This is a genomic window from Rhodococcus sp. PSi06 (assembly GCF_054960675.1).
Map to the genome: position 1 here is coordinate 56,803 of NZ_JBHNYO010000021.1, position 46,226 is coordinate 103,028.

At 63.8% G+C, this 46,226-nt stretch carries 43 protein-coding genes and 1 pseudogene (1 of these 44 running past the window's edge); 22 read left to right on the top strand and 22 right to left on the bottom strand.

Annotated elements, in window-relative coordinates; all coding sequences use genetic code 11:
* The 4 genes in view from ACFI9K_RS23215 to ACFI9K_RS23230 are tightly spaced (at most 59 nt apart) and all read left to right on the top strand, a layout consistent with a single transcriptional unit that may run on beyond the window.
* Positions 1-297, top strand: the 3' portion of a protein-coding gene (locus tag ACFI9K_RS23215) for a hypothetical protein (RefSeq protein ID WP_462665693.1). It extends 207 nt beyond the left edge of the window; only the last 297 of its 504 coding nucleotides appear in the window; its start codon lies off the left edge, out of view; it ends in the stop codon at positions 295-297.
* Between the two features lie 17 nt (positions 298-314).
* On the top strand, positions 315-1,094 hold the full coding sequence (locus ACFI9K_RS23220; RefSeq protein ID WP_462665694.1) for a hypothetical protein: 780 nt from the start codon (positions 315-317) through the stop codon (positions 1,092-1,094).
* Positions 1,095-1,153: 59 nt separating this feature from the next.
* Entirely contained in the window at positions 1,154-2,365 is a 1,212-nt protein-coding gene (locus ACFI9K_RS23225) for a Fic family protein (RefSeq protein WP_462665695.1), read from the top strand.
* Complete coding sequence (locus ACFI9K_RS23230; RefSeq protein WP_462665696.1) at positions 2,362-2,529, top strand: DNA-binding response regulator; 168 nt, start codon at positions 2,362-2,364, stop codon at positions 2,527-2,529. The genes ACFI9K_RS23225 and ACFI9K_RS23230 overlap by 4 nt, the downstream gene beginning before the upstream one ends.
* A gap of 4 nt (positions 2,530-2,533) precedes the next feature.
* On the opposite strand, the gene ACFI9K_RS23235 is transcribed toward ACFI9K_RS23230, so the two are convergent.
* Positions 2,534-3,187 carry a DedA family protein gene (locus ACFI9K_RS23235; RefSeq protein WP_462665697.1) on the bottom strand — a complete coding sequence of 218 codons (654 nt, stop codon included), beginning with the start codon at positions 3,185-3,187 and terminating at the stop codon, positions 2,534-2,536.
* An 87-nt stretch (positions 3,188-3,274) separates the two neighbouring features.
* Between ACFI9K_RS23235 and ACFI9K_RS23240 the strand changes: the two genes are divergently transcribed.
* Entirely contained in the window at positions 3,275-4,318 is a 1,044-nt protein-coding gene (locus ACFI9K_RS23240) for an SMP-30/gluconolactonase/LRE family protein (protein WP_462665698.1), read from the top strand.
* A 79-nt stretch (positions 4,319-4,397) separates the two neighbouring features.
* Positions 4,398-4,955: a hypothetical protein gene (locus ACFI9K_RS23245; protein WP_462665699.1), complete on the top strand. Its 558-nt coding sequence runs from the start codon at positions 4,398-4,400 to the stop codon at positions 4,953-4,955.
* A gap of 86 nt (positions 4,956-5,041) precedes the next feature.
* On the opposite strand, the gene ACFI9K_RS23250 is transcribed toward ACFI9K_RS23245, so the two are convergent.
* Positions 5,042-5,527, bottom strand: coding sequence for an SRPBCC family protein (locus tag ACFI9K_RS23250; protein ID WP_462665700.1), 486 nt, complete (start codon positions 5,525-5,527; stop codon positions 5,042-5,044).
* 4 nt (positions 5,528-5,531) lie between these two features.
* Positions 5,532-5,873: an ArsR/SmtB family transcription factor gene (locus ACFI9K_RS23255; protein WP_462665701.1), complete on the bottom strand. Its 342-nt coding sequence runs from the start codon at positions 5,871-5,873 to the stop codon at positions 5,532-5,534.
* A 111-nt stretch (positions 5,874-5,984) separates the two neighbouring features.
* Between ACFI9K_RS23255 and ACFI9K_RS23260 the strand changes: the two genes are divergently transcribed.
* From ACFI9K_RS23260 to ACFI9K_RS23270, 3 genes are all read left to right on the top strand, one after another.
* Positions 5,985-6,674: a DUF998 domain-containing protein gene (locus ACFI9K_RS23260; RefSeq protein ID WP_462665702.1), complete on the top strand. Its 690-nt coding sequence runs from the start codon at positions 5,985-5,987 to the stop codon at positions 6,672-6,674.
* 64 nt (positions 6,675-6,738) lie between these two features.
* The gene (locus ACFI9K_RS23265; protein WP_462665703.1) at positions 6,739-7,311 is read left to right on the top strand and encodes a DUF3558 domain-containing protein; all 573 of its coding nucleotides are present in this window, start codon (positions 6,739-6,741) and stop codon (positions 7,309-7,311) included.
* Positions 7,312-7,324: 13 nt separating this feature from the next.
* On the top strand, positions 7,325-7,720 hold the full coding sequence (locus tag ACFI9K_RS23270) for a hypothetical protein (RefSeq protein WP_462665704.1): 396 nt from the start codon (positions 7,325-7,327) through the stop codon (positions 7,718-7,720).
* A gap of 60 nt (positions 7,721-7,780) precedes the next feature.
* Here ACFI9K_RS23270 and ACFI9K_RS23275 read toward each other — a convergent pair whose 3' ends face one another.
* Positions 7,781-9,154: a dicarboxylate/amino acid:cation symporter gene (locus ACFI9K_RS23275; RefSeq protein ID WP_462665705.1), complete on the bottom strand. Its 1,374-nt coding sequence runs from the start codon at positions 9,152-9,154 to the stop codon at positions 7,781-7,783.
* Positions 9,155-9,469: 315 nt separating this feature from the next.
* On the opposite strand from ACFI9K_RS23275, the gene ACFI9K_RS23280 reads away from it, so the two are divergent.
* Positions 9,470-10,147, top strand: coding sequence for a SanA/YdcF family protein (locus tag ACFI9K_RS23280; RefSeq protein ID WP_462665706.1), 678 nt, complete (start codon positions 9,470-9,472; stop codon positions 10,145-10,147).
* A gap of 115 nt (positions 10,148-10,262) precedes the next feature.
* Positions 10,263-11,858: an ABC-F family ATP-binding cassette domain-containing protein gene (locus tag ACFI9K_RS23285; RefSeq protein ID WP_462665707.1), complete on the top strand. Its 1,596-nt coding sequence runs from the start codon at positions 10,263-10,265 to the stop codon at positions 11,856-11,858.
* 9 nt (positions 11,859-11,867) lie between these two features.
* Here ACFI9K_RS23285 and ACFI9K_RS23290 read toward each other — a convergent pair whose 3' ends face one another.
* The 8 genes from ACFI9K_RS23290 to ACFI9K_RS23325 all read right to left on the bottom strand — a co-directional run bounded on the left by ACFI9K_RS23290 (position 11,868) and on the right by ACFI9K_RS23325 (position 21,951).
* Positions 11,868-13,484 (bottom strand): AMP-binding protein, encoded by a 1,617-nt coding sequence (locus tag ACFI9K_RS23290; protein ID WP_462665708.1) that lies wholly within the window; start codon positions 13,482-13,484, stop codon positions 11,868-11,870.
* A 20-nt stretch (positions 13,485-13,504) separates the two neighbouring features.
* Positions 13,505-14,806, bottom strand: a complete 1,302-nt coding sequence (locus ACFI9K_RS23295; RefSeq protein WP_462665709.1) for a DUF2786 domain-containing protein — start codon at positions 14,804-14,806, stop codon at positions 13,505-13,507.
* Between the two features lie 90 nt (positions 14,807-14,896).
* A complete protein-coding gene (locus ACFI9K_RS23300) occupies positions 14,897-15,706 on the bottom strand; it encodes a serine hydrolase (RefSeq protein ID WP_462665710.1) in 810 nt (269 codons plus the stop codon).
* A 185-nt stretch (positions 15,707-15,891) separates the two neighbouring features.
* Positions 15,892-17,490 carry an FAD-dependent oxidoreductase gene (locus tag ACFI9K_RS23305; RefSeq protein ID WP_462665711.1) on the bottom strand — a complete coding sequence of 533 codons (1,599 nt, stop codon included), beginning with the start codon at positions 17,488-17,490 and terminating at the stop codon, positions 15,892-15,894.
* 61 nt (positions 17,491-17,551) lie between these two features.
* Positions 17,552-18,571, bottom strand: a complete 1,020-nt coding sequence (locus ACFI9K_RS23310; protein ID WP_462665712.1) for an AurF N-oxygenase family protein — start codon at positions 18,569-18,571, stop codon at positions 17,552-17,554.
* A 92-nt stretch (positions 18,572-18,663) separates the two neighbouring features.
* Positions 18,664-19,968, bottom strand: coding sequence for a T3SS (YopN, CesT) and YbjN peptide-binding chaperone 1 (locus ACFI9K_RS23315; RefSeq protein WP_462665713.1), 1,305 nt, complete (start codon positions 19,966-19,968; stop codon positions 18,664-18,666).
* Positions 19,969-20,059: 91 nt separating this feature from the next.
* Positions 20,060-21,229 carry a hypothetical protein gene (locus ACFI9K_RS23320; RefSeq protein WP_462665714.1) on the bottom strand — a complete coding sequence of 390 codons (1,170 nt, stop codon included), beginning with the start codon at positions 21,227-21,229 and terminating at the stop codon, positions 20,060-20,062.
* A gap of 47 nt (positions 21,230-21,276) precedes the next feature.
* Positions 21,277-21,951, bottom strand: a complete 675-nt coding sequence (locus ACFI9K_RS23325) for an NUDIX hydrolase (RefSeq protein WP_462665715.1) — start codon at positions 21,949-21,951, stop codon at positions 21,277-21,279.
* A gap of 62 nt (positions 21,952-22,013) precedes the next feature.
* On the opposite strand from ACFI9K_RS23325, the gene ACFI9K_RS23330 reads away from it, so the two are divergent.
* Both ACFI9K_RS23330 and ACFI9K_RS23335 read left to right on the top strand, forming a co-directional pair.
* On the top strand, positions 22,014-22,940 hold the full coding sequence (locus ACFI9K_RS23330) for an ADP-ribosylglycohydrolase family protein (RefSeq protein ID WP_462665716.1): 927 nt from the start codon (positions 22,014-22,016) through the stop codon (positions 22,938-22,940).
* Positions 22,937-23,446, top strand: coding sequence for an O-acetyl-ADP-ribose deacetylase (locus tag ACFI9K_RS23335; protein WP_462665717.1), 510 nt, complete (start codon positions 22,937-22,939; stop codon positions 23,444-23,446). Before ACFI9K_RS23330 ends, ACFI9K_RS23335 begins: the two co-directional genes overlap by 4 nt.
* Before the next feature lie 9 nt (positions 23,447-23,455).
* On the opposite strand, the gene ACFI9K_RS23340 is transcribed toward ACFI9K_RS23335, so the two are convergent.
* Positions 23,456-23,806, bottom strand: a complete 351-nt coding sequence (locus ACFI9K_RS23340) for a VOC family protein (RefSeq protein WP_462665718.1) — start codon at positions 23,804-23,806, stop codon at positions 23,456-23,458.
* 152 nt (positions 23,807-23,958) lie between these two features.
* Here ACFI9K_RS23340 and recC point away from each other — a divergent pair, with 152 nt between their 5' ends.
* From recC to recD, 3 genes are read left to right on the top strand one after another with little or no spacing between them, the layout of a single operon-like run.
* Entirely contained in the window at positions 23,959-27,240 is a 3,282-nt protein-coding gene (gene recC, locus ACFI9K_RS23345; RefSeq protein ID WP_462665719.1) for an exodeoxyribonuclease V subunit gamma, read from the top strand.
* Positions 27,237-30,572 carry a UvrD-helicase domain-containing protein gene (locus ACFI9K_RS23350; protein ID WP_462665720.1) on the top strand — a complete coding sequence of 1,112 codons (3,336 nt, stop codon included), beginning with the start codon at positions 27,237-27,239 and terminating at the stop codon, positions 30,570-30,572. Before recC ends, ACFI9K_RS23350 begins: the two co-directional genes overlap by 4 nt.
* On the top strand, positions 30,569-32,431 hold the full coding sequence (gene recD, locus ACFI9K_RS23355; protein WP_462665721.1) for an exodeoxyribonuclease V subunit alpha: 1,863 nt from the start codon (positions 30,569-30,571) through the stop codon (positions 32,429-32,431). The genes ACFI9K_RS23350 and recD overlap by 4 nt, the downstream gene beginning before the upstream one ends.
* A gap of 6 nt (positions 32,432-32,437) precedes the next feature.
* Here recD and ACFI9K_RS23360 read toward each other — a convergent pair whose 3' ends face one another.
* From ACFI9K_RS23360 to ACFI9K_RS23375, 4 genes are all read right to left on the bottom strand, one after another.
* Positions 32,438-33,247: a TY-Chap domain-containing protein gene (locus ACFI9K_RS23360; RefSeq protein WP_462665722.1), complete on the bottom strand. Its 810-nt coding sequence runs from the start codon at positions 33,245-33,247 to the stop codon at positions 32,438-32,440.
* 79 nt (positions 33,248-33,326) lie between these two features.
* Positions 33,327-34,532 carry a sulfite reductase subunit alpha gene (locus tag ACFI9K_RS23365; RefSeq protein ID WP_462665723.1) on the bottom strand — a complete coding sequence of 402 codons (1,206 nt, stop codon included), beginning with the start codon at positions 34,530-34,532 and terminating at the stop codon, positions 33,327-33,329.
* A gap of 37 nt (positions 34,533-34,569) precedes the next feature.
* Complete coding sequence (locus tag ACFI9K_RS23370) at positions 34,570-36,030, bottom strand: DUF2079 domain-containing protein (RefSeq protein WP_462665724.1); 1,461 nt, start codon at positions 36,028-36,030, stop codon at positions 34,570-34,572.
* A gap of 50 nt (positions 36,031-36,080) precedes the next feature.
* Complete coding sequence (locus ACFI9K_RS23375) at positions 36,081-37,061, bottom strand: GTP pyrophosphokinase (protein ID WP_462665725.1); 981 nt, start codon at positions 37,059-37,061, stop codon at positions 36,081-36,083.
* 91 nt (positions 37,062-37,152) lie between these two features.
* Between ACFI9K_RS23375 and ACFI9K_RS23380 the strand changes: the two genes are divergently transcribed.
* On the top strand, positions 37,153-38,127 hold the full coding sequence (locus ACFI9K_RS23380) for a sigma-70 family RNA polymerase sigma factor (RefSeq protein ID WP_462665726.1): 975 nt from the start codon (positions 37,153-37,155) through the stop codon (positions 38,125-38,127).
* A gap of 26 nt (positions 38,128-38,153) precedes the next feature.
* On the opposite strand, the gene ACFI9K_RS23385 is transcribed toward ACFI9K_RS23380, so the two are convergent.
* Together ACFI9K_RS23385 and ACFI9K_RS23390 are read right to left on the bottom strand one after the other, a co-directional pair.
* On the bottom strand, positions 38,154-38,561 hold the full coding sequence (locus ACFI9K_RS23385; protein WP_462665727.1) for a VOC family protein: 408 nt from the start codon (positions 38,559-38,561) through the stop codon (positions 38,154-38,156).
* 175 nt (positions 38,562-38,736) lie between these two features.
* A complete protein-coding gene (locus ACFI9K_RS23390) occupies positions 38,737-39,006 on the bottom strand; it encodes a hypothetical protein (protein WP_462665728.1) in 270 nt (89 codons plus the stop codon).
* A gap of 217 nt (positions 39,007-39,223) precedes the next feature.
* On the opposite strand from ACFI9K_RS23390, the gene ACFI9K_RS23395 reads away from it, so the two are divergent.
* Complete coding sequence (locus ACFI9K_RS23395) at positions 39,224-40,459, top strand: NAD(P)/FAD-dependent oxidoreductase (RefSeq protein WP_462665729.1); 1,236 nt, start codon at positions 39,224-39,226, stop codon at positions 40,457-40,459.
* Between the two features lie 61 nt (positions 40,460-40,520).
* Positions 40,521-41,630 carry a hypothetical protein gene (locus ACFI9K_RS23400; protein ID WP_462665730.1) on the top strand — a complete coding sequence of 370 codons (1,110 nt, stop codon included), beginning with the start codon at positions 40,521-40,523 and terminating at the stop codon, positions 41,628-41,630.
* A 31-nt stretch (positions 41,631-41,661) separates the two neighbouring features.
* Here ACFI9K_RS23400 and ACFI9K_RS23405 read toward each other — a convergent pair whose 3' ends face one another.
* Positions 41,662-42,945: a type III PLP-dependent enzyme domain-containing protein gene (locus ACFI9K_RS23405; RefSeq protein ID WP_462665731.1), complete on the bottom strand. Its 1,284-nt coding sequence runs from the start codon at positions 42,943-42,945 to the stop codon at positions 41,662-41,664.
* Between ACFI9K_RS23405 and ACFI9K_RS23410 the strand changes: the two genes are divergently transcribed.
* Entirely contained in the window at positions 42,889-43,899 is a 1,011-nt protein-coding gene (locus ACFI9K_RS23410) for an alpha/beta hydrolase (protein WP_462665732.1), read from the top strand. The two genes, ACFI9K_RS23405 and ACFI9K_RS23410, sit on opposite strands and share 57 nt — an antisense overlap.
* A gap of 16 nt (positions 43,900-43,915) precedes the next feature.
* Here ACFI9K_RS23410 and ACFI9K_RS23415 read toward each other — a convergent pair whose 3' ends face one another.
* Positions 43,916-44,491, bottom strand: a complete 576-nt coding sequence (locus ACFI9K_RS23415) for a GNAT family N-acetyltransferase (RefSeq protein ID WP_462665733.1) — start codon at positions 44,489-44,491, stop codon at positions 43,916-43,918.
* A 105-nt stretch (positions 44,492-44,596) separates the two neighbouring features.
* Here ACFI9K_RS23415 and ACFI9K_RS23420 point away from each other — a divergent pair, with 105 nt between their 5' ends.
* On the top strand, positions 44,597-44,935 hold the full coding sequence (locus ACFI9K_RS23420; RefSeq protein WP_462665734.1) for a hypothetical protein: 339 nt from the start codon (positions 44,597-44,599) through the stop codon (positions 44,933-44,935).
* Here ACFI9K_RS23420 and ACFI9K_RS23425 read toward each other — a convergent pair.
* Positions 44,915-45,246, bottom strand: a pseudogene (locus ACFI9K_RS23425) (solute carrier family 23 protein); the annotation flags it as partial. The gene ACFI9K_RS23420 and the pseudogene ACFI9K_RS23425 sit on opposite strands and share 21 nt — an antisense overlap.
* Positions 45,247-45,375: 129 nt before the next feature.
* Here ACFI9K_RS23425 and ACFI9K_RS23430 point away from each other — a divergent pair.
* Positions 45,376-45,777, top strand: coding sequence for a RidA family protein (locus ACFI9K_RS23430; protein WP_462665735.1), 402 nt, complete (start codon positions 45,376-45,378; stop codon positions 45,775-45,777).
* Positions 45,778-46,226: the final 449 nt, after the last annotated feature.

Consider the following 46,226-nt stretch of genomic DNA (forward strand, 5'->3'; position numbering starts at 1 on the left):
TGGCTCCCTAAAGTTCCGGCCCAGTTGGTCAACCTGCCGAGCCGCCGGATGCATGACTACTGGACTTCCGCCGAGAACAGGCCCGAACTGAATCGCAAGATGGCCGAAGACCTCCAGTGGATCGGTGCGGCAACAGCACTGCTGCTCGCATGGATTGTCGGGGTGTCCGGCACTGCGGCCGGTGATTCGGTCAGCGTCTGGGTTCTCGTCGTACCGACCACGCTCTACCTGCTGATCGTGTTGGGCTACGTCGTGTTCATGATCAAAGGCGGTCGCTACCGTATTCCGAAGGACTGACTGCATGGGGAGTGGACATGGGATGGAATCCGTTCGACCGTCGGTCGAAAGATCAGCGCGCGATCGACGACGCGGTGGTCGGACTCGGCAAGCCGGCGTGGCGCGGGGCGCACGGACACTTCGTCCGAGAGGCACTGACTTCATGGCGTCTGGCCGCTACATCCACTCTGCATGACCCCCCGACTGCAACCAGGCTCGACCGAGTGCGCAAGGTCGTGGATCGGGAGCCGGCGAGTCGAGGACAGGCCGACATCGCAGAGCTCGAGAGCCTCCGTAAGACGGTCACCGGCAGTGTCGTCTACGCCGTCGCTGCACTGGCCACTGCCATCGAAGGTCTGGCGGCATGGACGGCGGATGACGTAGCGCATCGGATAGTGCGCATCGACCTGTCCGCTGAAGTGGCCTCGGTCGCGCGTAGTGCAGGGCTGCTCCAAGCTGCCTTCGATCGTCTCGGCGGCCCACCGTCGGGTCATCTCGCCAAAGATGCCGAGGTGCAAGCAATGTACGCCCGGCGCACCGAAGCGCTCGCCGATCGTCAGCGCACCCTGATACTGCGACTGGCTGCATTGCGTTCGTATCTGGACGGACTGATGGATATCGAGAAGGAACTCGAGAAAATGCGGTGGATCGAGCATCACGGGTCTCCGGACTTCGCCGAACTCGAGGAGCGCGAAAGCGATGAGCTGGCGTCGTTGAATCTCAGCGCGGCGCGAGATCTGTTCGACGAGGCGACTGATCGGATCGGAGTGCACTTGCGCGAGGCGGCCGAAAAGCTCGGTAACTCCGGAAAACCCTGACGTAGGTATCAGCTGGCCATACCAAACCCTAGAACAGTAAAGTTTGGTACGGTTCGTTGATGGCGGACGATCAGGACGCGGGCCGATGGCCTGCGGTCGAATTCGAGCGTCGACCATGGCAGGTGTCCGATACCTACACCTCGCGCGCCCAGCGTCGGCTGCATCAGGGTGACTATCGCGCGTGCGTGCCGGCGCGTATCGCCGACGCGAATGTCACGTTGCCCGCGCAGCTGCTTGCGGAATCGGAGGATGCTCTCCGTGAAATCGTCCGCTTCGACCAGTACGCCTCGGTGCAACTCGGTCCATCGGTCGAGCTTGCACCGATGAGTTCGATTCTGCTGCGAACGGAAAGCTCAGCGTCCTCGCAGATCGAGAATCTGACCGTGGGAGCCAGGGCGCTCGCACTCGCCGAATTGGGTTCGCCCACAACACGGAATGCATCGATCGTGTCGGGAAACGTCCGCGCGATGGAAGCTGCTCTCGAGGTGGGTACGTCCATCGACGCATCGAGTGTTCTGGCCATGCACCATGCGCTGATGGAGCCGAGTGGCGACCCTCAGCCCGGCCGATGGCGCACACAACAGGTGTGGATCGGCGGATCGGACATCGGCCCGCACCGCGCGGCATTCGTACCGCCGCATCACGATCGGTTGCCGGACGCGCTGAACGATCTCTTCGAGTTCGCGGCTCGCTCGGACCTCCCCGTCATCCCTCACGTAGCAGTCACACACGCGCAATTCGAGACGCTCCACCCGTTCACGGACGGAAACGGTCGCACTGGCCGCGCGATCATCCACGGAATGCTCCGGAGGGCCGACGTGACCGAGCGAGTGACGGTTCCGCTGTCGGCTGGATTGCTGACCGATACCGCGAGCTATTTCGAGAGCCTCGACGCCTATCGGAGGGGAGATGTGGAGGCAATCGTTCGTAGTCTCACCGCGGCGACCTTTCATGCCGTCACCGGTGGGCGACGGTTGGTCGACGACCTCGCCGCCGCTCGGGCCGAATACATCGAACGCATCGTGGCTCGCAGCGACTCGGTCGTCTGGAAGCTCGTCGACGCGCTGGTGGCGCAGCCGGTTGTCGACAATGCCTTCGTGCGAAACACATTCGAAGTCAGCGAGATCGCGGCTCAGCGAGCGATCGACAAGCTGTCCGAGGCCGACATACTCCACCAGACATCGAAGGGGAGACGAAACAGGGTGTGGCAGGCGGATGAGGTTCTCGCTGCGCTGGACCGCTTTGCCGACGGAATCCGGCGGGTCCGATGACACGTACTCGCTCGATGCTCAGTGCGGGCCGAGTCAGTAGAGGAAACCTCCACCTGACCCGCCTTCGAGCAAAACATTCCGCGGTCGGGCGCAGCGTGCCCACCAAAGCGACGTTGCTCGCGAGGGCTCTGCAGGACGATTTGATCGACGTCGATGAATTGTGAGGGTCTACTGCACCTCGGCGCGCCTGGATTTCATCTTCTTGACGACGAACCAGGCGATCAGGGCCACCACGATACCGATGACGACGTACTGGAATACCGAGGCGTAGCTCTCGACGTAGTGCCAATTCTCACCGAGGAAGTAGCCGGCGAGGACGAAGATCGAGTTCCAGATCAGGCTGCCCAGCGTGGTGTACAAGATGAACTGGAGGACCGGCATTCGCGAAACGCCCGCCGGAATCGAGATGCCCGAGCGGACCACCGGGATCATGCGGCCGAAGAACACCGCCGAGCGCCCGTGCCGGGTGAACCAGTCCTCGGCCTTGGTCAGGTCCTCGGTTCCGACGAACGGCATCTTCCCGACGATGGCGTACATCCGGTCACGACCGAGCTTGATGCCGAGCCAGTAGAGAACCAGAGCGCCGACCACCGATCCGGCCGTCGTCCAGAACAACGCGCCGAAGAGAGTCATGCCGCCCTGCGAGGCGGTGAAGCCGGCCAAAGGCAGGATGATCTCGCTGGGGAGCGGCGGGAAGAAGTTCTCCGCAGCCACGGCGATACCCGCTCCCGGACCGCCGATCGCCTCCATCAAACCCACAGCCCACCCCGCGATTCCGCCGAGTTCGGTGCTGGTTGCGGCAAGGGTGGAGAGCTCACTCATGACTACGACTGTACGAAATGTCCCGGCGGGAAATCTGCTCACCAGCAGTAATGCCAGGAAATTGAGACATATGGAACACTTGCGAGGGTGAAACGAGCCCTCCAGGTACTGCCCGTCGTTGCCGCCGCCACATTGCTGATGGGTGCCTGCGGGTCATCCGATCCGGAGCCGGCCCCCGCTGCATCCACAGCCGCGGAGTCGTCCGCGCCGGCATCGTCGGCACCGACCTCGTCCGCCTCATCGAACGCCAACGCCTACAACCTGCCGGGCACCGGAGTGTTTCCCGAGGGCATCACCGCCGCCGACGACACGTTCTACGTCACCTCCACATCCGACGGGTCCGTGTTCCGCGGAACCGTCGGATCTCGCGATGTGTCGGTATTCCTCCCCGGCGGCGCGGACGGACGCAGCGGTGCAGCTGGGATCGCAGTGACCGACGATGACGACGATCAGAGCGACGCAAATCGCTACCTGGTGATCGCGGGCGGCGCCTCCGGCAAGGTGTGGGTGTACAACGCCAACTCCGGTGAGCTCGCTGCCACCTTCACCAACGGTCTCGGGGCCGATGCGACATTCCTCAACGACGTTGCCGTCGCGGACAATGGAGACGCGTTCGTCACCGACTCTCGGACCCCGATCATGTACCGCATCCCGGCGGCGCAGCTCGCAGGCGGAGGTCGAGACCTCCCGCTGGAGTCCTTCGCGGACTTCGAGGGCACACCGTTCGTGTACGGCGATGGCTTCAACGCCAACGGCATCGTCGAGAACGACGACGAAACCGCGTTGATCGTCGTTCAGTCGAGCACCGGGAATCTCTACCGGGTGGACAAGACCTCCAAGGAGGTCACACAGGTCGATCTCGGTGGAGCGACCCTCGTCAACGGCGACGGCATGGAAAGGGACAACGACCTTCTCTACGTCGTCCGAAATCGTGACGGTGTCATTGCGAAGGTGGATCTCGACGACGCCGGACGGACCGGTACCGTCACTGGCGAGATCACCGATGCATCATTTGCCTACCCCACAACCGTTGCAGCAGTGGATGATCGGTTGTTCGTGGTGAACAGTCAGTTCGACAAGCGTGGGGGAGAACCCGTCGAGCCGTTCACCGTGAGCTCAGTTCCGGAGTAGAGCGGCTTCGCCGCACAGACCTCCGACATCGGTCGTGGATTCGTCTGTACGGGCGGTGGAACTGTGCGACGGTGGCCCTATGAAACCCGGCGCACGCATGGCACCCGAAAAGATCGGCTCGATCATCGGAGCCGTTTTCGGACTGGTCTTCGTCTTCGTGAATTCGGATACGTTTCCCACGCCACTGACAGTGGGGTTGCGCGTCGTCGCAGTGGTGGCGTTGGTTGCTGTGCTGCTCGCAGTGTGGCGAGTGCCGCCGGCCCCCGCCCCGGAGAGCGGTAGCCGCGGCGGCTTCGGCCGCGGGTACTGGGTTGTGGTCGCAATCGAGGTGGTGGCAATCTTCGGCGGTCTCGCGATCATCAACGGTCCGCTCGGCGCACCGCAGGCAGCGGTCGCGTGGATTTCGACGGTGGTCGGAGTGCACTTCGTCGCGCTCGCTCTGGTGTGGAAGCTACGTTTCTTCACCGGCCTCGGCGTGGCGTTGACCGCGCTCGGCGTACTTGCCCTGATCCTCGCCGCTGTGGGTGCCGCCGATAGCTCGATCGACGCGATCGGGGCAATCCTGCCTGGCTTCCTGTTGCTCGGCTTCGGCCTGTGGGGGAGTAGCCGAGCGCTGATCGGCGGCACCCACCGGTAGTGGATCGAACCTAGCTACTCGAGATGAGCGGCTTCGCCGCTATGCGCGAAAATTTTTAGCAGGGACCGAAGTTCCGCGCGCCACGATCAGTCGGCGATGATCGCGTCGATCTGGCCCAGTGCCAAGGCCATGCCCTCGTCCATGCCCATCTCGACGAGTTGTTCGAGTTGCTCGAGTGTGTCGAATCGCGACCTGATGGTCATACGCGTTCTACCGCCGACATCGTCGAGAGTGGCGGTGGCGTGAGTGACCGGCAACGTCGACGACGGATTACCCGCGTCATCGGCGAACCCGTCGTCGAACGAGAGTGTCGTCGGCGCGGAGATATCGGTGAAAAGCCACCAGCCGGCAGCCTTTTCGCCATCGGGGCCGGACATGTAGTACGACGCCTTGCCGCCGGGCACGAAGTCGTGGGACACGAATGTTGCGGGCCACGTGGGCGGTCCCCACCAGCGTTCGAGTTGTCGCGGGTCCGACCAGATCTGCCAGACCCGTTCGACCTTCGCGTCGAACTCGGCGACCACGGTCATGGTCAGGTTGACTGCATCCTTGTGTGAGCTGATGAACGGCATGGTGCTATCCCTTCTTGTCTTCGTCGAGAATGTCGTCGATCCGGTCTACGCGGTGTCGCCAGATCTCCTCGTAGGTATCGAGCAATGCACGTGCTTTGGCGATGGTGTCCAAGCGAACCCGCACAATCTGCTCCCTGCCGCGTTTGTGCTTCTCGACTACGTCAGCGCGTTCGAGAACTGCGACGTGTTTTTGTACGGCGGCAAAACTCATGGCGTAGTGAGATGCCAGCGCTGACACCGACTGTTCGACAACAGTGACCTTCGCGATGATGTCGCGGCGCGTGGTGTCTGCGAACGCCTGGAAGAGGCGATCGATCTCGTCGTCACCCAGCTGATCTACAACCATGTTGTTGTACGTTATTCGTGGCTTGCTGTCAGGTCAAGGGGGTGCGCCGACGTCGTCAGGCACCATGGAGTGCGGACGGCAAAGGGCGTCGTGACAGAGGGTGGAGGGAACGTGCAGATTCGACCGGCGAGGATCGGGGCTCTGCTGATCGTGTTGGGTGCGTTGGTGGTGCTGGCTCTCGATCTCCACACCGCATGGCAGACGCCGTCGCACCTACGTCGCACGATCAGCGAATACGGACTCGGCGCGCAGCAGTGGGTGTTTTCGATCGGGGTCGTTTTGCTTGCCCTCGGCTCGGCACTCACCCTGGCTGCCGCGTTACGCCACCGGCTCACGCGGCCCACATCAGCCGCGGCGATCTGCTTGACGCTGTGGACAGTAGGCCTCGTTGCCGTTGTCGCTGTGCCGAAGCAAGATTGGTCGAACAACGCCTCACTGAGCCTCGGCGGTTCGATCCACCGACTCGGTGCCGCAGTGGCGTTCGTCAGCATCCCGGTCGCAGTCTTCGCGTTCTCGCGGCCCTGGATTCGCGACGGCCTGTGGGCAGCTCGCGCGCGAATCACTCTGGGCCTGAGCATGTTGTCGGTCGTGACGTTGTTGCCCATCGTGTACGCACTCGCGGTCGGCGCCACCGGCTCACGTCCCTGGTATCGGGTGGTCACCCTCGGATACGTGGAACGAGTGCTCGTCGTGGCGGAAGTGATCGCGTTGATCTCCCTGGCCCTGTGGGTGTGGGCGGCCGAACGTAGGAGTGTTGCTTCTGTCGAGTCGGAAGAGATCAGGGCCTCGCAGCCCGTGTAGGGAACCGATCCTGCTCGTGTTGCGTCCAACCATCGAGTGACGTCGGTGGCGAGAGGTTGAATGCATGTGGGTGGTGGGTGGGCGTCGACTGGCGGCGGTCTGTGCTGCGGGGGTGTTGCTGACGGGCTGCGCTGCCTCGACGCAGGGGAGTCCAGTCGCGAGTGGGGACACCTCGACGGAACAGACCAGTGCGGCGTCGGTACCCGGGGAACCGTTCGATCCATGCACGATCCCAAAATCTGCAGTGACAGCAACCGGGCTGGACGTAAGTACTGAGCGGCCGGACTTTGCGGGACTCACGACGTACCCCGGTTGGAAGAATTGTGCGTGGGATGGGCCGACAGAAGCGCCGTGGTATTTCTTCATTATCCAGTCTTCGACCAACTCGCTCGACCAATTTCTGCGCAGCCCGCAGAATGAAAAGCAGGTTCCAGTCCAGATTGGCCCTCGCACAGCAGTTCAGTTCAACTTCTCCGAGAACGGCGAACCGCCAGAGGGATGCAATATCGCGCTCGAGGCGAGCGGCAACCTCCTGATTCTCGTCCTCCATAAAATCGGCTCGAGAGACTTGTTGGGCGACCCCTGCGCCGAAGTCAATAAGCATGCCGAGGACCTTCAGTCCTACCTGCCGAAATGAAAGGCACGCCCCGGTGACCGACAGGACTCTTGGTCTGGCCGACAACCTTGCCCATTGGCGATCATTGCGCGATCAGGCAAATGCCTGCGAACTTCACGTCGAGGCTGATGTTGCAGCGGGCTGCGACAGGGCATGTTCTGACTACCTCGAAAAGCTGGACAAGATGTTCGAGATGACTGTCGGGCTGTCGTCGCCTGAATCGTTCGGCGACTTGCCGTCAGCCCAGATGCTCGGTGCCAAGTTCCATCGTCTTGCAGTCGGCGACGAAGGCTCCGCTCGCTATGCGATCAAGCAGCAGATCGAGATCATCAAGACCATGCGCGAGTTTTTTCAATACTATTTCGCCAGTGTCGAGGCCGCAGACACCGATACCGCGGCATCGGTCGACGCGCTGTCACCGCCCCGATAGACGAACGATCCCGACGACCGAATTGCTCGGTCGTCGGGATCGTTCGTTCGAAACTTGCTCCTAGCGAGCGAGTTCCACTTCGGCTTCCTCGTCCACGAAGGGGTCTCCGTTTCGCGGAGCGTTGTAGCGCTCGAGGTCGAGGATTCCCTCGCGCTTGGCGACGATGGTGGGTATCAGCGCCTGGCCGGTGACATTGACCGCGGTACGGCCCATGTCGACGATCGGCTCCACCGCGAGCAGCAGACCGACACCCGCCAAAGGCAACCCCAGTGTCGACAGCGTGAGGGTGAGCATCACCGTCGCACCTGTTGTTCCCGCCGTTGCGGCAGAACCGATCACAGACACCACGATGATCAGCAAGTAGTCGGTGATGCTCAGATCGATGCCGTAGAACTGAGCCACGAAGAGAGCTGCGATCGCGGGATAGATCGCCGCGCAACCATCCATTTTCGTCGTCGCGCCGAGCGGCACCGCGAACGATGCGTACTCACGCGGCACTCCGAGGTTGCGTTCGGTGACGCGCTCGGTCAGCGGCAAGGTGCCGATCGACGAGCGCGAGACGAAGCCGAGCTGCGTCGCCGGCCAGACACCCGAATAGAAGTTCCGCACCGAGAGGCCATGAGCGCGAACGATCAACGGGTACACGACGAAGAACACCACAGCGAGGCCGATGTAGATCGACACGGTGAACACGCCCAGCGAACCGATTGCGTCCCAACCGTAGGTCGCCACCGCGTTGCCGATGAGAGCCGCGGTACCGATCGGGGCCAAGCGGATGATCCACCACAGCACCTTCTGGACAATGGCCAGCAGCGAGGCGTTGAAGACGAGGAACGGCTCGGCCTTCTTGCCGACCTTGAGCGCGGCGATACCGATAGCGGCCGCGATCACCAGCAGCTGAAGGATGTTGAAGCTCAACGACGTAGTTGCGGTGCCGCTGTCGGCCACCGTGGTCTTCGCACCGAGCGCGAAGAAATTGTTCGGCACCAGTCCGGTGAGGAACGACCACCACGATCCGACGCTGGACGGGTCTTTCGCCGAGTCCATTCCAGCACTGGTGCGGGACCCGGGTTGCGCGACCAGTCCGATCACGATGCCGATGATGACCGCGATGAACGCCGTGATCGCGAACCACCACAGCGTCTGAATGGCGAGGCGAGCGGCATTGGCCACTTCACGGAGATTGGCGATGGAGCTGACGATTGCGGTGAAGACCAGTGGTATGACCGCGACGGTGAGCAGCTTGACGTAGCTGGAACCGATGGTCGACAGAGTGCCGACCAACCAGTTCTCGTTGCCGTCGGCAGCATCGGGCATCGACCGGGCGATCAGCCCGAAAACGACACCGAGAATGAGGCCGGCAACGATCTGTGGGCCGAACGCGGTTGCCCAGGTAGGGACACGGCGCGTACGGGTAGCGCTGGGCGCAGACATGGTTATGCCTTTCGAAAACGAAGAAGTGCTGTGAGGGGTGTGCGACAGATGCTCGTCGGGGCGAGTTGCCCGACGGAGAGGTTGCGGTCTAGAGAACCGTCAACAGGTAGCGCTGGCTTGCAGACGCAAGTCGACATAGCGTCGAGAGGTCAGCAGCGGATTCACTGGTAAGACGGTACTCCGCTGCTCGATCGCGCAGCTGAGCAGGGCGGCTCTGAGGGTTCACTGTGGAATCGATGTGGGTGCGCCGCGGTATCGACAGTGCGCCGTTTTCTTCGGTTACGTTGAGTTCTCCGCCGTCGACGAAACGAGATCATGAGTACGAAAGCAAGGCCCCGAGGACTGGTTCGGCGACTCCTGCAAGCGGTGTCTGCCCTCGTTGCAGCGCTGGTGGCGATCGTTCTGGCGTCGGCCGGTTGGGTTGCTTATGCGACGGCGGGGAAGGTCTACGACGTCGACGATGCGCCCGATGCACCGGTAGCGATCGTTCTCGGCGCGCAGGTGCGCGACGGTAAGCCGATGCGGTTTCTCGCCGGACGTCTCGACGCGGCGATCGCGTTGATGGCCGCGGGAAAAATCAAAGCGATCCTGGTCTCGGGCGACGCAGACGGCAACTCTGGCAACGAAATTCAGGCCATGACCGAATACCTCATCGAGCATGGCATCGACCCCGACGTGATCATCGGCGATGATCACGGCATCGACACCTACGACACGTGCGCGAGGGCGAAGGAAACGTTCGGAGTCGAACGGGGCCTCATCATCAGTCAACCCCTCCACGTCTCGCGCGCAGTGGCGCTGTGCGAGGACATGGATTTGGACATCGACGGTGTCACGGCCGAGTGCGTCGACTGCAACACGCTCGCAGTTGTTCGCAACTACGCGCGAGAGTTGTTGGCGCGTCCCAAGGCGGTGCTGGATCTGTGGTCGGGACGCGATCCCGTTGTGGTGTCCCCGCCTGTCGATTCGCTCGCGACCATCACCGGCAAGTGAATGTTCCGAGCGTGCGATCAGAACGCTCGACGTGAAAGGCGCAGGGCGAAGCGCGGCTAGAGTGAGCGAGCCCGGTTCGACGACTCAGCGGACCCGTGTTTTCAGGAGTGAACGCTTGAGCTGGATTCGCTTGAACGACGTTGCCAAGGGATACGACCAGAAGGTGATGTTGCGCGAGGTGTTCTTCCGCCTCGCCGACGGCGATCGCATCGGGCTGATCGGTCGCAACGGAACGGGCAAGACCACCCTGCTACAGCTACTTCTCGGCCGCGAGACACCCGATTCCGGAACCGTCGACGTCACCGAGGGTGCGCGAATCGGGTACTTCTCGCAGTTCTCCGAACTCGACGGAGATCGGAGCATCCAAACAGAGCTCGAATCGCTGTTCGGTGCCGTCCATGCAATCGAGACCGAATTGGCCGAGGTCGAGGCTGCACTCGGCGGCGATCTCGACGAAAAGCAGATGTACAAGCTCGTCGACCGCCAAGCCGAACTGCTCGACGCAATGGAGAACAGTGGCGGTTGGACCTACCACCAGCAGATCGACACGGTGTTGTCGATGCTCGGATTCAACGCCGAACGACGTGAGCTTCCCGTCGATCGACTTTCCGGTGGTTGGCGCAACCGCGCGGCTCTGGCCAAGATTCTCATCGAGGCACCGGACGTTCTGCTCCTGGACGAGCCGACCAACTTCCTCGACGTCGCCGGAATCGCCTGGCTCGAACGGTGGCTGCGCGATTTCCGCGGTGCGCTTCTCGTCGTCTCGCACGATCGCGCATTCCTCGAGCAGGTCGTCACCAGCATCGTCGAGATCGAGAACCACCACCTGCAGACGTACGACGGCAGCTACTCGGAATACGTTCAGCAGAAGCAGTTTCGACTCAAGAACCTCGAACGCGAGTTCAGCAACGAACAGCAGTTGCTGGCCTACGAGCAAGAAGCGATCAGTGATCGCAAAGAAGCTGTGAAGAACCCCAGCGGGGTGCTCAAGCGTCGGCTGGCGAATATCAAGAAGAGCAAGAGCCCCCGGCCGGTCGACACTGTGGTCACCGCTATCTACGGCGGACTACACGTCCACGACAACCTCGCGGAGATCAATGGGATCTCGAAAAGCTATGGTGATCAACGACTTTTCGAGGACATCTCCTTCACCGTGCACCGTGGTGATCGGATCGCGATCACCGGGCCGAACGGTTGTGGCAAAACCACACTCGTCGACATCCTCGTCGGTGCCGAACAACCGGACAGCGGCAAGATCAAATGGAAAACCAAGGCCCCGTCGTTCATCTACTACAACCAGGTGCTTGCTGACCTCGACCTCGATGACACCGTCTCGCACTCGGTCAACGCGATGCCGGGCAGCCTCGCACTGACGGCGACCAAGAAAGAAGTGCACCGCTTCCTGACGTTGCTGCAGTTCTCCGAGCTCGACCTCAAGACCAAGATCGGCGTCCTGTCCGGTGGACAGAAGGCTCGCGTGGCGTTGGCTCAGTGCCTGCTGTTCGGAGCCGGAGTAATAGTGCTCGATGAGCCCACCAACCACCTCGACCTGCAGAGCACTCAGGTTCTCGAACGTGCCGTGACGGCGTTTCCCGGCGCGGTGATTCTGGTGAGCCACGACAGGTTCTTCGTCGAAAAAGTCGCGTTCAGGCAGCTGTCGTTCGACGGCAAGGGCGGAGTCACCGAAATCGCCGGTGTGCAGATGGCGTGACCCGCTGGGCTACCCGTTGATCTTGGACGCGGATGTGCCCCACTCGGCGTCGCGCAACTCCTTTTTTCTGATCTTGCCGGTCGATGTCTTCGGCAGCTCGACGATGAATTCGACTGCGCGCGGGGCCTTGTACGACGCGATGGCCGATTTGACGTGCGCTACGAGCTCGGCCTCCGAGGCGTCCGCACCAGGTGCCAGCACCACGAAGGCCTTCGGCCGTTCACCCCATTTGTCGTCCGGCACCCCGATGACAGCCACATCGGCGACGGCGGGATGGCTCGCAAGTGCCTGTTCCACTTCGATCGTCGAGATGTTCTCGCCGCCGGAGATGACGACGTCCTTGGCGCGATCGAGTAGTTGGACGTACCCGTCGGGATGCATCACGCCGAGGTCTCCGGAGTGGAACCAGCCGCCCGCGAAAGCCTTTGTCGTGCCAGCAGTGTCGTTGTAGTACCCCTTCATGACATTGTTGCCGCGCATGACGATCTCGCCCATTTCGGTACCGTCGGGTTGCACGTCGATCAACACCCCACCGGGACCGGGCTCGTCGCGAACCACGCGCAGACGATCGGCTGTGAGCATGCCGACTCCCTGTCGAGCCAAGCGCCGAGCTTGTTCGTCAGCGTCCAGTTCGAGCCATTCCTGCTTCGGCTCGCACACCGAGTACGGACCGTATGTCTCGGTGAGGCCGTAGACGTGTACAAGAGTGGCCCCCAACGCGCGAATCTTGCCGATGATCGTCGGACTCGGAGGAGCTCCCGCTGTGACGATGGTCAGCGGTCGATCCAGCGCATGCGCCTCGGCAGCAGTCGCGAGAGTGGTCAACACGGTGGGCGCACCGGCAAGATGATCGACGCCGTTGTCGATGGCCGCCCAGATGGCGTCACCGCGCACTCCGCGAAGGCATACGTGCGTGCCCGACGCGGCCGTGACCGCCCACGTGGTGCACCATCCGTTGCAGTGGAACATCGGCAGAGTCCACAGATAACGGGTGTCGACTCCGAATCCTTGATGGTGCAGTTCTCCCAGAGAATTGAGGTAAGCACCGCGGTGGGTGTACATCACGCCCTTGGGCCGACCGGTGGTGCCCGAGGTGTAGTTGATCGTGATGGTCGACGTCTCGTCGTCGACCTCCCACTCCATCGGTTCGTCGGTACCCCGTTCGAGGAATGCGTCGTATCGCGTGGTGTGCGGTAGCTTGCCGTACGTGCCGTCCACCGAGGGGGTCTCGACGATTTCGGTGACCGAATCTGCGATGGGATCTGTTCCGAGCCCGGCCAGCAGCGCCGAATCACCCACCAACAGAACCGAACCGGAGTGATCGCAGATGTAGCGAACCTCATCCGGTGAGAGCCTGGTGTTGATCGCGACCAGCACGGCACCGGCCAGTGGCACCGCGTAGTGCGCGAACAGCAGCTCCGCCGAGTTGGACGCGATGTATGCCACCCGATCTCCGTGACCGACCCCCGACGCGCGCAGTGCATGCGCGAGTCGGGTGACGGAAGCGGCGAACTGCTCGTAGGTGAAGGTGCGCGGACCATCCTCCACCGCGATCTTGTGGGGATGTACCTCCGCTGCGCGTTCGAGGAAGCGAAGTGGCGTCAGCGGGGTATCCAGACCGGTCATGTCAGCCAATCTAGCGCGCACTACGAGGCCAGATCGGATTTGTCGATACGTTCGCGCCCACCGGTCAGGTCGGCACGCTCGGCGGCGGCACGGCCCGCAATCCACCCCTGAGCATTGTTGCTGCCGAACGTGACGGTCTTCGTCGATGGGTACCGGGCAGCGTACACACGATCCACGGCATCGGATCGCTTCGCCAAGATCGGCACCAGCCCCGATCCGTGGTGTTGCGTTGCCGCCGCGGTAGCGCGCTTGCGCGCGTCCTGCAATCGTTCGCCGATTCGATGGGCGTAGGCGATCAGGAATGCGTGGCGGAAGCTGCGTGTCCGCGAGGTCGACGAATCGCCGACTTCGTCCAGGGCGCGTGCCGATTGAACGAGCAGTGAGGTGTACAGAAGCTCGCACAGATCGAGATCGACGGGAAGACCGATCACCGTGGCCAGTAAGTACTTCTTCTTCCACACGGTTCTGGCACCGTTGGCCGTGCATACGCTGTGCAGCAGAAGCAGTTTGGATTTGGAGTACGGATTGCCGACCATGATGCGACGACTGCGGACATCGTCGATCACGCTGCATGGGTTCCCCGCGTCGAGAAGCGCGCTGTCGATCGCATAGCGCGTCATCAGGTCCTGAGCTTTGGCCGACAATGCCTCGGCCTCAGCGGGAAATTGTGTCGACTCGGCCTTGGCCAGTAACCCTCGTATTCTGCCGAGCATCTTGGAATCCGCCGGCTGCCGCGGGGCCGCAGACGTTGTGCGTGATGTCCAGCGAGTTGGAGGGGGCAGCAACGTCTCGATGGGCAACAGCCATGTTGCGCAACCGAGTACGAGAAGGAGGGTGTACCAGGATTGCGTCGATGAGCGCCGGTTGTGCGAACGCCACCGACGAAGACGATCGGCCGTTGTGCCGCCTGCGCTGTTGGCTTCCAGCTCGGACAATTGGTCCCGCCAGGAATCCGGCGCAAGATTGTCTGCGGAGCTGCGAGCTGCGTGGGAGCCGATAGCCTCGATCATGACCACCGCACCGTCTCCTCCGGCGCTCTGACGCGTGACGTGCACCAGTTCGGCAGGTTGCCAACCGTTTTCGAAGACCGTATCGAGAGCATCGTCGAGTATTCTCGCCGCGCGATCGTGCACCGAATGCTCTCGTCCGGTGCTCTCCGCAGCGGACAGGCGTTCCGCGATCAGTCGGGTCATGTCCTTCGCCGACGACCCCGATTGGGCGAAACCGATTCCGCTGTCCAGTAATTCGTTCGGATCAGCACCATCCCGCACAGTGGTTGCGCGCGAATACTTGAAAATGCTGTCCAGATCGATACGACTCATCGTCGTCCCCTCCACGTCCCCCGGTGTGGTCCCCGAACTTTTCGGTGAATCGCAGAGTAGGGGAGGGGTCCGACAAACTATTCGAACATGTCAGCGAGGAGCGAACATGCGCAGCAGTTCTTCGACCGACGGCAGGCCGGGAATGACGGGGAGGTTCGGAACGGTAGCGGCCGCAGGCGGTGCAGTCAGCTCGACGCCGCCGAGCGCTGCCAGTACGTCGTCGGTCTGCGAGCGACGCGGGCCGTACGTATTCGACGCCACGACGAACTCGTCACCGATCGATGCGGACGCAACCACGCTCGAGCCGTCGTCGGCCCATCCCCACTTGCTACCGGTCACGCCGGGCAGCTGCTGGGTGCCCCAATCCTGGACGGTTCCATCCGCGGCGACCGGAGCAGCAGAATTCATCCAGGCCAAGATCGGGCTGGCCGGGTCGGTTCGCTTCTTCGCTGCCAGGAATCGCACGGTGTCCGCTGTGCTGGTGTACGAGCTGCCCCAGAAACCGCCCCTCGAGGTGGAGGTGAGTCCGAACTCCGCAGCCGTTGCATCGATGGCCTCGGGGTACTTGTTGTCGAGTACGGAAGCGGCGCTGTCGTCGCTGACCTGGACCATGCGGGCGGCCAGATCCCGATCACGTGGGGAGCCGTCGCCGCGTCGTACGACGTAGTCGGCCATGTACAGCTTGACCGTCGACAAACCCGGGCGGGCCGAGTTGTCCTCTGGACTGCCGACGTACGTCCCGGTGGGTACATGTTCGTACGAGATCGCAGTTCGGGACGGCACATCGGCGAGGTCGCCGGGAGTCGGGAGAGCCTGTGCAGGTGCGGCGCAGATCAAGGCCACCGCAATGCCGACAATTGGGACAGCGGCTCTGGCGATCGTGGGTCGTAGGCCCGGCATCTCGGTCTCCTCGAGGTGTAGGCCCGCCGTTGTCGGGTGGCCGATGCAAGAAAGTTACCCAGATGGTAGACGGTTCAACCTCGCATCGCTTCACTCAACCCCGAGGCCTTCGTCACCTGGATCAATGTGGCTTTGTTGCAGTCGGAGTGACTGGCGGGCGCATTGATCCCCAAGGGGGTGGGCAGTCAGGACCGGCGCAGCGTCGACAGCATCTCTTTCGAGCGTCGCAGCGGACCCCGACTCGACTCGGCCGGCCAGGTGCTGGGCAACTCGATCGGATCCGTCAAGCGACCGGCATTGAAGTCGTCCACCAGATGTCCGACGGTTTCCTGGGCGCAGGATTTGTTGGTGCCGATGAAACCCGACGGACCGCGCTTGATCCACCCGGTGACGTAGCTGCCGACCGACGTCTGCCCACCGGATTCTTGCAACACACGACCGCCGGTGTTGGGGATGATGCCCGCGCGGTCATCGAAGGGAACCCCGGGAAGCGCGACTCCGCGGTAGCCGATGGACGTCAGGACGAGCCCGGCCTCGACAGTGTCCACTTCGCCGGTCGGGATGCTGCGCACGACGTCGTCGCTGTCGGCGGTCAGGCCCATCCGCTCGAACTCGACGCCGGTCACTCGATCGGTGCCCAGGATGCGGGTGGGGGAGAGCAGATATCGCAGTGTGATGCGCTTACGGCCGTCGCCGTGCTCGGGAGATTCGTCGACGTGGCGGAGCAGTTGGAGCTTCTGCGCCACGGCATGAGGGAGGCCATCGGACGCGGCGAGGCGGACCGTCACCGGGTCGAGCGCGAGTTCACTGCGGTCGATGGCCAGATCGATATCGGGAACGGTGAGCAATCCGGCGAACTCGGGAACGGTGAAAGCAGACTGGGCGACGCCTCGGCGGCCGACGACGACGACCTCACGAATAGAACTGTGGCGCAGGGCTTCCAGGGCGTGGGGCGCAATCTCGGTCTGGGCGAGCGTGTCCGGATCCATGGTCAGAATGCGGGCAACGTCCAGCGCCACGTTGCCGTTGCCGATGATGACGGCGCGCTCGTGCGAGAGATCGAACGTGCGGTGTGCGTGATCGGGGTGGCCGTTGTACCAGGCGACGAAGTCGGTGGCCGAACTGCGGCCCGGCAATTGGGCGCCGGGAATGCCGAGTTCGCGGTCCGACGATGCACCGACCGCGTAGATCACGGCGTGGTGGGTGTCCATCAACTCATCGTGGGTGATGTCCTTACCAACCTCGACGCCGAGGTGGTAGGTGAAGCCCGCTTGCGCAGAAATGGTCTCGAACAGGCGCGATACCTGACGCGTCTTCTGGTGGTCGGGCGCGACGCCCAGGCGAGCGAGTCCGTGTGGCTGCGGGAGTCTGTCGTAGACATCGACTTTCACACCCGGCTGCGTGAGCAGCTCGTCTGCCGCGTACATCGCTGACGGTCCGGATCCGACGATCGCGACTCGAAGGGGTCGACGATCACGCGAGACCGAGGCAGCCGGCGTGACCGGTGCCAGGATCGGCCGAGGCGGTCGCTCCTGCTTGTAGAAGTCCGCATTGATCGTCAGGAACGGCAGTTGCGCCTCGGTCAATTTTGCTTGCGGCACAATGGCGTCGACCGGGCAGGCCGAGACGCACGCACCGCAGTCGACACACGATTGCGGGTCGATGTGCAGCATCTCCGCCGTCAGGAAGTCGGGCTCGTCGGGGGTGGGATGAATGCAGTTGACCGGACATGCGTAGACGCACGACGCGTCGCTGCAACATGATTGGGTGACGACATGGGGCATGAGGGGTTCCTGACGGCGGGCGCTGCTGTACGGATAACTGGCGCGTGGGGTGTCGAGAGGGCTATGCGGCGAACTGGCTCGAGCTGCGGTCGGGCTCACTACGGAACCGTGAGGCCTTGCCGTCGATTCCGCACAACTTCCACATGAGGCGAGCGGCGCGATTCATCATGCCGGTGTCGGTGGCCAGCATGCGGACATCGCCGAAGTAGTCCTGCAGCGCGTGCTGCGATTCCGGGGTTCCCCAGAACAGGTCCTTCTTCACCTGCTTCGGGATGTCGAACTTGGTCCAGAACTTCTTCGGCGGAATGACGATGACATCGCACAGGATGCGCATCGTGATCGGGAAGGCCAGTGAAAGCAAGAATCGTCCGGCTGTGGACATCTTGGGGACTCGACGACGCAGCAGCTGGTGCGCGAACGAGATGTGTCGAGCTTCCTCGGCAACGTGGATGGCCATGACGCTCTGCATGATCGGGTGGATGTCGTCACCGGATCGCAGTACCGACTTCTGAATGTGGTCGATCGGCTCCTCACCCGCCAGGACTCCGACGAAGAACAATTCGGGAAGCAGGGTGGCGAACAACGGGATGAACGGCGACAGCATCTTCATCGGCCGACTCATGCCGGGGGCGTCCGAACCGACGCGGTTGACCATCTCCTGGAACATCAGGGTGTGGTTGCACTCTTCGATCGATTCGTGAGTGCAGTAGCGGGCCTCGGCGGAGCCGTTGGGCAGCGAGAAGACGTATTGCATCATGCCGCGGATCAGGATGTTCTCGAATTGCAGACCGACTTTCGCGACGTTGGCCTGACGCCACATGCCGATTTCGATTTGCCTGTCGAGCGGCAATGCGCGGTACCAGTCGTGGCCGCCGATCGGATCGGTCTTGGCGGGCAACACCCAGCGGGGATCGTTCGCAGGGACCGCGAACTTCTCGGACTCCCAGTCGATGTCCACATAGGGGTCGAAGTGCTTGTGCACCGAACCCTCGGACAGCAACGTCAGCGTCTCGACATACTTCTGCTCGTCCGCAGAGTCGGTGTCGACCGAAACGGACGTGGTACCTGTCGTCAGTGTCATGGCTTCTCCAAACGAAGTGCGAACATGGAGTTAATGTAACCCGGGTTAACACAAAAGGGAAGCGTGTCGAGAAGACTCTGCTCAGGGGTTGTCTACTGGTCGTCGGAACGCTCGTCGGAGATCTCGGCCACTTCGTCGGTCTCGAACAGTTGCAGCTGAATCGCCGAAGGGTCGACCACCGGCGCGACCTGCTCCGGAGTGCTGCGCAGCACCTCGCGAAGGGCAGTCACGGCGCGGCCCCAGTTGGCTGCTTCCCGATCTGCCTCGTCGACGTCGCAGTGCTCGTCACCCAGATCCGCGGCTACCGCCATCGCACGCCATGACGCCTCCTGCTCGGCGCTGATCCGCAGGTACGACACCGCAACATCGCGATCGGTCGAGCAACATTCGAGAACTGCACGCAGGTCGAGAGGTTGCTCCTCGGTCTCGGCGAGCACATCGACCAGATCGAGCAGACCGTCGGGGAAATCGTCCGGCTCCACCGGGGGCGGCGTCGGCTCGCCGAGCGCGCCTCCGAAATCCTCGGCGAACTTGTCGTCGACCTGCTCCCATACATGGCTGAGCATGCGCACAGCCCACAGCAGGTGATCGGCGACGAAGGGCGATCCGCTCACTCTGACCTGAGCGACGATGCAGTCCTGCACCAGGTGCAGCATCACATCCGGCAGTTGCAAATTGAGGTCGACCAACAGTTCCGCGGCGCGGGTGCGGCCCGATACGGCGTGGACGAGCGTCGAATTGATCTCGACCACTGGTTCGGTGGGTTTGACCGATACGTACGCGGTGCCGCGCAAGAACCGCAACGGAATGTCGCCGTCGGGGTCATGATCCGGCGGGAAGCCGAACCACGGCTCGAGAGCTCGGTCGACGAGCTGCTGTAGATGCTCCTTGCCCTTGGGTTGCACGCACAGCGGAAGGACGGTCGTATCCGGCTGGGAGCTCGCCGGGTCGAAGCTGGGCACGTCGTACCGCCCGGTCGCGCGGGAGCTCAGGAACGACGGATGCGGCAGACTCCAGATGTCACGGAAAACCGCGACGGTCTTCTTCGCCAGATCATCGGACCACGATCGATTGCGATCCACATGCGGGGCCGTCGGCTCGGAATCGAAGGACGTGCGAAAACCCAATGCACTCAACGCTTCTCGCTGCTCACCGGCGATGGCCCGGCTACTGTGCAGGTGCTCGTTCGTCGGAATCTCGCAGCGCACCCGATCGAGATCCCAGGCATAGAACTGCACACAGGCCGCGGTGTCGGGAATGCCGTCGGTGGTGTCGTATCGCGACTCGATCACCAGCGCGTCGCCGTCGCGCATGGCGCTGACGTACTCGCCGAGCGTGCGCTGGAACTGCATCCAGGCGGCATCGACGTCGAAGTCGAACTCGAGTGAATCGCTCATGTCGGCTCCTTACCCAGTCCGCGCTGACGTAACGCGGCCTCGATCACGCTAGCGGCGACCACCGACACGATCTCGAAGGTCGCGAGGGCCCTCACGACGACGCCGGATCCTCGGCCGATCGCGCCAGAGGGTCATCGAGAGAATCGTCGTCGATCGCACCGAATGGCTGCGCCTCGGCAACACCGTCCAACACCGCCGGTCGCAGAGCGTGCGGAACGGCCAACACTTCCTCGATCCTGACGAGGATGCCCTGTTCGATCAACGACCGAACGCGATGATCGATCAGTTGGGCCGTGCGCAGATCCTCGCCTTCCAGATCGGCGTAGTCCTCGCCCTCGTTGTTGACGGGTAGCTCGTCGGTCATGGCGGCGAGCAACGTCTGCACCGCAAAGGTGTTGGCCAGTGACCGCGACACGTCAGGGTCGTCGGCGTCTCCGGACAGCTGCACCCGCACATGCTCGGCAACCAGCTCGTGCACGGTCTCCGCGCCGCGACCGGCCAAGGAATGCGCATTGGCGCCCGGCCTCGCGGTGTCACCGTCGAGCCGAATCAACTCGGTCGCGATGGCCGTCGACCAATAATCGACCGCGGCGACGCCCGCGCCCACTTCGGTGGGATCGACAGGTGTGGAACCGGCTGCACGCTGCAGATCGGCATCGTCCGACACTGCCAACCCGTCGGAAACCCGAGCGACTATGTCGTCCAGTGCCGGCAACAGTGGCAGCGCCGAGATGGCCGCCAGTTCCTGTTCGAGAGACACATCGGGGAGATCGATGTCGTCGGCGTCGAGCATGTCCGGCTCGTCGCCTTCGAGGAAGTCCGAGAGGTCTTCCATGCAGTGTGCGTAGTCCTCGGGCGTCCCGTCCCAGAGATCGGTTTCGTCGAGGAAGGTCAGGTACTGCAGGGAGGTGAGGACGAGATTGACCGCAGTGTCCTCGGCGGTGTCGGTTTCCTCTTGCAGAATTCGTTCTGCGGCGTCCACCAGTAAGTGGGCATCGGCAGGCAGCCATGCACTCGGGGAAAAGCCTTGACGGGCTCCGGAGAGCTGAGTCAGCGTCGACGAGACGAGCCGGGAGATCGCCTCCGACTGTTCCGACATCTCGCTCTCGTCGAGCCACTCGACGAACCCGTCGATCAGATCGGCGATCCGTTCGCCGTCTGCACCGGACGGACCCGGTCGGGTTTGCTGATGACGCCGTTGCCGGGCCTTGGTCTTCTCTGCACGTTTCTGTCCGCGGTTGGCAGGCCGCTTCGATCCCATAATTGCCAGCTTATCCGCAGGGATGTCCGGATTCGTCGATCCATGCCTCAGTCGAGCAGGAACGCGCCGGCCGACGGCGGAAGAGTCGGCGTCGGACGACGTCGATACAGCTCGGCCGGCCGGCCGCCTCCCGCGGCCGATGTGGTGCCCGTCCCCTCGAGGGAGCCCAGGACATGGCGTCGAAACGTGTCCTTCGGGAGCGAGCGATCGAAGACGATCTCGTAGAGCTCACGAAGCTCGAGAAGAGTGAATTCCTCGTCGATCAGCTGCGCAGGATCTACTTCGCGTGCGTAGCGTTCGCGCAACTCGAGGACGGCTTCGGCCACCATCTCGCCGTGGTCGAAGGCGAGTGGCGACGCCGGTCTTCCGCCGTCGATCAGGACGAATTCATTTGCGGCAGAGAGTGATCGGGTCGAGACCGCAGCGCTGTGCGCCATCGACAGAACCCATCCGCGGTCGTCCCTGCGTGGGGCGTCGAACATCTTCAGTTGGTGAAAGGTGAGATCGACGATGCCGGCCTTGGTCTTCAATGCTCGTTCTGCTGCGTCGCCGAGCGTCTCGTCGGGTCGCAAGAACGTACCCGGCAGGGCGAGGCCCCGTTCGGTCGAAACCACGACCACGTGCAACCGACGTTCGCGGACGGTCAGCACTGCCACATCGACAGCCACGGAGGGGCGGGGGTAGTCGGTCAGAGCATTGCCGTCTCGGTCTCGCCAGATCATGTGTTGCATCTTAGCGTGAATATGATCTAAGGTTAGATCAACATCGAGCTAAGGGGTAAGGAATGCAGTTGACCGACATCCAGAACGATCGAGCGAGGGGCGTTCTGCTCGGAACCGCAGTCGGGGACGCGCTGGGCGCGGGTTACGAGTTCGGGTATCCCTCTCCGGAGACCGAGATCGACATGGTCGGCGGCGGGACGTTCGACTGGGCACCAGGGGAATGGACCGACGACACCTCCATGGCGGTTTGCGTCGCACGGGCACTGAACATCGGCGGAGACGTCGACGAGATTGCCGAGAACTTTCGCGCTTGGTTCGCGCAGAACCCTCCCGACGTAGGAAACCAAACCCGAGCCGTGCTCTCGCAGACCACCCGCACCGGCGCAGACATGACGGCTGCGGCGGCATCGTTGCCCGGGAGAACCGGCGGCAACGGATCACTCATGCGTACCGCGCCCGTCGCGCTGGCCTACCTCGACGACGCGGCCGGCTGCACGGCTGCGGCAGCCCGCATCAGTGCACTGACGCATTCCGACCCCAGGGCCGGTGAGGCGTGTCAATTGTGGAGTCACGCAATTCGATACGCAGTTCTGCACGGTACCTACGACGGCGTCACCGAGTTCCTCGACGTCGCTGCGCAGGATGTGCGGGACTACTGGCAGCCCCTGATCGAGCAGGCGGAGGTGGGGGAACCTGCCGACTTCTCCAACAACGGCTGGGTGGTGCATGCGCTGCAGACTGCATGGTGGGCAATCCATCGCAGTGCCGACGCGGATCGGCCCTTGTCCGCCGCGCTGGAACTGTGCGTCCGTGCAGGCGGTGACACCGACACCACGGCGGCCATTGCCGGCGGACTCCTCGGAGCACGTTGGGGAGCCTCGGCCGTTCCGCGCGAATGGCGCGAACTCGTCCACGGCTACCCCGGGCTGCGCGCCGACGATCTGGACCGCATCACCTCGAATATCATTGCAGTGAAGGGACTTTCATGACCATCATCGACGTCGTTCAGGGCGACATCACGGACGTGGCGGCCGGCGCGATCGTCAACGCCGCCAACACGCGTCTCCTCGGGGGTGGCGGGGTCGACGGTGCCATCCACCGAGCCGGTGGGCCGACGATCCTCGCGGAATGCAAGGCGCTCCGAGCAACCACCCTGCCGCACGGCCTCGACGTCGGCGCAGCCGTCGCGACCACGGCCGGCAGATTACGAGCCGACTGCGTCATCCACACCGTCGGTCCGCGCTACTCCCGGCACGAGGACAGATCGGAACTGCTGCGATTGTGCTACGCCCGAAGCCTCGCCCTCGCGGCGTCCATGAATCTGAAATCCATCGCATTTCCCCTGATATCCGGCGGATCCTTCGGATGGCCATTGCACGACGCAGTAACGCAGCAAGTGCTCGCCGTGAAAGCTGCACGGCCATCGGTCGAGCTGGTGATGCTGGTTGCGTACAACCGGGAGAGCGCCGACCTGACGCGGCGGTTGGTGGGCTGACTGGGGCCATCAGTAGCGCTCGCGAAAGCCACCGATCGCGGTGATGGAATTGCCGTCGGGATCGACGACCGTGCTCAGTCGAACTCCTTTGTTCGCGTCCACGATGTCGCCGAACTCGACGCCGCGTGAGCGCGCCGACGCGACGAACGATTCGAGATCGTCGACGGCGATGTTGAACTGCGACCACCCTGCTCGATCGGAATCGACCGTCACCTGCACCCATGCGGCAGGCGCGGCCTGCCACTCCACCAAACTGGGCATCGGATTGTTGTCCGCGGGCCGGTCGAACAGTCGGCGATACCAGGCCTCGGCCGAATCGATATCGCGCACCGCCACCACTGCAAATACGTGCTCGAACATGTCGTTCTCCTTCGAGTAGGCAAGAGGTTCACAGATACTGACCGGGATCGGCGGCCGGACTCATCGCGCAGAACCTGTCGCACCGCTCGAGTAGGGTCGTCACGAGTCCGAAATCGGGCTCTACGCTACGAACCAGGCAGGGGATCGCAACGGTGTTGACGCTGCACCGCGCCGAGCGCGCGGGAACCCTTGCCGACGCGCTCGCCGATGTCCTGTCCGTGCCGTTGGACGACTGCTTCACGCCCGAGATCGTGTCGGTTCCGGCGAAGGGAGTCGAGCGGTGGCTCACTCAAAGACTGTCGAGCACCTTGGGCTCTGCCGATCGTGACGGCATCGCCGCGAACATCGATTTTCCGAGTCCGGCCAGGCTGGTCTCGCGTGCCATCGGTGCGGTCGACGACATCGACCCCGACGACGATCCCTGGGCAATGGGCCGGATGCTCTGGACCTCGTTGAGCGTCATCGACGAATGCCGCACCGAACCGTGGGCGGCAGTGCTGTTCGAGCACCTGGGCGGCGGATCCGACGACCACCGTCTCGGTCGACGCTGGTCCACCGCGGCGCACGTGGCAGAGCTGTTCCGCGCCTACGGGTCTCAACGACCACAGATGCTGCGTGATTGGTTCGACGGACGATTCACCGACGGTCTCGGCGGTGACCTGGGCGACGACCTGCAGTGGCAGCCACGAGTGTGGAACATGCTGCGCGAGCGGATCGGCAGTCCGAGCCCGGCCGAACGGCTGCCCGAGACGTGCGCCCGCCTACGAGATGCGCCGCAATCGGTGGACCTACCGAACCGGCTGTCCGTGTTCGGTCCCACCCGGTTGACGACGGACCAGCTGCAGATCCTGGGTGCGCTGTCCGAGCACCGCGACGTACACATCTGGGTCCCGCATCCCAGCCCGTCGATGTGGAAGGCGCTGGAGAACATTCCTGCCGCGACGCGTCGACGAGACGATGCGACGGCCCTTGCCGTCGAGCACCCGCTGTTGGCCAGTCTGTCCCGAGACGTGCGAGAGCTGCAGGCCACCATCGGATCGGTTGCGGCGCACTCCGTTCATCACGAGGGCCCGGAGATCGCAGACACCCTGCTCGGCCGGATCCAAGCGGACATCGCCGCCGATGTGTCACCCACTCCTGCAAACGAATTCGGCAACGGTGCAGCTCGCGCGGATGGCACGGTGCAGATCCACGCATGTCACGGACCTGCCAGACAGGTCGAGGTCTTGCGTGAGTCGCTGCTCCATCTGTTCGCGGGCGACCCCACTCTGGAACCTCGGGACGTGTTGGTGATGTGTCCGGACGTCGAGACCTACGCACCGTTGATTCGCGCGAACTTCGGGCAGGCGGCGCTGGTGCATCCTGGGCACCGACTGCGTGTACGACTCGCTGATCGGGGCTTGCGCCGCACCAATCCCGTGCTGGACGTCATCGCCACCGTGCTCGACTTCTCCGAGGGACGGGTGACGGCCAGTGAGCTCCTCGACTTCGCCGCAAGCGGACCGGTCCGCGAGAAGTTCTCGTTCGACGAGGACGATCTCGAACGGCTCCGCGAGTGGGTGACGACCTCGGGTGCGCGCTGGGGTCTTACGGTCAGGCAGCGGGACGCATTCGGCTTGAACGGCTTTCGGCAGAACACCTTCAAGTCTGCTCTCGACCGCATCCTTCTGGGCGTGGCCGCAGACGAGACTCGCAACGAATACCTCGACCTCGCACTGCCTCTCGATGACGTCGACAGCAACGACATCGCGCTCGCCGGCCGTTTCGCCGAGCTGATCGACCGGCTCGCATCGGTGCTACGAGCTCTCGCCGGTCCGGCATCGGTCACCGAGTGGACGCGGCAACTGGGCCGCGCGCTCGATCTGCTCGCCTCTGTATCGACCGCCGACGAATGGCAACTGGCACAAGCGCATCGCGAGATCGCCGACGCCACCGAACACGGCGGCACCGCCGAGCTGCGACTGGCCGACGTGCGGGCAATGCTGGCCGGCAGGCTGGCGGGTCGGCCCACTCGAGCGAACTTCCGAACCGGCGAGCTGACCGTCTGCACCATGGTGCCGATGCGTTCGGTACCGCACCGAGTGGTGGTGCTCCTCGGACTCGACGACGAGGTCTTCCCGCGAGTGGGAAGTATCGACGGAGACGACATCCTGGCCCGGGACCCGGCCCTCGGCGAACGAGACATTCGCAGCGAGGACCGGCAGCTGCTGCTCGACGCGCTGATGTCGGCCGAAGAAAAGCTGTTGCTGTTCTACACCGGCGCGGACCCCGTCGACGGCTCGGTCAAGCCACCCGCGATCCCGCTGCGTGAACTGATGGATGTGGTGGAGCTGACCGCGGGCGAAAGCGTCGAACATCGGCATCCGCTGCAGCCGTTCGATCCGCACAACTTCGAAGCCGGTCACCCGTTCAGCTTCGACACAGTTGCGCTGGCCGGAGCCGTATCGCAGCAACGTGCGGCTCAACCCGTACCTCCGTTCCTGCCCGCGGCGCTTCCGCCGGCAGATCTACGCGATGTGGAACTTGCCGACCTGATCGCTTTCGTCGAGAACCCGGTGCAGGCATTTCTTCGCCAGCGGTTGGGCTTTCGAGTTCCGGAGCTCGAGGACGATCTTGCCGACAGCCTGGACATCGAGTTGGACCCGTTGTCTCGGTGGAACATCGGTGATCGGATGCTGGCCGCGGTGCTCGCCGGCGGAGACATGGGAGAGTTCGCCGACGCCGAGTGGCGGCGCGGCACGCTGCCGCCGTTTCATCAAGGTCGACGAGAGATGTCGGATATCAGGCAGATCGTCGGGATCATCGCCGACGCGGCTGCGCCGTTCCATGTCGGCTCGGCCGAGACCACCGACGTCTCGATCGATCTGGGTGGTGGACGCCGCCTGACCGGTACGGTCACCGGGATTCACGGCCGCGTGCTGGCGCGCTCCTCCTACTCTCGGCTCGCCGCCAAACATCGATTGGCTGCCTGGGTGCGGTTGCTTGCGCTGGCCGCAGCCGAGCCGGGGGAGTGGAGCGCGGTCACCATCGGACGGGCGAGTGGCACGCGGCCACCTCGCCGCTCCCGCCTGACCGCGCCGCACAATCCCGTCGACATTCTGCGGGTGCTGGTGGACCTACGCGATCGCGGGCTGGCGACGCCGTTGCCGATATCCACCGGTACCGCAGCGGCCTACGCGGAGAAGCGATTCGGCGGCGGCTCCGTCGAGGACGGCTACGACTCCGCGACCTGGGCGTGGCGAGGCGACTTCGGTGACGGAACCGATCGCTCGTTGCGATACGTACACGGACCGACCCTGTCGTTTCAGACCCTGCTCGACGAGCCCCCGCTGTCCGACGAGACCTCGCCGTCCAACGAGACGAGCCGCTTCGGAATTCTCGCCCGCACATTGTGGGATCCACTGCTGACGGCCGAGAACATGGGGAACGCATGACCGCCACTCACGGCTTCGACCTACTCGGTCCGATGCCTACCGGAACCACGGTCCTCGAGGCCAGCGCCGGTACCGGCAAGACCTACGCGATCGTCGGATTGGCCGCTCGCTACATCGCCGAGGGGATCGCCGAGATCTCCGACCTGCTTCTCGTGACGTTCAGCCGGGCCGCAACCCAGGAGCTCCGGGATCGCACCCGCAGCAGATTCGCCTCGATCGCTCGGCACCTCGCGGACCCGGAAACCGCCCGTGCAGCACCAGATCCGCTTGTGGCCTTTCTGGCGTCGGCCGACGACGTCGAGGTGGACCGCCGCCGCAAGAGACTGCGGAAAGCGCTGTCGGACTTCGATGCCGGCACGATCGTCACCACCCACAGCTTCTGTCAACGCATGCTGGACGGGCTCGGGATCGCGGGGGAGCGTGAACCCGAATCGACGTTCGTCGAATCGGTGTCCGATCTGCTCGAGCAAGTCGTGGACGATCTGTACCTGCAGATGTTCAGCGGCGACGACGAAGCGCCGGCGTTCAGCAGGCGGGATGCTCTGCAGTTGGCGTTGGCTGCCGTAGGCGACCAGCAGTCGATTCTGTACCCGGACGTCGATGATGTCGACGGGGACGACGGTAACCGTGAGCCCGCGCTGCGTGTGCGGTTCGCTCGGGAAGCGCGGCGCGAAGTGGAACGTCGCAAACGGCTGCTCGGGGTGCGTGACTACAACGATCTGCTCGGACTACTGCACTCGGTGTTGTCCGATCCTGTGCACGGCGAGGCTGCTTGTGCGCGAGTGCGTGACCGCTTCCGAGTGGTGTTGATCGACGAGTTCCAGGACACGGATCCGATGCAGTGGGACATTCTGCGACGGGCGTTTCACGGATCGACGACGCTCATCCTCGTCGGTGATCCGAAGCAGGCGATCTATGCATTCCGCGGGGCCGAGGTTCTCAGCTACCTACAGGCGGTGGATTCTGCGGATCATCTGTACGAGCTGACGGCCAACTGGCGCAGTGACTCCGGGCTACTCGATGCCCTGCACCATCTGTACGGCGGTGCAGCCCTCGGACACGACGACATCGTGGTTCACCGTGTCGAGGCCCGTAATCCACCGTCGCGGATGGACGGGCACACCCCGCTGCGGCTGCGCTATCTTCCGCGGACCGGTGCAGGCCCACTGCGCCAGGGGTTTCCGGCCGTCGATCGGCTCCGTTCCAAGGTCGCGGCCGACGTTGCCGCAGACATAGTCGAGTTGCTGTCGAGCAACGCGACGATCGACCGACCGGAAGGTTCCCGGGCTATCGAACCGCGCGACGTCGCCGTGCTCACCCGAACGACCAAGCAGGTAGGGCTGATTCGAGACGCGCTGGACGCAGTGGGCGTCCCGTCGGTCGTGTCGAGCAGCACCAGCGTGTTCGGCACCGAGAGTGCCAGACACTGGCTGTGGCTGCTGCAGGCGATCGAGCAACCGCATCGCACCGACCGCGTTCGACTCGCTGCGCTGACGCCTTTGCTCGGGTGGACGGCCGAACAGCTCGACTCCGGAGCCGAAGACGCGCTGTCCCAGGTCAGCAGCCGGCTGCGTGAATATTCGATGCTCTTCGACGAGGCCGGTTTCGCCGCAGTATTCGAGCGGGTGTCGGCCCAATCCGGACTCGACGCCCGACTGCTCGCCGTCGAAGCAGGCGAACGGACCATGACCGATCTGCGGCACATTGCCCAATTGCTCAACCGCGCAGCAGTATCCGAGTCGTTCGGAATCACCGCACTGACTCGTTGGCTGACCGACCGCATCAAGGAACCGGCAGCCGGTGGGTCCAGCGACCGCAGCCGGCGACTCGACAGTGATTCCGCCGCAGTGCAGATCATGACGACACACGGCAGCAAAGGGCTCGAATTTCCCGTCGTGTACCTCCCCTACGCCTGGGACACATTGTTCTTCAGCAAGCCCTCGACACTCCTGCTGCACGAGAACGGCACACGCATTCGAGACGTCGGGGGACCGTCCGGAGTGGGGTACGCGGCCAGAAAGGTGATCAACGACCAGGAGGAAGCAGGCGAGGAACTGCGGCTGCTGTACGTCGGTCTCACCCGCGCCGAGTGCCAGATCGTGCTGTGGTGGGCACCGGGCCGCAATACCTCGACGTCGTCACTGCATCGCATGCTGTTCGGCCGCCTCCCCGGAATCCCCCAACCGGAGCCGACGTACAAGGTCCTCGACGATGCCACCACCGCGAACCGGCTCCAATCCTGGGTCGGCTCCGCTGCCGACATCATCTCGATCGAACCGGTGGGTCCCGGTGCGCCGTCCACACAACATTGGATCCGGCCCGAAGAGCCGGTGCTCGACGTGGCCGCCGCGCGGTTCGATCGAACTCTCGACCTGCTGTGGCGTCGAACGTCATACTCCGCGTTGACAGCTCATGCGCACGACGCCGCACCCGTTCAACCGGAAGTGGGCGTGACAAGCGAAGCCGAGCATCCCGAGAATACCGATGAGCCTGCCGAACCCCAATCCGGCAGTGATTACCCAGAAGACCCGAGGTTGGAGGGAATCGAGTCACCGATGAACGGCATGCCCGCTGGTGCCGCATTCGGAACGCTCGTGCACGAGGCGCTCGAACACGTGGACACCTCAGCACCGGATCTGCTTGCCGAACTCGAACTTCGGTGCAGTGCAGCGGTCGCGTCGCGCATGGCCGAGGTCGATCCCATGGCGTTGGCCGCGGCCCTGCTGCCGGTGATGCGCACGCCGTTGGGCTTCGGGACACTTGCCGAGATCGCACCGGCCGACCATTTGGCAGAGCTGGATTTCGAGCTTCCGTTGGCCGGCGGCGACGATCCGGTGGCGGCGACTGTCACCCTGAAATCCGTTGCGCGGTTGATGCGTCGGCACCTCGATGCAACCGATACGCTCGCGTCCTACCCCGATCTGCTGGACGGGATCGAGGCGACACCGCTGCGCGGCTTTCTCACCGGAAGTATCGACTCGGTTCTACGGGTGCCCGGACCGCGCTACGTCGTGGTGGACTACAAGACCAACCGGCTAGCCCGAGGCGACCTGACGACAGGCAACTTCACGCGGGAGAAGATGGCCCAGGAAATGATGCGGTCGCACTATCCACTGCAAGCACTTCTGTATGCCGTTGCGCTGCATCGATATCTGCGATGGCGTCAACCGGGATACGACCCGCAGGTACACCTCGGCGGAGTTCGGTATCTCTTCGTGCGAGGCATGGTGGGGCCGCAGACACCTGCCGGTTGCGGGGTGTTCGACTGGGATCCGCCCCCGGCGCTCGTGGTCGAGCTGTCGGATCTCCTTGCCGGCAGGGTGACTCGATGACGAGCGTGACAACCGCACTGCGCGGCAGCGGCCTTCTGCGTACGTTCAACGATGCAGGTGTACTCACGGCTGCCGATGTGCACGTGGCTCTACGTCTGGGCGCGCTGGCCGGAGAGTCGTCCGAGCATGTGCTGTTGGCCGCCGCGTTGACGGTGCGCGCCGTGCGGTCCGGATCGGTATGCCTGGATCTGCGACGACTGCGAGATGTGACGGTCGACGAGGATTCCGACATCGACCCGGCTGCACTCCCGTGGCCCGATCTCGCCGAGGTGCTGGGCGCGCTGACAGTCAGTCCGCTCGTCGTGGGTAGTGCGAACGGACCTTTGACGCCGCTGAAGTTGGTCGATACCGACGAGGGTGAACTTCTGTACCTCGACCGATATCACTTGCAGGAGAGCACTGTTCGTGACGTTCTGGAGCAACGTTCGCAGTCTCACCCGCCGTCCGATGCCGCGGAGATCGGCCTCGCATTGACCGAGCTGTTCGTCGACGAATCGGGTGCGCCCAGCAGTGCTCCCGATCGTCAACGCATAGCGGCAGCCCTGGCGGCGACTCACTGGACAACGGTGATAGCAGGTGGGCCGGGAACCGGTAAGACCCACACCGTGGCTCGAATTCTGGCGCTGCTCGTTCGTGAACACGGGAGCGATCTGCGTATCGGGTTGGCTGCACCCACCGGCAAGGCCGCGGCCCGGTTGCAGGAGTCGGTGTCCGAACAGGCCGAGCTACTCGCACTGCCGGCGGACCTGAAGGCGATGACACTGCACCGGCTTCTGGGCTGGAAGCCTGGAAGCAAGACACGATTTCGGCACAACGGCGAGAATCGTCTGCCCTACGACGTCGTCGTGGTGGACGAAACCTCCATGGTGTCACTGACGATGATGTGCCGACTGCTAGAAGCCGTGCGTCCCGAATCGCGCTTGATTCTGGTCGGTGATCCGGATCAGTTGACGTCCGTGGACGCAGGCGCGGTGCTGGCAGACCTCGTGGCCCGGCCGGTCACCGGGATCGAGAACCCGGCGTTGGCGCAACTCGTGGACGAGGATTTCGCCGCTGCCGAGGATCCGGCCGAGGCCGCCCTGAGCCCGTTCGAGCGAGACCGCCTGCGCGGAGGCGTGGTTCGGCTCAGCCGTGGCAGACGATTCGGCGGTGCCATCGCCCGGTTGGCCGTTGCCGTACGAGACGGCCGGGGTGACGACGTGATGGCACTGCTCGAGTCCGGCGCAGAAGAAATTTCGTTTCACGCGCCCGATGATGTCGATGCGTTGCGTTCCGACGTGATCGCTACCGCAGCCGAGGTCACCGATGCCGCGGTAGCGGGGGATGCCACCGCTGCACTGCTAGGTCTGGAGAAGCATCGCCTGCTGTGCGCCCATCGCGAAGGCCGGTGGGGCGTCGCGCGATGGGACCGGCAAGCGATGGAGTGGGTGGGCGAGCACAGCGGAACGTTCCTCGATCCGTCACTGTGGTACCCCGGTCAACCGCTGTTGGTCACGGCAAACGATCACGAAGCGCGGATATACAACGGCGACACCGGCGTTGTGGTGTTGGGAGACAATGGAACTCCGATGGCAGCGTTCGCTCGTGGGCGTGGTCATGTACTGATCCACCCGAATGTGCTCTCGTCGGTTCACACGGTGTATGCGATGACCATCCACCGAAGCCAGGGCAGTCAGTACGACACCGTCTCGGTTCTTCTCCCCGCCGAGGCGTCGACGCTGCTCACCCGAGAGTTGCTCTACACCGCGATCACCCGAGCTCGAAAGCACGTGCGAGTGATCGGTACCGAGGACGCCATCCGTGCAGGCGTCGAGCGTCAGGTGCTGCGCGCCAGCGGTCTACGACGAAAGATTCTGTAGCTGCGCTCAGCGGCACGCGTGCCGGGGCACAGTGATCGCGGCATCGATGCTTCGTGCGACCGAGAGCCAGGTGCGGGCCAGATTGGACCACACGGCCACCGAGTCTTCTCGACCCGCGCCGGCCGACCGATGCGCCTGCTCGGCCGCCGAGCGGTGGAGGGCCACGGCGCGCTCCTTCAAACCGTCGAGATCACCGTCGATGCAGACGGACCGAACGGTGTGTGAGTCGACTCGGCGTCCGGTCAGCTGACACAGCGTCTGCAGCGAGCGCAGCTCAGCTGGGGTGTCGGACATGTCGGTGGGCGTCGCGCTCGCGACCGGAGGATCGGTAAGCCCCCGCTGCAGGTCCACCGGTCCGGATGACGCACCGTCGGCGGCAACACCCCAGGCACTGAGGAACGACGGGTGTGGAACGTTCCAGATCTCGCGGAACGCGAGCGTGATCATTTCTGCAACGAGCGCCGCATCGGCTCGCGAATCGGTTCGGGTGAGATCGATGATCGATCCGTCGGCGACCGGCTTACCGCGATCGAGCCACCCGAACTCGACCAACTGCACGTCCATGGCCGTCGTTTCGGAGGCGTCGGGGTACAGCAGCGACGGAATTGCCGCGACGCTGACCAAGACTCCGGCATCCGCCGCCGCGACATCGATGTAGGGCCGTAGGCCACGCTCGCCGGGACTGGCCTGAGCGGCCGTCACCGTGATGTAGTCCCGCTTCGGCAACGACCGGAGGCAGGCGTGGAGATTGTCGGTGAACGTCGCCCACGCGAGCGCGGTCGTGGAGTCGAAATGGCCGTTCTGCAGTGCGTTCACGGTGCGAACCCTCTTCTCGGACGAGAACTGATGCCTGTGGGTTCAGACGGTAGCGAGGGGGTCCGACAGAACGCAGGTGTCAGTACACGTCCCGCAGGTAGCGCTTGGATTGCTTGAGTTCGTTGACGTAATCCTCGGCGGCGTCGGGGGAGCGGCCACCGTGCTCGGCGACGATCTCGTGAAGAGCTTCGTCGACACCCTTCGACATTCGTGCCGCGTCGCCGCAGACGTAAAAGTGCGCGCCTGCTTCGAGCCACCCGTACAGCTGCTTGCCCGCCTCGAGCATGCGGTGTTGCACGTAGATCTTCTCGTGCTGGTCTCGGGAGAACGCCACATCGAGTCGACTCAGCAGACCGTCGCGTTCGAACTCGACGAGTTCGTCCTCGTAGAGGAAATCGCTCGACCGATGCTGATCCCCGAAGAACAACCAGTTGTCTCCGGTGGCACTTCGCGCGCGCCGCTCGTGCAGGAAAGCTCGGAACGGTGCGACCCCGGTTCCCGGCCCGACCATGATGATCGGGGTGTCGTCGGCCGGCAGACGGAACGACTTGTTGGCCGACAGGAACACCCCTGCCTCGTGGCCGTCGCCGATTCGATCGGCGAGATACGTCGAACAGACCCCACCGCGGTCGCGCTCGGCCGACCGATATCGGACGGTGGACACAGTCAGATGCACGGTGCCTTCGTGGGCGATCGGCGACGACGAGATCGAGTAGACGCGATGTTGCAGTGGACGCAGCAAGCCGAGGAATTCGGCGGGATCGAATGCATTCGATCGGTCCATATCGAGAACGTCGACGACATCGCGACCCCACGTCCAAGCGTCGAACGAGGCGCGGTCGCCGTTCTGCAACACGTGGTCGAGTTCGGCGTCTCCGGCGCGTTCGGCCACGGCTTCGATCAGGTCCATGGACGGGATACCTATTTCGTACTCGGTCGTCAGGGCCTGAGCGAGCGTGATCTCACCGGACTTGGTGTGGACGGCGGTATCGGCAGGAACTCCGAGCCGGTCGACGACCGCCGAAACCAGTGCCGCGTCGTTGACTGGCTTGACGGCGAAACCGTCCCCGGCCTGGTAGGTGATACCACTGTCGCCCAGAGCGATCGAGAAGTGCCGAACTTCCTTGGCCGATGCGGGACCGGACAGGCGTCGGTTGCTCACGATCTGTGCGCGATAGGGATTCTTCCGATTCCACGGTGATCGCTTGGGTGCGGTTTTTGTGGCGCCGAGATCGCCGGTTGCAGCATCGATGTTCTGTACCTGCCCTTGAATTGCCGTCGCCACTGTCCGTGACGGGTGGAGGGTCGAACCTATCGAAACCTTAGTGGGGAGTGCTCGAGCTGCGGTGCAGCACCTCGATACCGTCGACGGAGTAGGCGACGTCGTACCCGCTGGACAATGCCCGGTCGATCGCCACGCGGTCCCCGGCCTCGTCGGCCGGCCAGCCTGCCGGTCGCGCCCGGTTTACGACGATCCAGTCGGGGACCGTCGAATCGGTGGCACGTTGCGGAAAGACCGAGACCTCGTGATCGGCGACGAGCTGCGCCACGAGATTGTTCGACGCGGCTATCCGATCATCGGCGGGAATCCACGCGGAGATGTCCCGGGCGGTGGCGGCCTGCGGGTCGATCGTCCATTCCTGCGCGTGCACCATGCGTGCCATCGGGAGGAACGGCAACGCCACGACCGCGAAGACGGCCACGAATGCGACGACGTAGTGACGACCGCGTGCGGTGAGCTGACCGTGTCGGTGACTGCGTACGAATGCGTCGAGCAGAGCTACGAAGACGATCACCATCAGAATGGCGTTGTAGTGATAGATCGGCTTCCAGAAGTTGGTGTTGTCGCTGAGAAAGCGCCACGCGACCGTCGGGACGGCGATCAGCAGGAGCGGTGAGCGCAGGGCGAAGAATCCGGAGACGGCGAGCAGCAGAAATGCTGTGGCGGCCCGGGAATCGCCAGCAACCAGGCCGTGCGCGGTGTCGGCGATGCCTTCACCCAGCGGAGGCAGCTTGGAGCCTTGGTCGTATGAATTGTCGGAGCTGAGCATCGGGATGATCACCTTCACCGCGAGGATCACCCAGGTCAGGCCCCACACGGCTGTCGACACCGCCAGGATGCGGGTCCGTCCGCTCGTCCAGATCGCCACCAGCGCGCCGATCACGATGACCGTCAGCCCCATGTCCTCTTTGACGAAGACCAGTGGCAGAGCCCAGGCCAGGGCAGGCAGCCAACGCTGACGAACCAGCGCGACCATCGACATTGCCAGCAGCGGCATCGCGAACGCCACTTCGTGGAAGTCGAAGTTCAGCGCGGCTTGAACGCCCCAGGACAGTCCGAACGCCGCCGCCAGAACGACGCCGGTGACCGTCCCGAACTTCTGTATCGCCAGTCTGCTGATGGGGATCACGGCCGACGCGAACAACACGGCTTGGGCAACCAGCAATGTCTCGGCGTGTGGAAACACCCGATAAATAGGTCCCAGCAGCGCGGTGATGGGCGAGAAATGATCCCCGAGTGTGTTGTAGCCGGTGCCCAACAGGTCCGATGTCGGCGCGCGGAACTGTGAGTAGGACATGACCTGTTGAACGAAGATCCCCAGATCGAATCCCGACGTGCGGAGCTGCCGATGGGCGAGGACGGACATGACCGCATACAGCGATGCCAGCACGACGAACGCCGTCGCCGGCACGATCGTCTCGGCAGTACGAAGCCGCGTACGCCAATCGAGGCCTGCGGTGTCGATGTCGGTGACGACCGTGGATTTCTCGGTAGTGGTCACGAGAGAGGATGTCTACAGCACGGACGTGAGATGTTCCTGAGAACCGCAGGTCAGCGCTTGCGCTTCTTGGCCGGTTTGCGACGCGGCGGTTGCGAGGTGAGGTGGTAGTAGAGAGCGTCCTCGGAATCCTCGACCACCACGTCGATGTAGTCGCCCACTTCGAGGTAATCGTCGACGGCGATCCTGTCGGTCGAGCCGATGACGGCCTTCACCGACCGAGCGGGCACCAGCCCTCGGCGACCATCCGGTCCGACCGCAAGTGCGTACCGGGGTCCGGTGCGGGTGACCCTGGCACGAATGAAATCCGGATCCTTCGGGATCGGATCGGCCGAGAGGACACCGCCGTCCTTCGACGCGGCGGTCAACGAGTCGAGCTGCGCCGCGAGATCGTCCGCCATCGCATCCACCTGGTCGAGCAGGTGGGCCATGTGCGCGGCGTAATCGGTGTGCTTCTTGGTGGGCTTGAGTGCCTCGCCGGGCTTGTACATGTCCTCGTGAGTCAGCTCGCCCCACGCGTCCTGCAGACGTGTCTTGACCTGTACCTCCACTTTCACGTCGAGATCACCCTGGTGCGTGGCGACTCGAACGACCAGGACGGCGTGATAAGCGCGGTAGCCACTGGGTTTGGGAAAGGCGACGTAGTCGGTGGGCGGTTGCGCGAACCGCACCGAACATTCCGGGTCGTTGCACGCACGCTCGAGCGCTGCGACGAATGTCGATTGATCGCGTGGCGTCTTGCACAACACTTTGACTCCGACGAGATCGGGAAGTGCTTCGGCAACGGCGTCCGCGTCGGTCGGCTCGGTGATCCGGCCCTCAGAGACGTAGCGGCGCAATTTGTCGGCGGATCTTCCCGGGTCCTTGATGCGCGCTGTCTGCGCATTGAGTCGATCTCGATCGACATCTTCGAGGATCTCGTCGGCGATGGTCTCGAGAAAGTTCTGCGCGGTGACGAGAGCGGCTTCCCACGCCCGACGGCGATGCAGGTACAGCTCCTCGACCAAGTCGTCGATGCTCGTTGCCGATGTCACGATGCCGAGGTTAACCCAGATTTGTGGTCAAACCTTTTCCTGGCGCGCATTCGAGCTGTGGCGCGTCTGCCTGCGGTCTACGCTGTTCCGCATGACCGTGGCCCCCGTGCAGCAGGACGACTTCCTGGCGCAGTTCGACCCGTTCCGACGAGAGCTGCTCGCGCACTGCTACCGCATGACCGGATCGATCCACGACGCCGAGGATCTGTTGCAGGAGACGTACATCCGCGCGTGGCGCGGCTACGGCAAATACGAGGGCCGCTCGTCCCTGCGCACGTGGCTGTATCGGATAGCGACCAACACTTGTCTCACTGCTCTCGACGGTCGGTCGAAGCGTCCGCTTCCGACCGGATTGGGGGCACCGAGCTCGGGCCCCACCGACGAACTCGTGCAGAACAACGAGGTGCCGTGGCTCGAACCCATCGCCGATTCCAGCCTGGCCGACTCGAGTGATCCCGCCTCCATCGTGGTGGCGCGCGAATCCGTGCGCCTGGCCTTGATCGCGTCCCTGCAACATCTGTCTCCCCGGCAGCGGGCAGTTCTGGTGATGCGGGAGGTATTGCAGTGGAAGGCGTCCGAGGTCGCAGAGGTTCTCGCCACGACGACAACCGCGGTCAACAGCTTGTTGCAGCGTGCCCGGGAGCGTCTCGACGACATTGCGCCGGACCTCGACGACGTCGAGCCCATCGAATCCGCACAGCTGCAGAAACTGCTGACGGACTACGTGGAGTGCTTCGAGACCTACGACATCGACCGCTTGGTCACACTGTTCACCTCTGATGCGGTGTGGGAGATGCCGCCGTTCGTCGGTTGGTACCAGGGTGCCGAGACGATCGGTTCACTGATCCGAAACAACTGCCCGGCCAACGGCGCAGGCGATATGCGAATGGTGCCCACGTCGGCCAACGGTCAACCCGCATACGGTCTTTACATGCTGGGCGAGGACGGTGTCCATCGGGCTTTCCAGCTGCATGTCCTCGACGTCGACGCCAGAGGGGTCGGGCACGTGGCCTGCTTCTTCGATCTGAGTCTGTTCGATCGATTCGGCTTGCCCGACCGCCTCTGAGCTCTGCAGTCCAGCTTTGCTTCGGTTCAGCTCTGCGGAACTGCCGACGGGTCCATCCACATCACTTCCCAGACGTGGTTGTCGAGATCTCGAAATGCCCGGCCGTACATGAATCCATGGTCCTGGGGCTCCATCCAGGACGACCCGCCCGCAGCGATCGCGGCGTCGGTGAGCGAATCGACTTCGGCGCGGCTGTCGGCCGAGATGCACATCAGGACTTCGCGAGCCGAGTCCGTGTCGCAGATCGAGTCCGAGATGAAGTCCTCGAAGCGCGACGTGGCGAGGAACATCACCGTCGCGTGATCGCTGACGATCATCGAAGCCGTGTTCTCGTCGCTGAAGACGTCGTTGAACGAGAAGCCGAGCCCCGCGAAGAAGGAACGGGTGGCGACGACATCTCGAACGGGCATGTTGGCGAACAGCATGCGGGACATGGGGCACCTTCTCTGTGGGGGACAGCTGCATGAAGACCGTCGAACAACGGTCCTGCACCTACTGACAGCTGCCGCGACAGAAACTCACCGGTCGTTCGCCCCCAGACATGACGCGACCCCGCCGAGCACATGCTCGACGGGGTCGCGGACTGCGAAACGAAGGGGGTGTGAAGCGTTACCGGGCGGCCTGTGCGAGGCGCGACAGCATCCGCGAGAACACGTGGCCGTCATTGCCGAGGTCGTCGTATGAGCCCGCTACATCGTTGGACGCGGTGGCGTCGACAGTGGATGCAGCGAGGGTGCGTGCCAATCGGGTGCGTCGCTCGATGGCATCGAGAATTGTTGCGTCGAGCGTCGAAACTTCGTCGAAGAGCCGCTCGACATCGGCTGTAGCAAGATCTGCGGTGTCGGTGCCGATTGCCAGTGAATCGATCTGAACAGTCACATCGTCTCCTTTTGTTCGCGTCCTGAGGTGTGAGTCGTTCGGCCGGACGGAACCGTTACAGCCCGACTCGAGTTAAAACGATGTTTCGTCGCCTTGTCCAAGATGCCCACTGGGCCGGCCTGGGCCAACCTCTGAGAGGTGTGATGCTCGATACAGTCCGGTCGGTTCCCTCGACCCGGGCATGTGCGTCGGGGTGGACCCGTGTGGGGTTGCCACCGTGTCGTTCGGGGTAGCCCCGGAGTCGAACACGTCGACCTTCGAGGAGCGAACGATGCACTACGACTACCTGATCATCGGCGGGGGAATGGTTGCCGACAGCGCGGCCCGCGGAATCCGCGAGCGCGACACCACGGGCTCCATCGGCATCCTCGGGGCGGACTCCGATGAGCCGTACTCCCGGCCAGCGCTGTCGAAGAAGCTCTGGACGGACTCGGACTTCGGCCGCGATCAGGTCCCACTCGACACGGCCTCCGACACCGGCGCGCAGGTACACACGGGAACTCGAGTAGCTGCTGTCGACCGGACGAACTCGACCGTGACGACGGAATCGGGAGAGCGCCACGAGTACGGAACACTGTTGCTGGCAACTGGAGCGGAACCGACCCGACTCGAGCTCGCCCCCAGTCCGCGAGTGGTGTACTTCCGGACCTTCGCCGATTACCGGGCACTGCGCGAACTGACGAAGACAGCCGACCACATCGCAGTGGTCGGAGGCGGGTACATCGGTACCGAGATCGCGTCGGCGTTGTCCCTGCAAGGTGTGAAGGTCACTCTGGTGACTTCCGATGCGGTAGTGGGCGGACACATGTTTCCGCCGAGCCTGGCTGCCGTCTTCGACAAGGGTTTCGCCGATCACGGAGTGACCGTGCGCCGAGGAACCAAAGTGACCTCCGGTGCAGAGGCCGCGGCTCGCGTTCAGCTACAGCTCGACGACGGTTCGGCAGTGGAGGCAGACGGCGTCGTGTTCGGGCTCGGCGTGCGGCCCAGCACAGAGTTGGCCGACGCCGCCGGACTGGCAGTGGACGACGGCATCGTCGTCGACGAATTTCTGAGGACCGAGGACGAGCACGTATACGCGGCTGGAGACGTGGCGAGCTACCCCGATGCAATTCTCGGTCGCCGACGCGTCGAACACGTGGACAACGCCACGGAGATGGGCAAGGCCGCCGGACGCAACATGGCCGGTGCCAACGAGCCGTACTCGTACACGCCGTACTTCTACTCGGATGTCTATGACGACGGCTACCAGGCCGTCGGCACGGTGTCCACGTCGATGGATACCGTCGAGGACTGGAAAACGGTCGGCAAGGAAGGCGTCGTGTACTACCTCGACGACGAGGCCGTTGTTCGCGGTGTGTTGATGTGGAACGTATGGGAAGGCCTCGATGTGGCACGCAACCTCCTCGCGGAGAAGAAGCCGCAAAGCGAGCAATCGCTCCGCGGGCTGATCTGAACTTCTGGAACACTCGACTGCGAGCGGACCAGCGATGGTTGGGCGTGACCTAGGAGAAGCGATGTCCGAGTTCGATGGCAGTGAGTCGGCCGCGCAGCGCGCACGATTCGACGACGAAGTGCACAGACGGTGCGCCGACTGCCGGTTGCTCGGACACTCCGAGCCGCTGTCGGACGCGGCCGCTATCGCTGTCGCCGCCGGTCGGGTGGACGAGCCTACGAGAGCAGTGCTGATCAACCGATGGCATGCCGGACGTGCGCTGCCATCGATCGGTGGGTTCGGCGCGTTGCGAAACCTCGTCGACGAGCGCGATCGATGGCTTGCCAAGGACACCACCAACAAGCCCGGATCGGCGCTCGTGTACCGAGTGCGAGTTGCCGAGCTGACCAAGCGCATAAACCATCTGCGAACCGCTGTGGTGATGTCGAATCGGCACTACGCAACCGGGGTACGCGCGGCGCGGAAGGAGCGTCGCGAAGGTCTGCATCTCGATCTCGACCAGCGAGATGCGGTCTTCGACGCGTTGATGGCAACGCCTGCGCCCCGCAAATTCGGTCCAGTTGCCGAGCGCGGCCTGTCTTTGGTGGACGCGGCTACGGATCGTGTGAGTACGCTTGCGCGCCGAACTCCTGTGGGTGACCGGGTCGAGTGGGCAACCGGCGTGGTCGATCAATTCGTCGATCGCAAAGACGACCGCTTCGTCGATCGATACGACACGCTGCTGTTTCTGGCGGGCACCTCGTTCGACAGAGTGCGCCGTTCGCCGGCCTGGCAGTCCACGTACTTCGAGATTCAGCGCAATCAATTGGACCTGTTCGTCGAGCTCTCCGAGATCGCGGTCGACGCCACGTCCCTGCGTACGGTAGCGACCGAGCTGAATCGGATCGGTGAGACGATGGTCGACGAGGAGACAGCCGCTCAGGTCGAATCGCGCCGTGGCGCACTGGAAGTGGTGTGGTCGCAATTGACCGGTCGGGTCGCCGCGCTCGTTCGCCTGGCAAATCTGGTCGAGTCGTCCGAGGGCGAGGCACGAACGTCCGATGCGATGACCCGTGCCCACAGCCTCGACGATCGAATCGACGATCTGGTTGGCCGATCGGGTAGCCGGGAGATGTCGGCGGAGAACACTCATTTCGTGGGTGATCAGGTGCGAACACAGTGGCGCGACTGAGTTGCGGTACCGGCCGCGAAACTTCGGCTGCCTAGAAGAACGTGTGAACGAGATCGACCACCAGCGGATCGTCGCTGTCCGCGTCGTCGATCACGGGAACGAGACGCCATTTGTCGAATGCGGTGCACGGATGTGACAGACCGAGTCGAACCACCGATCCCACCGGCAACGCCCCTGCGTCCGCGGCCGGTAGACGCAGAAACGCGTGTTGATCGTTCAAGGCCGTCACCTCGGCTCCCGGGTCGAGCGGCTCGTTCCCTCGGATGTGCTGCGGCACGGGCATCCCCTCGTCGAAGGGGAAGTCCCTTTTACCTGCGTCGAGCAACGCGAGACCGGGCTCGGGGCGCGACACAGCGCGCGCCCATCCGTGCATCGCCGAAAGCAGTGGCGCATCGGTGCGGGCAGGCGTGAGCGGCGACATCTGTGAGTAGAAGCCGTCGTCGTGCACCACGTAGGCGCCCGAGCGAAGCACCACGTCGGTACGTACGCCGTCTCCCGTGGTGAGCGAATGCAGTCGCTCTACGACGAGATCTTGATACGCACTGCCGCCCACCGTCACCAGCGCATGCACGCCGTACAACCTCTCGGCGTCGAGCGCGCGATGAAGATCTGCGACCCGGTCGAGGTAAGTACGGACCGCCGCCAGGCCGTTCTCGGATCGGTCGTGACTCAGTGCTCCCTCGTAACCTCCGACGCCCGCCAAGGTAAGACGTGACGACGCCGCGATTGCGCGAGCAACCGACACTGCTTCGTCGATCGTGCGTGCGCCGGTTCGGCCGTGTGGGCCACCAAGTTCGACGATGACTGGAACGGTGCGCTGGCCCTGCGTTGCCAGAATGCGATCCATCTCGTGCACCGTTGCAACACTGTCTGCCCAACAGTAGAACTCGAATGTTGGATGCGAATCCAGTTCGGCTGCAATCCATGTCAGCGCGACAGGATCGATCTCGGCGTTGGCAAGGACGACACGTTCGACCCCGAATGCACGTGCAACTTGAACCTGCCAGCCGGTCGCGAGAGTGATCGCCCAGCTTCCGGCGTCGAGCTGCTGCTTCCACAGTTGCGGCGCCATCGACGTCTTGCCGTGGGGCGCGAGCAGCATTCCCGCGCGTGCCGTCCAGTCGGCCATGACCGAGATGTTCGACGCGATCCGAGCCCGATCGAGGGTGAGCACCGGGGTGGTGAATTCGGAGAGCCGGGGAGATGTGGCGAGAAAACTCTCGACGGTGTGGCCCCACGACCGTGGGGGAAGCGACTTGTGTTCGGGCCCGAGGGTTCGTCGACTGAGTTCTTCGACGGCATCCGTGTCGATCACGGCTTCTGGGACGGACTGACCGCCGCGGAGAAGGCCGAGCTGTGGAACGCCGACCGGTCGGTGGGCAACCGGGACGGCATCCCGGCCGCCGACCGTGACCACCTCAACCGCCGACACCTAGCGGAGATGCAGATCGCCGCGCGAACGGCGTCGGACACCCGGTATCGCGCGCTCACCAGACTGGAGAAGACGCTCGACGATCCGACCGGCTCGCATCCGCGGTTCCTCCTGCTGGTCGACGATCGCGGCCGCGGCGCGGTCGCGATCACCAATCCCGACACCGCCGACAATGTGGTCACCTACGTCCCGGGGACCGGCTCGAATCTGGGGACCATCGGCGGCGGCATCGACCGCGCCCAGGCGATGGTGAGCGCGGCCGAACGCGCCGATCCGCGTGCGGCGACCTCGGTGGTGGCCTGGTACGGCTACACCGCACCGCGAGGACTCGGCGCCGCCGCGGGCCCGGCATCGGCCGCCGGGGCGGTCGCAGGGCTCGACTCCTTCCAGGACGGGCTGCGCGCCACCCACGAGGGCGGTTCGTCCTCGCACAACACGGTGCTCGGCCACAGCTACGGCACCGTCGTCGTCGGTGAGGCGGCGTCGGAGGGACACACCCTCGACGCCGACGACCTGGTGTTCCTCGCGAGCCCCGGTGTCGGCGGGCCGAACTCCCCCGACGACCTGTCGCTGACCGGTGTCGCGCCGGCGGACATGGCGCAGCACGTGTACGCGAGCACCTCGACCACCGACCCGATCGGGCTCACCGAGGGGATCCACGGCATCAGCCCGAACAACCCCGCGTTCGGTGCGCAGCGATTCACCTCCGACCACAGCAGTCATCCACGCCTGAGTGACCACAGCGCCTACTGGGACGTCCACCCAGACGGCAGCCAGAACCGGGCGCTGACCAACATGGCGCTGATCATGACCGGACGCGGAGACGAGACCGAATGATCGACCGGGCGCGACCTCACGTGAGGTCGCGGCGCATGACGAGGCGCGGCATCTTCGACGCCACCGCGTCGGTCTCGCCGACCACCTCGAAACCGGCCCCGGCGAACATCTTCCGCGTGCCGACGAACGCCATCGTCGTGTCCATGCGACCGGCAGGATCGACCGGGTACGCCTCCACAGCAGGGGCGCCCGACCGCCGCGCGTAATCGACAGCGCCCTCGATCACCTGACCCGACACCCCCTGCTTCCGGTGGCCACCGCGCACCACCACGCAGACGATGCTCCACACGGGGACATCGTCGATGGGGCGGATGAGCTTGCTGTGGGTGAGCCGGGTGATCTCGGCTCGGGGCCCGATGTTGCACCACCCCACGGGGACCCCGTCGCGGTAGGCGACCACGCCGGGTGGATGGTCGCGCTCGGTGAGCCGCCGCATCGCCTGTTCGCGGCTGCCCTCGCCGAGTTCCTCGATCTCTTTCGGCCTGATCCGGTGCGACAGACACCAGCAGTGATTCGCCCGCCGATTCGGGTTGATCACGTCGGCGAAGTCCTCGAAACGATCGGGTGTGACCGGATGTGTCTCCCATGTCATGCATCCAGGATCGGTGATCTCCGAGCTCCAGTCGAGTGGTTCCGCCGATCCGACGTGAGTAGAGCTACTCTGCCGCTACCCGCTGTGCCGCGGTGGAATCAGAGCATGATCACCACCGAGACCACCCACCAGCCCCTGCCCGACGAGCGTCGACGCGCGATCGGGACCGTCGCCGCCCTCATCGCGACGCTGTGCGCGATCGTCGCGCCGGCCATCGTCCTGTCGCTGCTCGGGCAACCCGAGTTTGCGTCGGACTTCGAGATGGGCACACACGACGCGGATTACAGTTCGATGCCGATCGCTGCGGGGGCGGCCATCGTCGCCACGATCTCCGCCCTCATCGGTGCTGTCGGCGGGCGGGGCCGCGGCCAGATGGTCTGCGTTCTCCTCTGCATCCCGCCGGTGTTCGCGCTGCTGTCCGGACTACTGGGCGGCGCGCTCTGAGGTGGCAGGTTCGCCTGGCGCATCGTCGGCGACGACCGTTCCGCGCAGGCCGCCGATGATGCGCATGGCGTGGAAGATGACCAGTGCGGCGACGGCGCCGAGCGCGATACCGCCGAAGCTCAGATCACCGATGGTCCAGCTGAAGTCGGCGATGCCGACCACCAGCGGGATGGCCGCGGTGAACTGGTTGATGGCTTGGAGAAGTCGACGCGGTTGCTGACCCAGATGTTGACGCCGAGAATCCCGACGAGGCCGTAGAGCGCGGTGGTGACACCACCGAGCACGCCCGGCGGGATCGACGCGATCACGGCGTTGTTCCTCCATCTGAGAAATGTTGTCCATTAGCGTGCGGAGGTGTTCGCGGGTCTGGGGCTGGGCTGACAGCCGCTGAAACTCCAGGCCGGCACGACAACCGTAAAGAGTCCGATGAACGGAAAACAATGAGCGAGAAGATCGAAATTCGCACCACCGGTGCCCCGGCACCCGCCCACACCTTTTCCCAGGGGGTCAGGAAGGGGCCGTTCGTGCAGGTTTCCGGACAGGGGCCGGTGGATCCTGCAACCAGCGAATACCTGTACCCAGGCGATGTCGCTGCGCAGACCACTCGCACTCTCGAAAACGTCGAAGCGATCGTGGAAGCCGCCGGCGCGACATTCGACGACGTCGTCATGCTGCGCGTGTATCTGACCAAGCGTGAGGACTTCGCGACCATGAACGACGCTTATGGCGCTTTCGTGTCCGCGCACACCTCCGGGGACGTATTGCCGAGTCGAACCACGGTGTTCACCGGACTGCCACGGGCAGAGATGTTGGTCGAGATCGATGCCGTTGCGATCGTCTGACGAAGTTCGAGTCGAGTCGCCGACCGGATGTTCACGCAGAAATTACATCTGACCAGGCGATTTGCGTATGTGTTGGTCTTCGCGTAACTTTTGTCGAGTCAGAGCGACACGGACACCGACCCGGTCTTCACGGACTGGGACAACGAGGTTGTACGGAGTGCGCACTGACCATCCCGGGCAAGGCTTGAAAGTAATGAGCCATGTCTGGGGTTCGAGCGTGTAAGCCCCGGCGCTACCGTCCAACGGTATCAATGGTGTGTGCGTGTTCTTTGAGAACTCAACAGTGTGTCGATGAATGTCAGTGCCGAAATTTTTTGTTTTGGTGAAAGCATTCGATGTATCAGCCATCCGCTTGTGGTGGTTGTTGTCGGGTGTTGTTTTGAAATGCTAGTTGAGTTTTTCTGCTAGTGATTTGACTCTTTATGTTTATGACTGATTTGCAGTTTCGG

Excerpts from the sequence above, each read along its gene's own strand:
- ACFI9K_RS23220 (WP_462665694.1), top strand. The coding sequence starts at position 315 with ATGGGATGGAATCCGTTCGACCGTCGGTCGAAAGATCAGCGCGCGATC.
- ACFI9K_RS23225 (WP_462665695.1), top strand. The coding sequence starts at position 1,154 with ATGGCGGACGATCAGGACGCGGGCCGATGGCCTGCGGTCGAATTCGAG.
- ACFI9K_RS23230 (WP_462665696.1), top strand. The coding sequence starts at position 2,362 with ATGACACGTACTCGCTCGATGCTCAGTGCGGGCCGAGTCAGTAGAGGA.
- ACFI9K_RS23235 (WP_462665697.1), bottom strand. The coding sequence starts at position 3,187 with ATGAGTGAGCTCTCCACCCTTGCCGCAACCAGCACCGAACTCGGCGGA.
- ACFI9K_RS23245 (WP_462665699.1), top strand. The coding sequence starts at position 4,398 with ATGAAACCCGGCGCACGCATGGCACCCGAAAAGATCGGCTCGATCATC.
- ACFI9K_RS23250 (WP_462665700.1), bottom strand. The coding sequence starts at position 5,527 with ATGCCGTTCATCAGCTCACACAAGGATGCAGTCAACCTGACCATGACC.
- ACFI9K_RS23255 (WP_462665701.1), bottom strand. The coding sequence starts at position 5,873 with ATGGTTGTAGATCAGCTGGGTGACGACGAGATCGATCGCCTCTTCCAG.
- ACFI9K_RS23265 (WP_462665703.1), top strand. The coding sequence starts at position 6,739 with ATGTGGGTGGTGGGTGGGCGTCGACTGGCGGCGGTCTGTGCTGCGGGG.
- ACFI9K_RS23275 (WP_462665705.1), bottom strand. The coding sequence starts at position 9,154 with ATGTCTGCGCCCAGCGCTACCCGTACGCGCCGTGTCCCTACCTGGGCA.
- ACFI9K_RS23280 (WP_462665706.1), top strand. The coding sequence starts at position 9,470 with ATGAGTACGAAAGCAAGGCCCCGAGGACTGGTTCGGCGACTCCTGCAA.
- ACFI9K_RS23290 (WP_462665708.1), bottom strand. The coding sequence starts at position 13,484 with ATGACCGGTCTGGATACCCCGCTGACGCCACTTCGCTTCCTCGAACGC.
- ACFI9K_RS23295 (WP_462665709.1), bottom strand. The coding sequence starts at position 14,806 with ATGAGTCGTATCGATCTGGACAGCATTTTCAAGTATTCGCGCGCAACC.
- ACFI9K_RS23300 (WP_462665710.1), bottom strand. The coding sequence starts at position 15,706 with ATGCCGGGCCTACGACCCACGATCGCCAGAGCCGCTGTCCCAATTGTC.
- ACFI9K_RS23305 (WP_462665711.1), bottom strand. The coding sequence starts at position 17,490 with ATGCCCCATGTCGTCACCCAATCATGTTGCAGCGACGCGTCGTGCGTC.
- ACFI9K_RS23310 (WP_462665712.1), bottom strand. The coding sequence starts at position 18,571 with ATGACACTGACGACAGGTACCACGTCCGTTTCGGTCGACACCGACTCT.
- ACFI9K_RS23315 (WP_462665713.1), bottom strand. The coding sequence starts at position 19,968 with ATGAGCGATTCACTCGAGTTCGACTTCGACGTCGATGCCGCCTGGATG.
- ACFI9K_RS23320 (WP_462665714.1), bottom strand. The coding sequence starts at position 21,229 with ATGGGATCGAAGCGGCCTGCCAACCGCGGACAGAAACGTGCAGAGAAG.
- ACFI9K_RS23325 (WP_462665715.1), bottom strand. The coding sequence starts at position 21,951 with ATGATCTGGCGAGACCGAGACGGCAATGCTCTGACCGACTACCCCCGC.
- ACFI9K_RS23330 (WP_462665716.1), top strand. The coding sequence starts at position 22,014 with ATGCAGTTGACCGACATCCAGAACGATCGAGCGAGGGGCGTTCTGCTC.
- ACFI9K_RS23335 (WP_462665717.1), top strand. The coding sequence starts at position 22,937 with ATGACCATCATCGACGTCGTTCAGGGCGACATCACGGACGTGGCGGCC.
- ACFI9K_RS23340 (WP_462665718.1), bottom strand. The coding sequence starts at position 23,806 with ATGTTCGAGCACGTATTTGCAGTGGTGGCGGTGCGCGATATCGATTCG.
- ACFI9K_RS23350 (WP_462665720.1), top strand. The coding sequence starts at position 27,237 with ATGACCGCCACTCACGGCTTCGACCTACTCGGTCCGATGCCTACCGGA.
- recD (WP_462665721.1), top strand. The coding sequence starts at position 30,569 with ATGACGAGCGTGACAACCGCACTGCGCGGCAGCGGCCTTCTGCGTACG.
- ACFI9K_RS23380 (WP_462665726.1), top strand. The coding sequence starts at position 37,153 with ATGACCGTGGCCCCCGTGCAGCAGGACGACTTCCTGGCGCAGTTCGAC.
- ACFI9K_RS23385 (WP_462665727.1), bottom strand. The coding sequence starts at position 38,561 with ATGTCCCGCATGCTGTTCGCCAACATGCCCGTTCGAGATGTCGTCGCC.
- ACFI9K_RS23400 (WP_462665730.1), top strand. The coding sequence starts at position 40,521 with ATGTCCGAGTTCGATGGCAGTGAGTCGGCCGCGCAGCGCGCACGATTC.
- ACFI9K_RS23415 (WP_462665733.1), bottom strand. The coding sequence starts at position 44,491 with ATGACATGGGAGACACATCCGGTCACACCCGATCGTTTCGAGGACTTC.
- ACFI9K_RS23420 (WP_462665734.1), top strand. The coding sequence starts at position 44,597 with ATGATCACCACCGAGACCACCCACCAGCCCCTGCCCGACGAGCGTCGA.
- ACFI9K_RS23430 (WP_462665735.1), top strand. The coding sequence starts at position 45,376 with ATGAGCGAGAAGATCGAAATTCGCACCACCGGTGCCCCGGCACCCGCC.